General features: G+C 65.9%; 57 protein-coding genes and 1 tRNA gene (1 of these 58 only partly in view). 26 read left to right on the plus strand and 32 right to left on the minus strand.

What is annotated here, in order from left to right; all coding sequences use genetic code 11:
* Positions 1-119: 119 nt before the first annotated feature.
* The 7 genes from LRH25_RS20900 to LRH25_RS20930 all read right to left on the minus strand — a co-directional run bounded on the left by LRH25_RS20900 (position 120) and on the right by LRH25_RS20930 (position 5,066).
* On the minus strand, positions 120-881 hold the full coding sequence (locus LRH25_RS20900) for a 3-hydroxyacyl-CoA dehydrogenase (protein WP_141288665.1): 762 nt from the start codon (positions 879-881) through the stop codon (positions 120-122).
* Between the two features lie 212 nt (positions 882-1,093).
* Positions 1,094-1,747 (minus strand): adenylate kinase, encoded by a 654-nt coding sequence (gene adk, locus LRH25_RS20905; protein ID WP_141288663.1) that lies wholly within the window; start codon positions 1,745-1,747, stop codon positions 1,094-1,096.
* Between the two features lie 159 nt (positions 1,748-1,906).
* Positions 1,907-2,680 (minus strand): 3-deoxy-manno-octulosonate cytidylyltransferase, encoded by a 774-nt coding sequence (kdsB, locus tag LRH25_RS20910; RefSeq protein WP_141288661.1) that lies wholly within the window; start codon positions 2,678-2,680, stop codon positions 1,907-1,909.
* The gene (locus tag LRH25_RS20915; RefSeq protein ID WP_141288659.1) at positions 2,677-2,868 is read right to left on the minus strand and encodes a Trm112 family protein; all 192 of its coding nucleotides are present in this window, start codon (positions 2,866-2,868) and stop codon (positions 2,677-2,679) included. The genes kdsB and LRH25_RS20915 overlap by 4 nt, the downstream gene beginning before the upstream one ends.
* Positions 2,858-3,913, minus strand: a complete 1,056-nt coding sequence (gene lpxK / locus LRH25_RS20920; RefSeq protein ID WP_141288657.1) for a tetraacyldisaccharide 4'-kinase — start codon at positions 3,911-3,913, stop codon at positions 2,858-2,860. The genes LRH25_RS20915 and lpxK overlap by 11 nt, the downstream gene beginning before the upstream one ends.
* Positions 3,914-3,980: 67 nt before the next feature.
* A complete protein-coding gene (locus tag LRH25_RS20925) occupies positions 3,981-4,421 on the minus strand; it encodes an ExbD/TolR family protein (RefSeq protein WP_141288655.1) in 441 nt (146 codons plus the stop codon).
* 12 nt (positions 4,422-4,433) lie between these two features.
* Positions 4,434-5,066 carry a MotA/TolQ/ExbB proton channel family protein gene (locus tag LRH25_RS20930; RefSeq protein ID WP_141288654.1) on the minus strand — a complete coding sequence of 211 codons (633 nt, stop codon included), beginning with the start codon at positions 5,064-5,066 and terminating at the stop codon, positions 4,434-4,436.
* Between the two features lie 458 nt (positions 5,067-5,524).
* On the opposite strand from LRH25_RS20930, the gene xseA reads away from it, so the two are divergent.
* On the plus strand, positions 5,525-6,904 hold the full coding sequence (gene xseA / locus LRH25_RS20935) for an exodeoxyribonuclease VII large subunit (protein WP_375142182.1): 1,380 nt from the start codon (positions 5,525-5,527) through the stop codon (positions 6,902-6,904).
* Between the two features lie 148 nt (positions 6,905-7,052).
* Positions 7,053-7,637: a superoxide dismutase gene (locus tag LRH25_RS20940; protein ID WP_141284489.1), complete on the plus strand. Its 585-nt coding sequence runs from the start codon at positions 7,053-7,055 to the stop codon at positions 7,635-7,637.
* Positions 7,638-7,750: 113 nt separating this feature from the next.
* Here LRH25_RS20940 and LRH25_RS20945 read toward each other — a convergent pair whose 3' ends face one another.
* Positions 7,751-8,230: a DUF192 domain-containing protein gene (locus tag LRH25_RS20945; protein ID WP_141284487.1), complete on the minus strand. Its 480-nt coding sequence runs from the start codon at positions 8,228-8,230 to the stop codon at positions 7,751-7,753.
* 254 nt (positions 8,231-8,484) lie between these two features.
* Between LRH25_RS20945 and icd the strand changes: the two genes are divergently transcribed.
* Positions 8,485-9,738 carry an NADP-dependent isocitrate dehydrogenase gene (gene icd / locus LRH25_RS20950; protein ID WP_141284485.1) on the plus strand — a complete coding sequence of 418 codons (1,254 nt, stop codon included), beginning with the start codon at positions 8,485-8,487 and terminating at the stop codon, positions 9,736-9,738.
* Positions 9,739-9,796: 58 nt separating this feature from the next.
* Here the strand turns inward: icd and LRH25_RS20955 are convergent, their stop codons facing one another.
* Together LRH25_RS20955 and LRH25_RS20960 are read right to left on the minus strand one after the other, a co-directional pair.
* On the minus strand, positions 9,797-10,978 hold the full coding sequence (locus LRH25_RS20955) for a sigma-54 interaction domain-containing protein (RefSeq protein ID WP_141284483.1): 1,182 nt from the start codon (positions 10,976-10,978) through the stop codon (positions 9,797-9,799).
* Positions 10,979-11,476: 498 nt separating this feature from the next.
* Positions 11,477-11,716, minus strand: a complete 240-nt coding sequence (locus LRH25_RS20960) for a cold shock domain-containing protein (RefSeq protein ID WP_141284481.1) — start codon at positions 11,714-11,716, stop codon at positions 11,477-11,479.
* A 233-nt stretch (positions 11,717-11,949) separates the two neighbouring features.
* On the opposite strand from LRH25_RS20960, the gene clpS reads away from it, so the two are divergent.
* Positions 11,950-12,309 carry an ATP-dependent Clp protease adapter ClpS gene (clpS, locus tag LRH25_RS20965; RefSeq protein ID WP_141284479.1) on the plus strand — a complete coding sequence of 120 codons (360 nt, stop codon included), beginning with the start codon at positions 11,950-11,952 and terminating at the stop codon, positions 12,307-12,309.
* The gene (gene clpA, locus LRH25_RS20970; RefSeq protein ID WP_141284477.1) at positions 12,306-14,618 is read left to right on the plus strand and encodes an ATP-dependent Clp protease ATP-binding subunit ClpA; all 2,313 of its coding nucleotides are present in this window, start codon (positions 12,306-12,308) and stop codon (positions 14,616-14,618) included. Before clpS ends, clpA begins: the two co-directional genes overlap by 4 nt.
* 84 nt (positions 14,619-14,702) lie before the next feature.
* On the opposite strand, the gene LRH25_RS20975 is transcribed toward clpA, so the two are convergent.
* From LRH25_RS20975 to LRH25_RS20990, 4 genes are read right to left on the minus strand one after another with little or no spacing between them, the layout of a single operon-like run.
* On the minus strand, positions 14,703-15,485 hold the full coding sequence (locus LRH25_RS20975) for a M90 family metallopeptidase (RefSeq protein WP_141284475.1): 783 nt from the start codon (positions 15,483-15,485) through the stop codon (positions 14,703-14,705).
* Between the two features lie 17 nt (positions 15,486-15,502).
* Positions 15,503-16,294 carry a UDP-2,3-diacylglucosamine diphosphatase gene (locus LRH25_RS20980; protein WP_141284473.1) on the minus strand — a complete coding sequence of 264 codons (792 nt, stop codon included), beginning with the start codon at positions 16,292-16,294 and terminating at the stop codon, positions 15,503-15,505.
* Entirely contained in the window at positions 16,287-16,790 is a 504-nt protein-coding gene (locus tag LRH25_RS20985; RefSeq protein WP_141284471.1) for a peptidylprolyl isomerase, read from the minus strand. The genes LRH25_RS20980 and LRH25_RS20985 overlap by 8 nt, the downstream gene beginning before the upstream one ends.
* Positions 16,791-16,794: 4 nt before the next feature.
* Positions 16,795-17,316 carry a peptidylprolyl isomerase gene (locus LRH25_RS20990; protein WP_375140548.1) on the minus strand — a complete coding sequence of 174 codons (522 nt, stop codon included), beginning with the start codon at positions 17,314-17,316 and terminating at the stop codon, positions 16,795-16,797.
* Between the two features lie 248 nt (positions 17,317-17,564).
* On the opposite strand from LRH25_RS20990, the gene cysS reads away from it, so the two are divergent.
* From cysS to LRH25_RS21030, 8 genes are all read left to right on the plus strand, one after another.
* Positions 17,565-18,941: a cysteine--tRNA ligase gene (gene cysS / locus LRH25_RS20995; RefSeq protein WP_141284497.1), complete on the plus strand. Its 1,377-nt coding sequence runs from the start codon at positions 17,565-17,567 to the stop codon at positions 18,939-18,941.
* A gap of 82 nt (positions 18,942-19,023) precedes the next feature.
* Positions 19,024-19,596, plus strand: a complete 573-nt coding sequence (locus LRH25_RS21000; RefSeq protein ID WP_141284495.1) for a DNA-3-methyladenine glycosylase family protein — start codon at positions 19,024-19,026, stop codon at positions 19,594-19,596.
* A gap of 60 nt (positions 19,597-19,656) precedes the next feature.
* Entirely contained in the window at positions 19,657-20,628 is a 972-nt protein-coding gene (locus LRH25_RS21005; protein WP_141284469.1) for an acetyl-CoA carboxylase carboxyltransferase subunit alpha, read from the plus strand.
* Between the two features lie 74 nt (positions 20,629-20,702).
* Positions 20,703-22,001, plus strand: a complete 1,299-nt coding sequence (gene tilS, locus LRH25_RS21010) for a tRNA lysidine(34) synthetase TilS (protein ID WP_231012153.1) — start codon at positions 20,703-20,705, stop codon at positions 21,999-22,001.
* A 172-nt stretch (positions 22,002-22,173) separates the two neighbouring features.
* Positions 22,174-23,463, plus strand: a complete 1,290-nt coding sequence (locus LRH25_RS21015; protein WP_141284467.1) for an aspartate kinase — start codon at positions 22,174-22,176, stop codon at positions 23,461-23,463.
* 122 nt (positions 23,464-23,585) lie between these two features.
* Positions 23,586-23,678, plus strand: a tRNA-Ser gene (locus tag LRH25_RS21020).
* A 202-nt stretch (positions 23,679-23,880) separates the two neighbouring features.
* Positions 23,881-24,432 (plus strand): glutathione peroxidase, encoded by a 552-nt coding sequence (locus LRH25_RS21025; RefSeq protein WP_141284465.1) that lies wholly within the window; start codon positions 23,881-23,883, stop codon positions 24,430-24,432.
* 48 nt (positions 24,433-24,480) lie between these two features.
* Entirely contained in the window at positions 24,481-25,143 is a 663-nt protein-coding gene (locus LRH25_RS21030) for an alpha/beta hydrolase (RefSeq protein WP_141284463.1), read from the plus strand.
* A gap of 25 nt (positions 25,144-25,168) precedes the next feature.
* Here the strand turns inward: LRH25_RS21030 and LRH25_RS21035 are convergent, their stop codons facing one another.
* On the minus strand, positions 25,169-25,420 hold the full coding sequence (locus LRH25_RS21035; RefSeq protein WP_141284461.1) for a DUF3606 domain-containing protein: 252 nt from the start codon (positions 25,418-25,420) through the stop codon (positions 25,169-25,171).
* A 296-nt stretch (positions 25,421-25,716) separates the two neighbouring features.
* Here LRH25_RS21035 and glgX point away from each other — a divergent pair, with 296 nt between their 5' ends.
* Positions 25,717-27,909: a glycogen debranching protein GlgX gene (glgX, locus tag LRH25_RS21040; RefSeq protein ID WP_141284459.1), complete on the plus strand. Its 2,193-nt coding sequence runs from the start codon at positions 25,717-25,719 to the stop codon at positions 27,907-27,909.
* 461 nt (positions 27,910-28,370) lie between these two features.
* On the plus strand, positions 28,371-31,112 hold the full coding sequence (gene acnA, locus LRH25_RS21045) for an aconitate hydratase AcnA (protein ID WP_141284457.1): 2,742 nt from the start codon (positions 28,371-28,373) through the stop codon (positions 31,110-31,112).
* A gap of 48 nt (positions 31,113-31,160) precedes the next feature.
* Here acnA and LRH25_RS21050 read toward each other — a convergent pair whose 3' ends face one another.
* From LRH25_RS21050 to LRH25_RS21065, 4 genes are all read right to left on the minus strand, one after another.
* Complete coding sequence (locus tag LRH25_RS21050) at positions 31,161-32,090, minus strand: pirin family protein (protein ID WP_141284455.1); 930 nt, start codon at positions 32,088-32,090, stop codon at positions 31,161-31,163.
* 67 nt (positions 32,091-32,157) lie between these two features.
* Positions 32,158-32,664 carry an LEA/WHy family protein gene (locus tag LRH25_RS21055; protein WP_231012154.1) on the minus strand — a complete coding sequence of 169 codons (507 nt, stop codon included), beginning with the start codon at positions 32,662-32,664 and terminating at the stop codon, positions 32,158-32,160.
* A 72-nt stretch (positions 32,665-32,736) separates the two neighbouring features.
* The gene (locus LRH25_RS21060) at positions 32,737-33,705 is read right to left on the minus strand and encodes a DedA family protein/thiosulfate sulfurtransferase GlpE (RefSeq protein ID WP_141284453.1); all 969 of its coding nucleotides are present in this window, start codon (positions 33,703-33,705) and stop codon (positions 32,737-32,739) included.
* Positions 33,706-33,767: 62 nt separating this feature from the next.
* A complete protein-coding gene (locus LRH25_RS21065) occupies positions 33,768-34,688 on the minus strand; it encodes a LysR family transcriptional regulator (RefSeq protein WP_141284451.1) in 921 nt (306 codons plus the stop codon).
* Positions 34,689-34,798: 110 nt separating this feature from the next.
* On the opposite strand from LRH25_RS21065, the gene LRH25_RS21070 reads away from it, so the two are divergent.
* Both LRH25_RS21070 and LRH25_RS21075 read left to right on the plus strand, forming a co-directional pair.
* Positions 34,799-35,548 carry an SDR family oxidoreductase gene (locus LRH25_RS21070; RefSeq protein WP_141284449.1) on the plus strand — a complete coding sequence of 250 codons (750 nt, stop codon included), beginning with the start codon at positions 34,799-34,801 and terminating at the stop codon, positions 35,546-35,548.
* Positions 35,549-35,690: 142 nt separating this feature from the next.
* A complete protein-coding gene (locus LRH25_RS21075) occupies positions 35,691-36,458 on the plus strand; it encodes an arylamine N-acetyltransferase family protein (RefSeq protein ID WP_141284447.1) in 768 nt (255 codons plus the stop codon).
* 505 nt (positions 36,459-36,963) lie between these two features.
* Here the strand turns inward: LRH25_RS21075 and LRH25_RS21080 are convergent.
* The 7 genes from LRH25_RS21080 to mltG all read right to left on the minus strand — a co-directional run bounded on the left by LRH25_RS21080 (position 36,964) and on the right by mltG (position 42,034).
* Positions 36,964-37,188, minus strand: a complete 225-nt coding sequence (locus LRH25_RS21080) for a hypothetical protein (protein ID WP_141284445.1) — start codon at positions 37,186-37,188, stop codon at positions 36,964-36,966.
* Positions 37,189-37,371: 183 nt separating this feature from the next.
* On the minus strand, positions 37,372-38,034 hold the full coding sequence (locus LRH25_RS21085) for an ankyrin repeat domain-containing protein (RefSeq protein ID WP_170200690.1): 663 nt from the start codon (positions 38,032-38,034) through the stop codon (positions 37,372-37,374).
* Entirely contained in the window at positions 38,031-38,855 is an 825-nt protein-coding gene (locus LRH25_RS21090; protein ID WP_141284441.1) for a TatD family hydrolase, read from the minus strand. The genes LRH25_RS21085 and LRH25_RS21090 overlap by 4 nt, the downstream gene beginning before the upstream one ends.
* A 29-nt stretch (positions 38,856-38,884) precedes the next feature.
* Positions 38,885-39,313, minus strand: a complete 429-nt coding sequence (locus LRH25_RS21095) for a PilZ domain-containing protein (RefSeq protein WP_141284439.1) — start codon at positions 39,311-39,313, stop codon at positions 38,885-38,887.
* An 85-nt stretch (positions 39,314-39,398) separates the two neighbouring features.
* Positions 39,399-40,415, minus strand: coding sequence for a DNA polymerase III delta subunit-related protein (locus tag LRH25_RS21100; RefSeq protein ID WP_231012156.1), 1,017 nt, complete (start codon positions 40,413-40,415; stop codon positions 39,399-39,401).
* A 3-nt stretch (positions 40,416-40,418) separates the two neighbouring features.
* Positions 40,419-41,039, minus strand: a complete 621-nt coding sequence (tmk, locus tag LRH25_RS21105) for a dTMP kinase (RefSeq protein ID WP_231012158.1) — start codon at positions 41,037-41,039, stop codon at positions 40,419-40,421.
* Positions 41,036-42,034: an endolytic transglycosylase MltG gene (mltG, locus tag LRH25_RS21110; protein ID WP_141291371.1), complete on the minus strand. Its 999-nt coding sequence runs from the start codon at positions 42,032-42,034 to the stop codon at positions 41,036-41,038. The genes tmk and mltG overlap by 4 nt, the downstream gene beginning before the upstream one ends.
* 58 nt (positions 42,035-42,092) lie before the next feature.
* Here mltG and ygfZ point away from each other — a divergent pair, with 58 nt between their 5' ends.
* Genes ygfZ through LRH25_RS21125 form a run of 3 tightly spaced genes read left to right on the plus strand, consistent with a single transcriptional unit; the run spans position 42,093 to position 44,234 of the window.
* Complete coding sequence (gene ygfZ / locus LRH25_RS21115) at positions 42,093-43,079, plus strand: CAF17-like 4Fe-4S cluster assembly/insertion protein YgfZ (RefSeq protein WP_231012160.1); 987 nt, start codon at positions 42,093-42,095, stop codon at positions 43,077-43,079.
* Entirely contained in the window at positions 43,069-43,398 is a 330-nt protein-coding gene (locus tag LRH25_RS21120) for a DUF4936 family protein (protein WP_141291925.1), read from the plus strand. The genes ygfZ and LRH25_RS21120 overlap by 11 nt, the downstream gene beginning before the upstream one ends.
* Positions 43,389-44,234, plus strand: a complete 846-nt coding sequence (locus LRH25_RS21125; RefSeq protein ID WP_141291924.1) for an NRDE family protein — start codon at positions 43,389-43,391, stop codon at positions 44,232-44,234. Before LRH25_RS21120 ends, LRH25_RS21125 begins: the two co-directional genes overlap by 10 nt.
* Before the next feature lie 15 nt (positions 44,235-44,249).
* Here the strand turns inward: LRH25_RS21125 and LRH25_RS21130 are convergent, their stop codons facing one another.
* The gene (locus LRH25_RS21130; protein ID WP_231012162.1) at positions 44,250-45,125 is read right to left on the minus strand and encodes a YbgC/FadM family acyl-CoA thioesterase; all 876 of its coding nucleotides are present in this window, start codon (positions 45,123-45,125) and stop codon (positions 44,250-44,252) included.
* A complete protein-coding gene (locus LRH25_RS21135; protein ID WP_231012164.1) occupies positions 45,122-46,084 on the minus strand; it encodes an alpha/beta hydrolase in 963 nt (320 codons plus the stop codon). The genes LRH25_RS21130 and LRH25_RS21135 overlap by 4 nt, the downstream gene beginning before the upstream one ends.
* 92 nt (positions 46,085-46,176) lie before the next feature.
* Between LRH25_RS21135 and gbd the strand changes: the two genes are divergently transcribed.
* The 3 genes from gbd (at position 46,177) to LRH25_RS21150 (ending at position 49,272) form a co-directional block, all read left to right on the plus strand.
* A complete protein-coding gene (gene gbd / locus LRH25_RS21140; protein WP_231012166.1) occupies positions 46,177-47,325 on the plus strand; it encodes a 4-hydroxybutyrate dehydrogenase in 1,149 nt (382 codons plus the stop codon).
* 89 nt (positions 47,326-47,414) lie between these two features.
* A complete protein-coding gene (locus tag LRH25_RS21145) occupies positions 47,415-48,848 on the plus strand; it encodes an ammonium transporter (protein ID WP_141285484.1) in 1,434 nt (477 codons plus the stop codon).
* A 73-nt stretch (positions 48,849-48,921) separates the two neighbouring features.
* Positions 48,922-49,272 carry a hypothetical protein gene (locus LRH25_RS21150; RefSeq protein WP_211361299.1) on the plus strand — a complete coding sequence of 117 codons (351 nt, stop codon included), beginning with the start codon at positions 48,922-48,924 and terminating at the stop codon, positions 49,270-49,272.
* Positions 49,273-49,448: 176 nt separating this feature from the next.
* Here LRH25_RS21150 and aceA read toward each other — a convergent pair whose 3' ends face one another.
* Positions 49,449-50,765, minus strand: coding sequence for an isocitrate lyase (aceA, locus tag LRH25_RS21155; RefSeq protein ID WP_141285486.1), 1,317 nt, complete (start codon positions 50,763-50,765; stop codon positions 49,449-49,451).
* 414 nt (positions 50,766-51,179) lie between these two features.
* Here aceA and speB point away from each other — a divergent pair, with 414 nt between their 5' ends.
* Positions 51,180-52,106, plus strand: coding sequence for an agmatinase (gene speB, locus LRH25_RS21160; protein ID WP_141285488.1), 927 nt, complete (start codon positions 51,180-51,182; stop codon positions 52,104-52,106).
* A 57-nt stretch (positions 52,107-52,163) separates the two neighbouring features.
* Here the strand turns inward: speB and LRH25_RS21165 are convergent, their stop codons facing one another.
* The 3 genes from LRH25_RS21165 to LRH25_RS21175 all read right to left on the minus strand — a co-directional run bounded on the left by LRH25_RS21165 (position 52,164) and on the right by LRH25_RS21175 (position 53,265).
* Complete coding sequence (locus tag LRH25_RS21165; protein ID WP_141285490.1) at positions 52,164-52,475, minus strand: type II toxin-antitoxin system RelE/ParE family toxin; 312 nt, start codon at positions 52,473-52,475, stop codon at positions 52,164-52,166.
* Positions 52,472-52,744 carry a YlcI/YnfO family protein gene (locus LRH25_RS21170; protein ID WP_141285492.1) on the minus strand — a complete coding sequence of 91 codons (273 nt, stop codon included), beginning with the start codon at positions 52,742-52,744 and terminating at the stop codon, positions 52,472-52,474. The genes LRH25_RS21165 and LRH25_RS21170 overlap by 4 nt, the downstream gene beginning before the upstream one ends.
* A gap of 62 nt (positions 52,745-52,806) precedes the next feature.
* Entirely contained in the window at positions 52,807-53,265 is a 459-nt protein-coding gene (locus LRH25_RS21175) for an Lrp/AsnC family transcriptional regulator (protein WP_211361301.1), read from the minus strand.
* A gap of 238 nt (positions 53,266-53,503) precedes the next feature.
* Between LRH25_RS21175 and aptA the strand changes: the two genes are divergently transcribed.
* Together aptA and LRH25_RS21185 are read left to right on the plus strand one after the other, a co-directional pair.
* The gene (aptA, locus tag LRH25_RS21180; protein ID WP_141285496.1) at positions 53,504-54,811 is read left to right on the plus strand and encodes an omega-aminotransferase AptA; all 1,308 of its coding nucleotides are present in this window, start codon (positions 53,504-53,506) and stop codon (positions 54,809-54,811) included.
* A gap of 70 nt (positions 54,812-54,881) precedes the next feature.
* Positions 54,882-55,122, plus strand: the 5' end (the start) of a protein-coding gene (locus LRH25_RS21185; RefSeq protein ID WP_141285498.1) for an NAD(P)/FAD-dependent oxidoreductase. It continues 1,064 nt past the right edge of the window; only the first 241 of its 1,305 coding nucleotides appear in the window; its start codon is at positions 54,882-54,884; the stop codon falls past the right edge of the window.

Below are 55,122 nucleotides of genomic sequence, written 5' to 3' on the forward strand. Positions count from 1 at the left end.
GCTGCCCTGGCGCATCGACCTGACCACAGACTGAGCGGCGCCTGCCTCGCCATTGCCGCAGGGGCAAGGACGCGGTTTATTGACCGCTTACAAGTGACGATACCAATCTGGCTCGACTTTTATTTCGGTGCCAACCGAATCGCCCCATCCAGCCGAATCACCTCCCCATTTAACATCTCATTCGTAATGATTTGCTGAACCAGCTTCGAATAGTCAGCCGGCGTTCCCAAACGGCTAGGGAACGGCACATTCGCTGCCAGCGCATCCTGCACTTCCTTTGGCATGCCAAACAACATTGGCGTGCCGAAGATTCCTGGGGCAATGGTCATGTTGCGAATGCCATTGCGGGCCAGATCCCGGGCAATCGGCAGGGTCATGCCGACCACGCCACCTTTGCTGGCTGAGTAGGCGGCTTGGCCCATCTGCCCGTCGTATGCGGCGACGCTGGCGGTACTGATCAGCACGCCGCGTTCGCCGGTTGCGGCCTCGGGTTCGTTCTTGGCCATGGCTTCGGCGGCCAGGCGAATCATGTTGAAGCTGCCGATCAGGTTGACGGTGACGGTCTTGCTGAAGACGGCCAGCGGATGAGCCCCGTCCTTGCCTACGGTCTTTACCGCAGGGGCGATACCCGCGCAGTTGATCAAGCCCATCAGCTTGCCAAGTTGCTGCGCCGCAGTGACAACCGCTTGGCCATCTGCCTCCTGGCTGACATCGCAGCGCACGAAAACACCGCCCAATTCGGCGGCCACGGCCCGGCCTTTGTCTTCCTGCAAATCAGCGATCACGACCTTCGCGCCTTCGCGCGTCAGCATGCGCGCGGTGCCTTCGCCGAGGCCGGAAGCACCGCCAGTGACGATGAATACCTTGCCTGCAATCTCCATGAAGAGTCCCCTTGTGGTCTGAGTTGGTTAACGTTGACGTAAACGTCAATTGTGCGTCAACGGCGGTGCTTGGAAATTGCTGGCTTTCCTGGGAGCCAAGCGGCCAAAGTGTCCACGGATTGAGCGCGCAGCAAAAAGCCGCCCAAAGGCGGCTTGCTGGGTTGCTGCAATGCAGCAACAACGAGCGCACAGTTGCCGCGCTGGTCAGTGGCTCAGCCCAGCGCTTCCAGCGCACGCGCGGTGATCTCATCCACCGTCCCGACGCCGGCGATCTTGGCGTAGCGGGGGGCTTGGGGGTCGCCTGTCTGCGCCCATTGGCTGTAGTAGTCGACCAACGGACGGGTCTGGGCCTGGTAGACCTCCAGGCGAGTGCGCACAGTGGCTTCTTCGTCGTCCTTGCGCTGCACCAGCTCCTCACCGGTGACGTCGTCCTTGCCGTCGACCTTCGGCGGGTTGAAGCGCAGGTGATAGGTGCGGCCCGAGGCCACGTGCACACGGCGACCACTCATGCGCTCGATGATGGCTTCGTCCGGCACGTCGATCTCCAGCACCAGGTCCAGCTTGACGCCCGCGGCCTTCATTGCATCAGCCTGCGGAATGGTGCGGGGGAAACCGTCGAACAGGAAGCCGTTGGCACAGTCGGGCTGTGTGATGCGCTCCTTGACCAGGCCAATGATGATCTCGTCGCTGACCAAGCCGCCGGCGTCCATGACCTTCTTGGCTGCGACGCCGAGTTCGCTGCCTGCCTTGACTGCCGCACGAAGCATGTCGCCGGTCGAGATCTGCGGGATGCCGAACTTGTCGCAAATGAACTTTGCTTGAGTGCCCTTACCGGCGCCCGGCGCCCCCAAAAGAATGATACGCATTGAGTTGCCTCTTTTCATGATTCTTGCTGGCCGCTGCAGGCGGCCTCCCGTGCTCGGCAAGGGCGCGGGCACGGGGCGTGGTTGGGCGCAGGATAGCATGGGCACCCCTGCGGGAGCCTGACACGGGGCTGGCAAAGACCTAGGGGGCTACCCCGAAAATCAAGCGGCGAAAAGTGCCCGAACGCGCGCCAGGTCCTCTGCCGTGTCCACGCCGGGTGCGGGTGCCGAAGCGGCCTCGAACACCGCAATGCGGTCGCCGTGCCACAGCACGCGGAGCTGCTCAAGCGATTCCAGTTGCTCCAGCGGAGAAGCGGCCAGCCCGGGGAAGCGCCGCAGGTAGCCGGCGCGGTACGCATACAGCCCGATATGCCTCAGCGCCGGCGTGCCTGCCGCAGGCAAGCCAGCCAAGCCGTCGCGAGCGCCATCGCGCCACCACGGCACGCAGGCCCGACTGAAATACAGTGCACGGCCGGCCTGGTCCAGCACGACCTTCACCACGTTCGGATTGCGGAACTCTTCCTCCGACAACAGCGCGTGCGCCGCCGTGGCGACCGCGCATTCGGTGCGCTGCTCCAGCAACTGGGCGCAAGCGGCGACCAGTGCCGGGTCGATCAAGGGTTCGTCGCCCTGGACATTGACCACCAGTGCATCACCGTCCAGCCCGAGCAGTTCGCAAGCCTCGGCGAGGCGATCACTGCCACTGGCGTGGTCGACCCGCGTGAGCAATGCGCGCACGCCATGCGCTTCGCAGGCCTGCACGATGCTGGCGTCGTCCGCCGCGACGACCACCTGGCTGGCGCCCGACTGGGCGGCGCGTTCGGCCACCCGCACCACCATGGGTTTGCCGCCAATGTCGGCCAGTGGCTTGTTGGGCAAGCGAGTCGAAGCCAGCCGGGCCGGGATCAGCACTGAAAACGCGGCCACCGGCTTCACTCCTCGGCAGGCAAGGCCCGCGCCTCGTTCTCCAGCATCACCGGGATGCCATCGCGCACGGGAAATGCCAACCTGTCGGCGGCGCACACCAATTCATGGGGGCGGAATTGCGCGTCGCGGTTCAGTGTCAACGGCCCTTTGCACACAGGGCAAACCAGCATGTCGAGCAGGCGGTGATCAGCGGTCATGGTCAGCAATCAAAGAGGCCAGCGCCGAGCGCAGCGCGTCGGTCAGCATGGCAGGAAGTTCAAAGTCTAGCGTGACGACCCAGGCACACGTGTTGCCGGTGCTGCCCGGAGGCAGCTTCGCGGCATCCTTTTCGGTCAACAGCACATCAGGCTCGTTGGTGGGCCAGGGCAGGGCGGCGAGGTCCGCGTGGTCGGGCAGTGGCAACTCGCGCAGTCGCAGGCCAGCTGCACGCAGCATGTCGAAGAAGCGGGACGGCGAGGCAATGCCGGCCGCAGCCAGGAGCGGGTTCTCCTCTGACTTTGCGCGCAGGTGCGCCAAGGTCGCCATCGAGCCCCCGGCGCCCTGCCACCAGTCCGACAAGGCCACCGCACCGCCAAGGCCGCGGCGCGCGCAGCCACCGGGCAGCGGCGTGGTCGGTGCGTCCGCGTTGTAGACCACCCAGCTGCGGGGTGGCAGGTGGCGCGGCAAACGCTGGCGCAATGGGCCGGCAGGCAGCAGCAGACGATTGCCGGCACCGCGGCCGTCGAACACGATCAGGCTCAGGTCATGCTGCAAACGCCAGTGCTGCAGCCCATCGTCGGAGACGATCAGGTTGACCGCGGGATGCGCCGCCAGCAAGGCCAGTGCTGCGGCCACACGGTCACGTGCCACAGCCACCGGTGCCCCAGTTCGCAGGTGCATCAGCAGCGGCTCATCGCCCACGAGACGGGCCGGTGTTTCTGCTGTGACCAGCCGCAACTCAGCATCCGCACGGCCATAGCCGCGCGAGACGATGCCAGGCTGCCAGCCCTGCGACTGCAGCCATTGCACAAGCGCAATCGTGGTCGGCGTCTTGCCGGCGCCGCCGACGATCAGGTTGCCCACAACGACCACCGGCACCGGCAGTGCAGGGCGCTTGCGCAGTTGCCAGCTCAGTCGGTTCAGCCCGGCCAACAACAGGTACAAGCCCGCCAGCGGCAACAAGGCCAGCGCCAGCCAGCTGGGCCGCGGGTGCCACCAGTGCTGCTGCAGCGTGGCAGCCGCCCGGTGGAGAAGCTTGTTCACTTCTGCGGACCTGGCCGGTTTGATCCCAACGCTGCCGAGCGGCCCGACCGGTTGCCGGTCAGCACTGTCACTGCGCTGCCGCAGGCGCGGTGCTGCCTGCAGGCAGTTGCGCGGCAAACGTCACCCGCACCAGGCCGACGCGGCGGGCGGCGTCGAGCACGTTGATCACCGACTGATGCGCGGTTGCGGCGTCGGCCGAGATGATCACGAACGGCTCCTTGCGCTCCGTGGCGCTGGCGCGCAGCGCAGCGGCCAGCAGCTCGATGCTCCGACCTTCAACCGTCTGACCGTCGACGCTGTAGCGCCCGTCAGCCGACACGGCCACCAGGATTTCGGCCGGCCGGTCGCGCACCGCGTCGGCATTCGCCGTGGGCAGGTTGATCTGCAACTCGGTGAATTTCGAGTAGGTGGTGGACAGCATCACAAAGATCAGCACCACCAGCAGGACATCGATGAACGGGATCAGGTTGATCTCAGGCTCATCGGAGGGCGGACGGCGGAACTTCATCGCGGCCCGGCCTCAGTGCGCCGCCCGCAGCGGCATGCGCAGCAGTTGCTGCAGCAGCCGCTCAGAGGCTTGCTCCATGTCGTGCAGGTAGTCGGCAATCCGGGTACGGAAGTAGCGGTGTGCCATCAGCGAAGGAATGGCAACGATCAGGCCGAAGGCCGTGTTGTACAGCGCCACCGAGATGCCATGTGCCAGCTGGGCCGGGTTGGTACCCGAGCCCGGAGCCTGCGCACCGAAGATCTCGATCATGCCGATGACGGTGCCCAGCAGGCCCAGCAGCGGTGCGACCGAGGCGATGGTCGACAAGGCATTCAGGTAGCGCTCCATGCGGTGCGCCGCGGTGCTGCCGGCGGTCTCCAGCGCCTGGCGCAGCGGCGCCTCGCTGATGCGCGGCTCGAGCGCTGCAGTCTTCAGGCCCGCGGCCAGCACGGCGCCCAGCAGCGAGTTGTCGGCCAGCTTCTGCAACATGTCGCTCGACGGCGTGCCCTGGCGGGCCACGGTGATGACTTCATCAATCAGGCCGTCGGGCGCCACGCGGGCGCGTCGCAAGGAACTGAGGCGCTCCAGCACCAGCGCAAGGGCCGCAACGGAGCACAGGATCAGCGGCCAAATCGGCCAGCCAGCGGCTTGTATGATCGACAGCAAGAGGTCCTCTGGCGCAAAGGCCTTGGGGGAAAAAGTTGGCGGCATTATGAACTGAAGCCACCGCCTGACCGGCCGCCCTTCGCCGCCTGTTGCGGAGTCGCAGCGCAAGACGTTTCCAGCTGTGACGGCCGCCCATTGGCAGGCATCTTCCGTGCCGAAAGTCGTCCACATTTTCTGTGGACAACTTTGTGGGTAACCAGGGGTTCAATGGCCCGGGAGGCCTCATTTTCCGGGCCGAGGCTTGCGGTGCTGAAAAATACGGCAGCGTTTTATTCAGTCAAATCATATGCTTGCGACGATATTTCTGTTTGATGACGGCCCGGCGGCCACCAAGGCGCGGAAGCGCGGTGACGTGGATATCTGCCCGCGAATGCACCAGCGTGGGACGCGCCGTGGCGAGTGACGGAGACTTCCGGCAGGGCGCCCCGGCTGCGGCCTCGGACTCACGAAACCGCGGCATTGGCGGGCCGGTATGGACGGTTGGCAGCCTGTTGCTGGCCGTTGGCGACGCCTTGGCGGCACGCTTCGGCGCGGTGGCTGTGCAGGGTGAGTTGTCCGGCTACACGCGGGCCAGCAGTGGCCACTGCTACTTCACGCTGAAGGATGCCAATGGCGCCACGGCCGGCATTCGCTGTGCCATGTTTCGCCGCAGTGCAGGCATGCTGGATTTCAATCCGCAGGACGGCCAGCAAGTCGAACTTCGCGGCCGCCTGGCGGTGTATGAAGCCCGGGGCGAACTGCAAATGGTGGTCGAGAGCATGCGCCGCGTTGGTGCGGGCGCGCTTTACGAAGAATTCCTGCGGTTGAAGGCCAGGCTGGAAGCGGCCGGGCTGTTTGCCGCCGAACGCAAGCGTGTCCTGCCTGGCCATCCAAGCCGGCTGGGCATCGTCACCTCGCTCGCGGGCGCGGCCCTGCATGACGTGCTGACCACGCTGCACCGCCGCGCCGCGCACGTCGAGGTCATCGTCTACCCGACCCTGGTGCAGGGCACGGAAGCTCCCGCTGCGGTGGCTGCTGCCCTGGCGCTGGCCAACCGTCGTGCAGAGGTGCAGGTGCTGCTGTTGTGCCGCGGCGGTGGTTCGCTGGAAGACCTGTGGGCGTTCAACGACGAACGTGTCGTGCGAGCGGTGGCGGACTCTGCTTTGCCCGTGGTCTGCGGCGTGGGCCACGAGACCGATGTGACGCTTGCCGACCTGGCTGCCGACCTGCGCGCACCCACGCCAACGGCCGCGGCCGAACTGGCGTCACCGGCCCGAGACGACTTGCTGTCCGCACTGCAGACACGGCAGCAGCGCATGGCCAGGCGGGTGCATCAGCGCCTGGACAACCATGCGCAGCGGCTGGACCAGTTCGCCCTGCGCCTGCAGCAACCTGCAAGATTGCTGGGGGTTCAGACCCACCGGCTGCAGCACCTGGCGCAGCGGCAGGTGCAGGCCGTGCGGCATGCACTGCGACAGGCGCAGGTGCGCACCGATCAGTTGGCCGGCAGGCTGCTGCGTGCGCTGCCGGCCCAGTGGTCGCGCCAGCACCAGGCCCTGGAAGCCAGGGCCGCCAGGCTGCAGGCGCTGGACCCGCGGCTGGTCCTGACCCGCGGCTATGCCTGGGTGCAGACCCAAGACGGCAAGCCGGTCACCTCCGCCGGCGCGCTGGTGGCCGGCCAGGCCGTCAGCGCGGTCTGGGCTGATGGGCAGGCCGAAGCCTTGATCACCTCGGTTCAGCCTGTGCTGCCCACCGGCCTGCCAGCGGCATTGCCGGTCAAGAAAAAGCGCAGGGCGGTCGCGCCCAAGCGCAGCGCCGGCGGCATTGCAGCCTCGCCGCCGGACGAGTCGGCGGCGTGACGCGCCGGGCAAACCCGCCCCGGCGGCAAGCCCTTGCAAGACCCCCCACGGTTGTCGCATCCCTTGCCTACAATCGACGAGGTACTGCCAACTCTTGCACAACACCCGGCGCGCACCGCCGCGCCGGCATACCTCGAAAGGAACTTGCATGGAACATACCCTGCCGCCGCTGCCGTTCGGTCTGGACGACCTGGCCCCCGCGATGAGCCGCGAGACGCTCGAATACCACCACGGCAAGCACCACAACGCCTATGTCGTGAACCTGAACAACCTGGTGGCCGGCACCGAGTTCGCCGGCGTGCCGCTGGAAGACGTGATCAAGAAGTCCTCTGGCCCGATCTACAACAACTCGGCCCAGATCTGGAACCACACCTTCTTCTGGAACTGCCTGAAGCCGGCCGGCGGCGGTGAGCCCAAAGGCGCGCTGGCTGACGCCATCAATGCCAAGTGGGGCTCGTTCGCAGCCTTCAAGGAAGCCTTCACCAAGAGCGCCGTGGGTAACTTCGGCTCCGGCTGGACCTGGCTGGTGAAGAAGGCCGACGGCTCGGTCGACATCGTCAACATGGGTGCCGCCGGCACCCCGCTGACGACGGGCGACACCGCGCTGCTGACGATCGACGTGTGGGAACATGCCTACTACATCGACTACCGCAACCTGCGCCCGAAGTTCGTCGAGACCTTCCTCACGTCGCTCGCCAACTGGGGCTTCGCGGAGGCCAACTTCGCGAGCTGAGTGCTCGGCGGCTGCTGCCGCACGGCAGCTGCCCGATGCACCACAAAGGCCGTCCCTGCGACGGCTTTTTCACAACTGCCAACGCCATGGCCGGCGACTGGCGGCGGGCGCGATCAGCCCGAGAATGGCGCGCCGGTCAGCTTGCTGCCGGCCTTCAGCCCACGCTTGGAAAACCAGCCCCGGTTCATCTCCAGCACCATGCGCACCGGCTGCTTCGAGCAGTGCGAGGTCTCGGTCTGGGGCGCCATGTCTTCGATGTTGACGATGCGGCCATCTTCGGCCACGAAGGCGGCGGACAGTGGCAGCAGTGTGTTCTTCATCCAGAAGCACTGCGTGGCTGCTTCTTCGAAGATGAACAGCATGCCTTCGTGCACCGGCATGTTCTCGCGGAACATCAGCCCGATCTGGCGCTCCTGCGGCGTGCGCGCCACTTGCGCGACGATGTTGTACATGCCGGCGCCCAGCGTGACAGTGGACAAGTGTTGTGCCTGTCCAGTCGACTGCGCCAGCGTAGACGGACTGATGGAAGCCAGCGCCGTCAGCGAAGTGATCGCCAGGCACCAGGCACGCAAGCTTGTGTGGATCAGGGTCATGTTTTCCAACCGGGGGTAAGTCTGGATTATCGAACGTCGGAGCGCCCGGAATGGCCGACGCAGAATCGAGCTTCACCGCTTCGCCAGAGCGCGCGCGTGCGAGCGCCCCGTTCGAGCACGGCCCGGCCCTGCCTACCGGCAGGCAAGAAGGGCTCGCATAGAATTTCAGGCATCCAAATTCCTCGACGAAAACCAGGGCCAAGCCTCGCGTTTTCTGGCTGGGAATGATCCATCACGACTCGCGGAGCAAGCGCATGTACCAGCACGTCAAGGTGCCCGAGGATGGGCAGAAGATCAGCGTCAACGCGGACTTCTCGCTCAACGTCCCGAACCACCCGATCATTCCCTACATCGAGGGCGACGGCACCGGCCTGGACATCACGCCAGTGATGATCAAGGTGGTCGACGCCGCGGTCGAGAAAGCCTACGGAGGCGAAAAGAAAATCCACTGGATGGAGATCTTTGCGGGCGAGAAGTCGACCAAGGTCTACGGCCCCGACGTGTGGCTGCCGGCAGAGACGCTGGACATTCTTCGCGAGTACGTGGTGTCGATCAAGGGCCCGCTGACCACGCCAGTGGGCGGCGGCATCCGTTCACTGAACGTGGCACTGCGCCAGGAACTGGATCTCTATGTCTGCCTGCGGCCGGTGCAGTATTTCAAGGGCGTGCCCTCGCCGCTGAAGGAGCCGGAAAAGACCAACATGGTGATCTTCCGCGAGAACTCGGAAGACATTTATGCCGGCATCGAGTACGAAGCCAGGAGCGACAAGGCCGTCAAGCTGATCAAGTTCCTGCAGGACGAACTGGGCGTCAAGAAGATCCGCTTCCCCGAGACTTCGGGCATCGGCGTGAAGCCGGTTTCCATCGAAGGCACCGAGCGCCTGGTTCGCAAGGCGATCCAGTACGCGATCGACAACGACAAGCCCAGCGTGACCATTGTTCACAAGGGCAACATCATGAAGTACACCGAAGGTGGCTTCCGTGACTGGGCCTACGCGCTGGCACAGAAGGAATTCGGCGCAGAGCTGATCGACGGTGGCCCGTGGTGCCGGCTGAAGAACCCGAAGAACGGCAAGGAAATCGTCGTCAAGGACTCGATTGCCGATGCCTTCCTGCAGCAGATCCTGTTGCGCCCTGCGGAGTATTCGGTCGTCGCCACGCTGAACCTGAATGGCGACTACATCTCCGACGCGCTGGCGGCGCAGGTGGGTGGCATCGGGATCGCACCTGGCGCCAACATGTCGGATTCGGTGGCCTGCTTCGAGGCCACGCACGGCACCGCGCCAAAGTACGCAGGCAAGGACTACGTCAACCCTGGCTCCGAAATCCTCTCGGCGGAGATGATGCTGCGCCACATGGGCTGGACTCAGGCTGCGGATCTGATCATCCGCTCGCTGGAAAAGTCGATCCTGAGCAAGAAGGTGACTTACGACTTCGCGCGCCTGATGGACGGTGCGACACAAGTGTCCTGCTCAGGCTTTGGGCAGGTCATGATCGCCAACATGTGAGTCCCGCCCGCGCCTCATCGGAGGCGGGGCGTTCTTTCCGAGCAGTCGCCCAGCAGGCTCAGTCGTCGTCCAACTGGGAGAACTGAGAGTCTTCGCCTGGCTTGGCCGGTGCAAGCAGGCCATGCCGGCGCAGCAGCGTGCGCAGCGTGTTGCGGGTGATGCCCAGTGCGCGCGCGGTGCGCACCTGGTTGGCGTCGGTGCGCGCGAACGCCGTCTTCACCAGTGTGGCTTCGACGCGCTGGAACACGTCCGACAGCCCGGCATTCAGCAAGGCCTCCAGGGCGGCTTCCAGTTGCTGCTGGCGGATGTCGGCCAGCGGCGCCTCAGCCTGCGCAGGCGCCATCGTTGCGTTCGGCGCCAGCCGGTCCACAGGCGCCAGTGCCCGGATCGCAGGTTCTTCCAGCGTTGCCGTCACGGCCGCCACCAGCTTCAGGTCGCTGACCTCGATCACGCCATGCCGGCAGACGATCAGCGCAAAGTGGATGACGTTTTCCAGCTCGCGAATGTTGCCGGGCCAGCTGTAGTCCAGCAGCGCAGCTTCGGCCTCTGCGCTCAGCACCGCATCCGCCAGCTTCAGGCGAGGGCCGTACTGGCTAACGAAATGGCGTGCCAGCGGCAGCAGATCCCCCGGACGATCCCGCAATGGCGGCAATTGCACGGTCGCGACGCTGAGTCGGTAATAAAGGTCGGCCCGGAAGCGCTGCGCCGCCACCGCGCCGCGCAGGTCGATGTTGGTGGCGGCCACCAGCCGCACGTCTACTGCCAGCGTCTTTCGCGAGCCCAGGCGCACGACCTGGCGCTCCTGCAGCACGCGCAGCAGCTTCACTTGCAGCGACAAGGGCAGGTCGCCAATTTCGTCCAGGAACAGGGTGCCGCCATGGGCGGCCTCGAACCAGCCAGCACGTGCCTGCGAAGCGCCGGTGAAAGCACCGGTTTCGTGGCCGAAGAGCTCGGCGTCGATCAGCGATTCGCTGAACGCGCCGCAGTTGACCGCAAGAAAAGGCCCGCTGCGAGCACTCATGGCATGCAGGTGACGGGCGACGAGTTCCTTGCCGGTGCCTGTCTCGCCGATCAGCAGCACCGACGCATCGCTGCGCCCGATGCGTTCGATCTGCTCAAGCAGCGCGCAAGACGCAGGGTCGTGGAAGAGCAGCGCCTTGGCGCGCACGGGGCTGGTGTCTGGCCCTTGCTCTGCGAGGGCCAGCCGCCGCGGGGAGAGCCGTTCAGTGGGTCCGGGCATGTTGCAGTGCAAAAAAAGTCAGATGAACTCCACCTTAGGCGCACAAAACGAGTGCGTCAAGACATGAAATCGAATTTGCATACGCGTGAATGTGCGGTTCAGCAACGTGTGTAACGCAAAGCTTTGCGGGATAAAAACCGGGCGGGCATCAGTTAGCCGGGCAATGTGCTGTTACGGCGACTGGCCGCCTTGTGAAGGTGGTTTGCACGACGCCAAGGACCGGGCAACGCGTGTGCCTGCCTCAGAAAGTGACAACGAAGACGCCGCCCTTTGAATGTGTCGATGAGGCGACACATCTCGTCAAATACCAGGGCCTGTGTTGTCCATACCCAAAATCAAACCTGGGTATGCGTTTGCCTGCTGTCCGCTGGTGAACGACGCCAGGGCAAAGCTGCGCCACGCCCATACCGGCAAGCCGGTATGGGACAGGGCAGGCGCCCGTCACCGGACACCTGGGAAAGCCGGCGAGCCGGACGGCCCGCCGCTCGGCTCGAGGGCTCAGCTGGCCACAGTTTGAGGCACGGGGACTTCGTCCACTGGCCGTATGTTCTGCGCCAACTGGCCTTTGGGCCCTTGCACCAATTCAAAACGGACACGTCCGCCTTGCTTCAGGGTGCGAAAGCCTTCCATCTGAATGGCCGAAAAATGCGCGAACACATCACCGCCACCCAACTCTGGTTCTATGAAGCCAAAACCCTTGGCATCGTTGAACCATTTCACGGTTCCAACCGCTTCCATTTGCAATTCCTCCTGACGCCTTTTGCAGGCTTGTGGTCGCTATTCTTGAGGCATGGCTTTGTCGATGTCAAATGGGCTGAGCGATGAGCCGAGCTCCGCCGGGGGCGTTGACGGCGGCCGATGCTGCGAAATGCGGCACGGCCCGGCGCTTTTTCACCGAATGGTCAGCGTCTTGATGCGACGACCATTGCCTAACGGCTGTGCGGTGTTGGTCATCTCGCTATACTCGATTCATGCCTGCGAAACGACCCGTTGCCCCTCTGCCATCCACGCCTTCGGTGATCAAGCCGGAAGACGGGCAGGGGGCCGTGGTGGCCGAACGAAAGGCCGCCCGCACCAAGCCGCCGCGCATGTACCAAGTGGTCTTGCTCAACGACGATTTCACACCCATGGAGTTCGTGGTGATGGTGCTGCAGGAATATTTCAGGCTTGATCTTGAGGCTGCCACCCTCATCATGTTGAAGATTCATCATGAAGGGCGTGCAGTGTGCGGCGTGTTCAGCAAGGACGTCGCCGCAACCAAGGTCGAGCTGGTGCTCGCCGCGGCACGACGCTCTGGACACCCGCTTCAATGCATTATGGAGGCCGCATGATTGCCCAAGAACTGGAAGTCAGCCTGCACATGGCGTTCGTCGAGGCACGCCAGCAGCGACACGAGTTCATCACGGTAGAGCACTTGTTGCTGGCCTTGTTGGACAACCCGTCTGCTGCTGAGGTGCTGCGAGCCTGTGCAGCCAACATCGAAGACCTGCGCAAGAGCCTGGTCGCTTTCATCCGCGAAAACACGCCCACCGTGGGCGGCACCGACGAAGTGGACACGCAACCCACGCTGGGCTTCCAGCGTGTGATCCAGCGCGCCATCATGCATGTGCAGTCCACGGGCGGCGGCAAGAAGGAAGTCACTGGCGCGAACGTGCTGGTGGCCATCTTCGGCGAGAAGGACTCGCACGCGGTCTACTACCTGCATCAACAGGGCGTGACCCGCCTGGATGTCGTGAACTTCATTGCCCACGGCATCAAGAAGTCCGACCCGCCCGAGCCTGCCAAGGGCAGCAACGAGGGCAGCGGCGGCGGCGAAGCCGAGAAGGAAGAAAGTGGCGAAGGAAAAGGCTCGCCGCTGGATCAGTTCACCACCAACCTGAACCAGCATGCCAAGGACGGCAAGATCGATCCGCTGATCGGCCGCGAGCATGAGGTCGAGCGTGTCATCCAGGTGCTGTGCCGCCGCCGCAAGAACAACCCGCTGCTGGTTGGCGAAGCCGGCGTGGGCAAGACCGCCATCGCCGAGGGTCTGGCCTGGCGCATCACGCAAGGCGAGGTGCCCGAGGTGCTGGGGGACGCCATCGTCTATTCGCTGGACATGGGCGCGCTGCTGGCCGGCACCAAGTACCGCGGCGACTTCGAGCAGCGTTTGAAGGGTGTGCTTAAGCAGCTCAAGGACAGCCCGAAGTCCATCCTGTTCATCGACGAGATCCACACGCTGATCGGCGCGGGTGCGGCCTCCGGCGGCACGCTGGACGCCAGCAACCTGCTGAAACCGGCGCTGTCCAGCGGCGCGATGAAGTGCATTGGCGCCACCACCTTCCAGGAATACCGCGGCATCTTCGAGAAAGACGCGGCGCTGAGCCGTCGCTTCCAGAAGGTCGACGTGGTCGAGCCGACGGTGGAGCAGACGGTCGAGATCCTCAAGGGCCTGAAGTCCCGCTTCGAGGAGCACCACAGCGTGAAGTACGCGGTCGGTGCACTGCAGGCCGCAGCCGAGTTGTCGGCCAAGTTCATCAATGACCGCCACCTGCCGGACAAGGCGATCGACGTGATCGACGAAGCCGGTGCGGCACAACGCATCCTGCCCAAGAGCAAGCAGAAGAAGACCATCACCCGCAACGAGGTCGAGGAAATCGTCGCGAAGATCGCGCGCATTCCGCCGGCCAGCGTTTCGAGCGATGACCGCGGCAAGCTCAAGAGCCTGGAGCGCGACCTGAAGAGCGTGGTTTTCGGCCAGGACCCTGCGGTGGACGTGCTGGCGGCTGCCATCAAGATGGCCCGCTCCGGCCTCGGCAAGTCCGACAAGCCGATTGGCTCCTTCCTGTTCAGCGGCCCCACGGGCGTGGGCAAGACCGAAGTGGCGAAGCAACTGGCCTACATCCTGGGCATCGAGCTGATCCGCTTTGACATGTCCGAGTACATGGAGCGCCATGCGGTGAGCCGGCTGATCGGTGCGCCTCCGGGCTATGTCGGTTTCGACCAGGGTGGCCTGCTGACCGAGGCCGTCACCAAGAAGCCGCATTCCGTGCTGCTGCTCGATGAAATCGAGAAAGCCCACCCGGACGTCTTCAACGTGCTGCTGCAGGTCATGGACCACGGCACGCTGACCGACAACAACGGGCGCAAGGCCGACTTCCGCAACGTGATCATCATCATGACCACGAACGCGGGCGCCGAGACCATGAACAAGGCGACCATCGGCTTCACGACCCAGCGCCAGCAAGGTGATGAGATGGGCGACATCAAACGCCTGTTCACGCCAGAGTTCCGCAACCGCTTGGACTCTATCGTCAACTTCCGCTCGCTGGACGAAGAGATCGTGATGCGTGTGGTCGACAAGTTCCTGCTGCAACTGGAGCAACAGTTGGCCGAAAAGAAGGTCGAAGTGACTTTCTCCGATGGCTTGCGCAAGCACCTGGCCAAGAAGGGCTTTGATCCGCTGATGGGCGCGCGCCCGATGCAGCGCCTGATCCAGGACACCATCCGCCGCGCGCTGGCCGACGAACTGCTGTTCGGTCGCCTGGTCGATGGTGGTCGCCTGGCGGTGGACGTGGACGAGGCTGGCGAGGTGCAGCTGGACATCCAGCCACTTGGCAAGAGTGGCGACAAGCCGCGTGCGGAAGCTGCTGCGGTCTGACGGCCGCGCATACCGGCCGGTTGAGACCGGCAGGCACATAATCAAAGGCGCCCTCGGGCGCCTTTGTCGTTGATGCGGCACTGCTTAGCGCACAGCGGCTGCCGGGTCCTGCTTGAAGTACCCGACGAACAGTTCGTGCAGCGCCGGGTGCTCCTCACGGAAGGCTTGCGGGCAGACGAAAAACGCCTCGGCGGCCACGGCGAAAAATTCTTCCGGCGCTTCCGCGCCATAGGGGTCCAGCAGCGTGGTTTCGCCCGCGTCAACGCGTTCGACGAAGCGCGCCATCTCAGGATCGAACACTGCGAGCCAGCGTTCGCGCGCGGCTTGGGCGCTTGCGGGCAAAGGCACGCCGTCGGGCTCACCCCCGCGCATGTCCAGCACGTGGGCGAACTCGTGGATCACGACGTTGTAGGCTTCTTCGGCGGACTCGCCGGCCGCTTCGACGTCCGGCCATGACAGCATCAGCGGCCCGCCAGCCATCGCTTCGCCGCTGAGCCATTCCTCGTATTCATGCACCACGCCGTCGTCGTCCATGAACTCGCGCTGGGCCATCACTTCATCCGGGTGCACGACGATGCCGACAAAACCGTCGTACATCGCCAGGCCCAGCTTCAGCACCGGCAGGCAGGCCTGGGCGGCAATCGCAACCGCCATCGCATCGTCCACCACCAGCCCTTGGGCGCCGGTGAATTCCTTTTGCGACAGGAACAGGCTGGCGAGCCCACGCAGCTCGATCAGGTCGTCCGCCGGGCGATGGCTCAGGAACGGGTAGTGCGCCAGCACCGCCTGCCACAAGGCATCGGGAATCGCGTAACGCCGCAGGGCGCGCTGCTCGCGCCAGTCGCGCAGCTTCTGCAGGAAGGCCATCGACAGATCGAGACGATTCAGGCGGGCAGGGGCCGGCGGTGCCAGCCTTGCGCGTCCCACAGCATCAGCTCGCCGCGGTCGGCGTCGCCATGGTCCAGCTCCCAGTCGCACAGCACATGGCGCTGCCAGCCAACGAACGCGTCGCTGCCAGGGCGGTGCGTGTGGCCATGCACCAGCAACTGCGAGCCGGCCTCTGCCAGCCAGCCCTGCGCCATGGCCGGGTCTATGTCCGCGTAGGTCTCGGGCTCGCGCGCTTGCGCACGACTGGCGCCTCGCATCTGCTGCGCGATCGCCATGCGCTCGGCGAACGGCCGGGCGAGCAAGGCGCTTTGCCACGCGGGCTGCCGCACCTGGGCGCGGAACTGCTGGTAGGCCTTGTCGTCCAGGCACAGCGCGTCGCCATGGCTCAGCAACACCGTCTGGCCAAAGCCGTGGAAAGCAACCGGGTCTGGCAGTTCGACGCAGCCGGTCTCGCGGAAGAAGCGCGCGCCCAGCAGGAAGTCGCGGTTGCCGCGCATCACATGGACCGGCTGCTGGCGGGCGAGGGCGGCGATGGCCGCAGCAACACCAGCCTCGTACGGCTGGTCCAGCATGTCGTCGCCCACCCAGGCTTCGAACAGGTCGCCGAGGATGAACAAGGCGTCCCCCTGCGGTTGCGCCAGCAGGCGCAGGAAGGCTCCGGTGGTGCGCGGCAGCGACTCGCTCAGGTGCAGGTCCGAGATGAAAACCGCCCGCTGGCAGGCGGGCGGCAGCTGGCGCAAGGCGCCCGGCGCCACCACGGCGCTGGGGGCCAAGGCTGCGTCAGACAATCTCGACGGCCTTTTCGATCGTCACCGCCTCGAGCGGCACGTCGTCGTGCATGCCTTTGCGACCTGTGCGAACTTTCTCGATCGCATCCACCACCTCGGTGCCAGCAACCACCTTGCCGAACACCGCATAACCCCAACCGCTGGGCGACTCGCTGCTGAAGTTCAGGAAGTCGTTGTCCTTGGTGTTGATGAAGAACTGGGCCGAGGCCGAGTGCGGCGCGTTGGTGCGTGCCATGGCCAACGTGTACTTCAGGTTCTTCAGGCCGTTGTTGGCCTCGTTCTGGATCGTTGCGTCGGTGGGCTTCTGGCTCATGTCGGCCAGCATGCCACCGCCCTGGATCATGAAGCTCTTGATCACGCGGTGGAACACGGTGCCGTCGTAGTGGCCCTTGTTCACGTAGGCCAGAAAATTGGCAACGGTGGCAGGCGCCTTGGCGTCGTCAAGTTCGATGCGCAGCACGCCGGCGGAAGTGGTCAGTTCAACAGTCTTGGTCATGGTTTCAGTTCTCCAACGTGGCTTTTTTGATCAGGATGGGTTCGTTCGGCACGTTCTCGTGTCCGCCCTTGTCGCCGACCGGCACGGCCCTGATCTTGTCGACCACGTCCATGCCGCTGACAACCTTGCCGAACACCGCATAACCGTCACGCCCGGGCTGGTAGTCCAGGCGCTGGTTGTCGACAACGTTGATGAAAAATTGCGAGGTGGCCGAGTTCGGCACACTGGTGCGCGCCATTGCAATCGTGCCGCGCAGGTTGGACAGGCCATTCTGGCTTTCCAGCTTGATCGGCGCGCGCGTCGGCTTTTCCTTCATGTCCGGCGTCATGCCGCCGCCCTGGATCATGAAGCTTTCGATCACACGGTGAAAGATGGTGCCGTTGTAGTGGCCAGCCTTCACGTATTGGATGAAGTTGTCCACGCTCTTGGGCGCCTTTTCCTTGTCGAGTTCGACGACGATGTCGCCAGCAGTGGTGCTGAGGCGGACGGTCTCTGCCAGGGCCGGCGCAATGCCTGCCACGGCCAGCGCAGCTGCCAGCGCCAGCGAGCGGGTCAAGGCGGCTGACCGGCGCGCTGCGAGGCCGGGCCGGGTGCTTGTTAAGGTCACGTAAAAGCTCCTTCGCTATACTCGCCCGATTGTACCGACCCCCTTTTTGAAGCGCCGTTCGTGGAGTGCCGTTTGTCCTCGCGGCCGGCGTGGTCCGCTCGCGGCGATGACCTTGCCCGGGCCTCGCGGCCGAACCTGCTCACGAAGCCTTGCCTTTTTCTTCGTCGATGACGCTGCGCATCTATAACACCCTGACCCGCCGGGTCGAAGACTTCTCCCCCATCGAGCCAGGCCATGTGCGCATGTACGTGTGCGGCATGACGATCTACGACCTATGCCATGTTGGCCATGCGCGGATGATGATGGCTTTCGACGTGGTCTACCGCTGGCTGATTGCCCGCGGCTACCGCGTCACCTACGTGCGCAACATCACCGACATCGAAGACAAGATCATCAAACGGGCGGTGGAGCGCGACATCAGCATCCGCCAGCTGACCGACGAGATGATTGCCGCGATGCGGGCCGACATCGGTGCCATTGGCGTCGCCTCACCTACGCACGAGCCCCGCGCCACCGATCATGTGCAAGGCATGGTCGACATGATCGGTACGCTGGAGCAAAAGGGCCTGGCCTACCGCGCCAGCACCGGCGACGTGAACTACTCGGTGCGCAAGTTCCCCGGCTACGGCAAGCTCAGCGGCAAGTCGCTGGACGACCTGCGTGCCGGCGAGCGCGTGGCGGTGGACGACGGCAAGCAGGACCCGCTGGACTTCGTGCTGTGGAAGTCTGCCAAGGCTGAAGAGCCGGCCGATGCCAAGTACGACTCGCCGTTCGGTCCCGGCCGGCCTGGCTGGCACATCGAGTGCTCCGCCATGAGCTGCGCGCTGCTGGGTGAGCGCTTCGACATTCACGGTGGCGGCATGGACCTGCAGTTCCCGCACCACGAAAACGAGATTGCGCAGAGCGAAGGCGCGCTGGGCCATCCGTTTGTCAATGTCTGGATGCACAACGGCTTCCTGAACGTCGACAACGTCAAGATGTCGAAGTCGCTCGGCAACTTCTTCACCATCCGCGATGTGCTGAAGCACTACGACGGCGAGACGCTGCGCTTCTTCATGCTGCGCACCCACTACCGCAGCCCGTTCAATTACAGCGACGCGCACCTGGACGACGCCCGCAGCGCGCTGCGCCGACTCTACACAGCGCTGGCCAGTGTGGCTGACGTGCCTGAGGTGGCGATGGACCTGGCCAATCCATCCGTGCAGGCCTTTCATGCGGCGATGGACGACGACTTCAACACGCCGGGCGCGCTGGCGGTGCTGTTCGAGCTCGCGGCCGAGCTGAACCGCAACAAGTCGACCGAAGTCGCCGGCCAGCTGAAGGCGCTTGCAGCCACGCTGGGCATCCTCCAGCAATCGCCCGCCACCTTCCTGCAAGCCGGCAGCCTGCTGGACGACGCGACGATCCAGTTGCGCATCGAAGAGCGCCAGACCGCCAAGCAGGCCAAGGACTTCGCCCGCGCCGACCAGATCCGCCAGGAACTGCTGGCCGCCGGCATCCTGCTGAAGGATTCGCCGCAAGGCACCACTTGGGTGAAGGCCTGACGTGCCGCATGCATCGAACCCGGGCGTGACGCCCGAGTACTGGGACGAAGCCTGCCGCCACCTGGCCAAGCGTGACCGCGTGATGAAGAAGCTGATCCCGCAGTTCGGCGAGGCCCGCCTTGAGAGCCGCGGAGATGCCTTCACCACGCTGGCGCGCTCCATCGTTGGCCAGCAGATCTCGGTCAAGGCCGCGCAGTCGGTATGGGAAAAGTTCGCCGGTGCCGTGGGTGGCCCGTCTCATGCTTTGGTTCCCGCGGATGTGCTGTCGCTGGAAGTCCCGGAATTGCGGGCTGTCGGTCTGTCGGCGCGCAAGGCAGAATACCTGAGGGATTTGGCGCGCCATTTCGAAGAGGGCAGCGTGCATGTGCCGCTCTGGCGGCAGATGGACGACGAGGCCATCATCGAGGAATTGGTCGCCATTCGTGGCATTGGCCGCTGGACGGCCGAAATGTTCCTGATCTTTTACCTGATGCGACCCAATGTGCTGCCGCTGGACGACGAGGGCCTGATGAAAGGCATCAGTTCCTGCTATTTCAGCGGTGAGCCGGTTTCGCGAGCTGAAGCCCGCGAACTGGGCGAGGGCTGGGCCCCCTACCGGTCGGTGGCGACCTGGTACCTGTGGCGAAGCCTGGATCCGCTGCCGGTCGACTACTGACAGCCACCGACACGCATCGTTCCCCCGATCTCTTTTTCCCCGCTAAGAAGGAACCCGAGCATGAGCAAGCGACACTTTCTGGAGTTCGAGCAACCGATCGCCGAACTCGACGCCAAGATCGAAGAGCTGCGCTACGTTCAGAACGAATCCGCGGTGGACATCTCCGAGGAGATCGATCGGCTGGACAAGAAGAGCCTGCAGCTGACCAAGGACATCTACACCCAGCTGTCGCCCTGGCAGGTCACGCAGATCGCGCGTCACCCCCAGCGCCCGTACACGCTGGACTACGTCAACGAAATCTTCACCGACTTCCAGGAAATGCACGGCGACCGTGCATTTGCAGATGACCTGTCCATCGTCGGCGGCCTGGCCCGCTTCAATGGCCAGGCCTGCATGGTCGTGGGCCAGCAGAAGGGCCGCGACACCAAGGAGCGCGCCGCGCGCAACTTCGGCATGCCGCGCCCCGAGGGCTACCGCAAGGCGCTGCGGCTGATGAAGCTGGCCGAGAAGTTCGGGCTGCCGGTGTTCACCTTTGTCGACACCCCTGGCGCCTATCCCGGCATTGGCGCCGAGGAGCGTGGCCAGTCCGAAGCCATCGGCCGCAACATCTTCGAGATGGCGCAGCTGGAAGTACCCATCATCACCACCATCATCGGCGAAGGCGGCTCCGGCGGCGCGCTGGCGATCAGTGTGGGCGACCAGGTCATGATGCTGCAGTTCTCGGTCTACTCGGTGATCTCGCCGGAAGGCTGCGCGTCCATCCTGTGGAAGACCTCCGAGCGCGCGTCTGACGCTGCCGAAGCACTGGGCATCACCGCGCACCGCCTGAAGGCCCTGGGCCTGGTGGACAAGATCATCAGCGAGCCGGTTGGCGGCGCCCACCGCGACCTGAAGCAGATGGCCTCGCAGCTCAAGCGCGGCCTGGTCGACTCGCTGCGTCAGGTGGCCGACCTGTCGACCGAAGCACTGCTGGAGCGCCGCTACCAGCGCCTGAAGTCCTACGGTCGCTTCACCGATACCACCGCGCGCTGAGCGCGCTGACGGAAAGGCTGGCCGGCATGGCGGCGCGGCCGCCGAGGCCGGCTTCAATTTCGACGCTGCCCGTGGTGGCGGTCGCCACCAGTGGCGGGCGCGACTCCACCGCCTTGCTGCACGCGACCTTGCGGCAGGCAGCCGGCAGCGGCCTGCAGGTGCTGGCCCTGCATGTGCACCATGGGCTGATGCCTCAGGCGGACGCCTGGCTCGCCCATCTCGCGGCGCAATGCCAGCGCTGGCGCAGCCGCCATCCCCATCTTCGTTTTGACGCCGCCCGGCTGAGTGGCTCGCCTTCGCCCGGGCAAAGCATCGAAGCCTGGGCCCGGCGAGAGCGCTATGAGGCGCTGGCCCGCATGGCTAAGGCGCATGGCGCAGGCCTGGTACTGCTGGCCCATCACCGGCGCGACCAGGCAGAAACCGTGTTGCTGCAAGCCATGCGCGGCACGGGGCCTGCTGGCTTGTCGGCCATGCCCGACCTGATTGAACGCGAAGGCATCGTCTGGGCTCGCCCGTGGCTGCAACAGCCGGCGCAGGCCATCGAAGACTATGTGCGGCGCCATCGGCTGCGGCACATCGAGGACAGCAGCAACCACGACACCCGCTTCGACCGCAATCGCTTGCGGCATCAGGTGTTGCCGGCGCTGAACCAGGCGTTTCCGCAGGCCGAGCAGCAGCTGCAGCGCTTGGCCGAGCAAGCCCAGGCCGCCGCAGCGCTGATCCACGAGGTGGCTGCGCAAGATCTGGCGGCAATGGGCGCGAGCCAGGCCGGGATGCCGATGCAGGCTTGGCTGTGTCTCTCGCCGGTCCGCCGGCGATTTTCACTGCAGGCCTGGTTGCAGCATCGTCAGGCCGATGTGCCGGACAGCCTGGTGGCGCGTCTGCTGGCGGAACTGCCGCGCGCCAGGCAGGGCAGGTGGCCGCTGGGACCCGATTCGGAATTGAGGCTTTACCGCGGCGTGCTGCAGCCGCTCAGCTTGCCGCTCAACAGGGTCGTCGAGGCCGCATCGCTGCAATTGCCCCAGGTGGTCGAGCCTGGCGAGTGGCACGCACCGGCTTGGCAAGGCCGCCTCAGGCTCAGCGCCGCCAGCGAAGGCGGCGTTCCGCTCGCCTTGCTGGCCGGCGCATGCCTCGCGGCGCGAACCGGCGGCGAGCAATTCCAGCGGGCACCGCGTAGCACGCTGCGTTCGCTGAAAAAACAGTTCCAGGCTGCGGCGGTGCCGGCCTGGGCGCGGCAGGCGCCGCTGCTGTACGGGGCGGGCGGTCAGCTTTTGTTCGTGCCGGGATTGGGTGTGGACGCCAGGGCGTTGGCTGCGCCGGGTGAGCCGCAGCTGCGGCCCGAATGGCTGGCCGAGCCGGCAGAGCCCACGTAAACGACAGCGCGGCAAGCCAGGCTTCGCCATTTGCCAAGCAAGCCTCTGCCCGGGAATTCGACAGATGGCAACCGCTAGAATGTAGGGTTTCGCGTGGCCATGCCGGTCACCGTCCACCGCATGCGCAGCCAAGCCTTCGCGGCGGCTTGTTCAGCTACTTTGGCATCCTCACATGGCTTTGATCGTTCACAAGTACGGTGGCACATCAATGGGTTCGACGGAGCGCATTCGCAACGTCGCCAAACGCGTTGCCAAATGGGCCCGCGCCGGGCACCAGATGGTGGTCGTGCCCTCGGCCATGAGCGGCGAAACCAATCGCCTGCTGGGACTGGCCAAGGAGTTGTCGCCCGCCCAGCAAACGCCCGCCATGCTGCGCGAGCTGGACATGATTGCCTGCACCGGTGAACAGGTCTCGGTGGGCCTGCTGTCGCTGGCACTGCAAGCCGAAGGCATGGACGCGATCAGCTACAACGGCTGGCAGGTGCCGGTGAAGACCGATTCGTCCTACACCAAGGCCCGCATCCAGAGCATCGACGATGCACGAGTGCGTGCCGACCTGGCCGCCGGCAAGGTGGTCGTCATCACCGGCTTCCAGGGCATCGACGAAGACCACAACGTCACGACGCTGGGCCGCGGCGGCTCTGACACTTCCGCCGTCGCCATCGCCGCCGCGCTGAAGGCGGCCGAATGCCTGATCTACACCGACGTCGATGGTGTCTACACCACCGACCCCCGTGTGGTGCCCGAAGCGCGCCGGCTGCACACCGTGAGCTTCGAGGAAATGCTGGAAATGGCGAGCCTGGGCTCCAAGGTGCTGCAGATCCGCTCAGTGGAATTCGCTGGCAAGTACCGCGTGCCGCTGCGCGTGCTGTCCAGCTTCACGCCCTGGGACATCAACATTGACGAAGAAGCCAAGTCGGGCACCCTGATCACTTTCGAGGAAGACGAAAAGATGGAACAAGCCGTTGTATCGGGCATCGCCTTCAACCGCGATGAAGCCAAGGTCACCGTGATGGGCGTGCCTGACAAGCCTGGCATCGCGTACCAGATCCTCGGCGACGTCGCCGAGGCCAACATTGATGTGGACGTGATCATCCAGAACGTCTCGCACGACGGCAAGACCGACTTCTCGTTCACCGTGCACCGCAATGATTTCCAGCGCACGATGGACCTGTTGAAGAACAAGGTCGCACCGGCCACCGGTGCCGCCACCGTGCTGGGCGACCCGAAGATCTGCAAGGTCTCCATCGTCGGCATCGGCATGCGCAGCCACGTGGGCGTGGCCAGCAAGATGTTCCGCACGCTGAGCGAAGAGGGCATCAACATCCAGATGATCACGACCAGCGAAATCAAGACTTCCGTCGTGATCGACGAGAAGTACATGGAGCTGGCGGTGCGCGCGCTGCACAAGGCCTTCGATCTCGACGCAGACAATTCTCCGGTCGCCGAGAACATGAGCTGAACTGGTGCCCCCGAACCTGCCGCTCTGCGGCAGGCCCCTCGAGGGGGTAAAGAAAACTTGGGAGCGGCCCGGCGTTTTCTTTAGAAACCACTGTTTTTGTGGCTAGAATGCGAGCTTAGGTTGGAGACGTGACCGAGTGGCCGAAGGTGCTCCCCTGCTAAGGGAGTATGGGGCTTAAAACTCCATCAAGGGTTCGAATCCCTTCGTCTCCGCCAACCTACGAGAGTAAAAACGGGTCCTTCGGGACCCGTTTTTCATTTCCGCGTCGAGTTTCATCGGCCGGCGGATTGAAGTACCTTTTCGAGTACCGCTCACGGTTTGCACCGGCTGCCGGCAGGGACGTTCAGTCCGCCGACAACACCACACGCCGCTTCAGGCTAACCTGCGCCTCCCCACTTCAAGGACAGGACAAGCCCCATGAGCAGCACGCTTCGAAGCATTCCCCTGCAACGCATCGACGGCACGCCGACCACGCTGGGCGAATATGCCGGCCAGGTGCTGCTGATCGTCAACGTGGCTTCCCAATGCGGCCTCACGCCGCAGTACAAGGGGCTGGAAGCGCTGTTCGAGCAGCACAAGGCGCAGGGCCTGCAGGTACTGGGTTTCCCGTCCAATGATTTCGGCGCCCAGGAACCGGGCACCGAAGCCGAGATCGCCTCCTTCTGCGACCTGAACTATGGCGTGAGCTTTCCGCTGTTCAGCAAGCTGCAGGTCAACAGCGCGCCGCGCCACCCGCTGTATGCCGCGCTCATCGAAGCCCAGCCAACGGCCCAGCCCTCGGGCGACGACAAGCTGACGACCGCGCTGACCAAGTACAACATGCGGCCCAAGGCGCCGACCGACGTGCTGTGGAACTTCGAGAAGTTCCTGATCGGCCGCGACGGCCAGGTCCTGGCCCGCTTTGCACCGGACGTGGCGCCGGACCATCCGGCGCTGATCGCCGCGATCGACGCCGCACTGGCGGCCTGAGCCCAACGCTCCACCGGGTTTCAGGCCGCTGCGCGCTATGCTGGCGCCATGGCGCTTGAAACCCTTGAAATGCAATCTGGCGACTTCCCCGTTGCCAGCATCATCGTGCTGCACGGCCTCGGTGCCGATGGCAACGACTTCGTCCCGATCGCGCAGGAACTCGACCTGTCCGTGGTCGGCCCGGTCCGCTTCGTGTTCCCGCATGCGCCGGTGATCCCTGTCACCTGGAACAACGGCATGCGCATGCGGGCCTGGTACGACATCCATGGCAGCGACCTGGTGCGGCGCGAAGACGAAGCCGGACTGCGTGCCTCTTTGTTGTCGGTGCAAGCTTTGGTGGACCGCGAAATCGAACGCGGCATCCCGGCGAACCGCATCGTGCTGATGGGCTTTTCGCAGGGCTGCGCAATGAGCCTGCTGACGGGCCTGCGCGCACCGAAGCGACTGGCCGGCATCGTCGGCCTGTCCGGCTACCTGCCCTTGTCAGACACGACCGCCTCCGAGCGCAGCAGCGCCAATGCCGACGTGCCGGTGTTCCTCGCGCACGGCCAGTACGACCCCGTCGTGCCGCTGGCGCGCGGGCAGGCGGCGCACGACACGCTGCAGTCGCTGGGCTACCCGGTCGAGTGGCACACCTACCCGATGGAACACTCGGTCTGCGGCCCGGAGATCGAAGACCTGAACCGCTGGCTGCTGAAAGTGCTGGCCTGAGCGGCTCAGATTGCCTCAGATTGCTTCAGCGCCGCCGATTGATCGGCGGGCCCAGCGTCAGCGTGGTGCCAGGTGGTGCCCAGCCCAGCGATGGGCTGTCGGCACAACCCAGGTATTGCTGCACGGCGTGCAGTGCCGTGCCGACCGCGTCGACCGCCTGGCGCAGCTCAGGCACCGAAACGCCGAGACGGCTAGCCCAGTAGTCGGCTTGCGCCGGATCGTGCGCACTCAGGTGCACCGGGTTCTTCAGGTCTTGCTCGTAAAAGGCGACGGGCATTGCAGTCTCCTGTCCCAACAAAGGGTGGCTTGTGTGGCGCCGAAACTGCTGGCGTGCGAAGTTTCAAAGCATTGCAGAAACGGCAATCGGCATGCCGGAAAACGCCGGCCCCGACTGCTTGGGCCGCTCTCTGCGCATGGCGGCAGCCAGTAGCGTAGCCACACCCTGGCGTGCTGCAAGTAGGCGAAGACCGACAGCACTTTGCGCGTTTGCCCCGCGGCCATTGATCGCCGCCACCCTTAGCGTGTTTGCTGCATCACAGCATTTGCGGACACAGCTCAAAGGGAGGAGCGTTCATGGGTCTCGAAACACGCAGCGCGCAACAGCGCGCGGCTCCACGTTTGCTGGGCGGCTCGCTGGCCGTCTGGCGCGGCCGGCCATCGCCCCTGGGCGCAAGCTGGGACGGCGCGGGTGTCAATTTCGCGCTCTACTCGCAGCATGCCTCGCGGGTCGAGTTGTGCCTGTTCGACCCCAAGGGCCGGCGCGAGATTGGCAGGGTGGAACTCACCGAACGCACCGACCATGTCTGGCATGGCTACCTGCCGGCAGCGCGCCCCGGCCTGCTTTACGGCTACCGCGTGCACGGCCCATATGCGCCCGCCAAGGGCCACCGCTTCAACCCGAACAAGCTGCTGCTGGACCCGTATGCCAAGCGCATTGCCGGCGAACTCGCCTGGTCGGACGCGCAATTCGGCTACCGCCTGGGCAGCCGCCGCGAAGACATGGCCATGGACACCCGCGACAGCGCCGGCGGCATGCCCAAGAGCATGGTCATCGACGATGCCTTCACCTGGGGCCATGACAAACCGCCACGCGTGCCGTGGAGCGACACGGTGATCTACGAGGCCCATGTGAAGGGCCTGACCATGCGCCATCCTGGCGTGCCGGAACAGCTGCGCGGCACCTACGCCGGACTGGCCTGCCCGGCGGTGGTCGAACACCTGAAGGCCCTGGGCGTGACCAGTTTGGAGCTGATGCCGGTGCACACCTTCGTCGACGACAGGCACCTGGTCGAGCGGGGCTTGCGCAACTACTGGGGCTACAACTCGATCGGCTTCTTCGCGCCAGACTCGCGCTACAGCGCCAGCGGCGAAATCGGCGAGTTCAAGTCGATGGTGCGCACGCTGCACGATGCAGGCATCGAGGTCATCCTGGACGTGGTCTTCAACCACACCGCCGAAGGCAACCACCAGGGCCCGATGTTCAGCTTCAAGGGCATCGACAACGCCAGCTACTACCGGCTGATGCAGGGCGACGAGCGGCACTACATGGACACCACCGGCTGCGGCAATACGCTGGACAGTGGCAGCACCGCCGCGCTGCGCCTCATCATGGACAGCCTGCGCTACTGGATCACCGAGATGCACGTGGACGGCTTCCGCTTCGACCTGGCCAGCGCGCTGGGTCGTGAACCGCATGGCTTCGACACCCGCAGCAGCTTCTTCGCCGTCATCCGCCAGGACCCGGTGATCTCTGGCGTGAAGCTCATTGCCGAGCCCTGGGACGTGGGCGACGGGGGCTACCAGGTCGGCGGTTTCCCCACTGGCTGGACCGAATGGAACGGCAAGTACCGCGACGTGATCCGCGCATACTGGAAAGGCGAGGGCGGTGTGATTGGTGAGCTGGCCTACCGGCTCAGCGGCTCCAGCGACCTGTATGCCGCCGGCGGCCGTGGCCCCAGCGCCAGCGTCAACTTCGTGACCGCACACGACGGCTTCACACTGCACGACCTGGTCAGCTACAACGACAAGCACAACGAGGCCAACGGCGAGGACAACCGCGACGGCGACTCCAACAACCACAGCTGGAACTGCGGCGCCGAGGGCCCGACCGACGACCCTGCCGTGCTGCAGCTGCGCGAGCAGCAGAAGCGCAACCTGCTGGCCACGCTGTTCTTTTCGCAAGGCGTGCCCATGCTGTGCGCAGGCGACGAAATGGGCCGCACCCAGCATGGCAACAACAACGCCTACTGCCAGGACAACGAAGTCTCCTGGCTGGACTGGGAACTGGACGGCCCAGGAGAGGCCCTGCTGGCCTTCACCCAACGTCTGGCGGCATTGCGCAGCGCGCATCCGTTGTTTCGCCGACGCACTTTCTTCCGCGGCATCGAGCTGGAGGAAGACGGGGCCAAGGACATGCAGTGGCTGCGGCCGGACGGGCTGGAAATGACCCACGCACAATGGGCCGAATCGCATGCACGTTGCCTGGGCGTGCGCCTCTCCGGCCGCGGGTTGGCAGAATCCGACGAAAAGGGCCGGCCCATCAACGACGACGACCTGGTGCTGCTGTTCAACGCCCACCACGAACGCATCGACTTTCAGCTGCCGCCATGCGACCCGCCCGGCTGGGAGGTGCTGATCGACACCTTCGAAGCAGATGGATTGCCCGCCGATGCGGTGCCGCGCAACGGCGGCGGCAGCTACCCGCTGCAGGGCCGCACCATGGTGCTGCTTCGCCACCAGGAGCGGGCGCAGGCCCTCAACGCCTGACCCACCTCGGCACGCCGGCCTACCTCCCCAACAAGCTCGCAGAGGCAGTCTCCTGCGGTTCGGCAATCACCGCTCCAGAACCTTGTCGGCAGCCTGTCGGCCGGCATGAGCAGGAACTGGTTTGTGTTTCCTTGCTTCATGTCACGATCCGGTCATCGACTTCGCCGCACAATAGGCACCACTGAGACGACAAACCGACTGCAGCACTGGGCAGAGACCGGAACCCGTTACCGGCGTCGAAGTACCCGTTGCACCACCGAAGTTGGTGTGAACGGAAGTCTGGGGTCACCTTTGGGTGGCCCTTTGCTTTTGTGGCGCCACATGCGTCACAGGCCAATGGGCACAGCCCGGCCTGTCTCTTTCGGGGTGGTACCAGGCCGGGCATGACGCAAGGCCGAGTTTCTCGGTAAGCTAGGCCGTTGAACGGATGGCTGCCGCTGTCCGCAGCCCGGAGAGAGCCCATGCCTGTAGAGACCGCGCACCCGTTTGCCGAGACCCTGGACGAGTTTGAAACCGCATCGGGCCGCAAAGGCCTGTTCTATTCGCTGCCGAAACTGACCGAAAAGTTTCCCGGCGTGAAGCGCCTGCCGGTGTCGCTGCGCATCGTGCTCGAAGCGGTGCTGCGCCACTGCGACAACAAGCGTGTCGCCCCTGAGCATGTGAAGCAGTTGGCCACCTGGCAGCCGCATGCGCCGCGCAACGAAGAGATCCCGTTTGTCGTCGCCCGCGTGGTGCTGCAGGACTTCACCGGCGTGCCGTTGCTGGCCGACCTGGGCGCGATGCGCAACGCCGCGGCCAAGCTCGGCCGCGACCCGAAGCTGATCGAGCCGCTGGTGCCGGTGGACCTGGTGGTCGATCACTCGGTGATGATCGACTACTTCGGTAGCAAGAAATCGCTGGACCTGAACATGCAGCTGGAGTTCCAGCGCAACCGCGAACGCTACGAGTTCATGAAGTGGGGCATGCAGGCCTTCGACACCTTCGGCGTCGTGCCGCCTGGCTTCGGCATCGTGCACCAGGTGAACCTGGAGTACCTGGCGCGTGGCGTGCACAAGACCGGCAAGAAGGGCGCGCAGGTCTACTACCCCGACACCCTGGTCGGTACCGACAGCCACACCACGATGATCAACGGCATCGGCGTGGTCGGCTGGGGCGTGGGTGGCATCGAGGCCGAGGCCGGCATGCTGGGCCAGCCGGTGTATTTCCTGACGCCCGACGTGGTCGGCTTCGAGCTCAGCGGCGAACTGCGCGAAGGCGTGACGGCCACCGACCTGGTGCTGACCATCACCGAAATCCTGCGCAAGCAGAAGGTGGTGGGGAAGTTCGTCGAGTTCTTCGGCGAAGGCACGGCCAGCCTCAGCGTGCCGGACCGCGCCACCATCGGCAACATGGCGCCCGAATACGGCGCCACCATGGGCTTCTTCCCGGTCGACGAGCGCACGCTGGACTACTTCCGCGGCACCGGCCGCAAGAAGAGCGAGATCGAGGCATTGGAGGCCTACTTCAAGGCGCAGGAGCTGTTCGGCGTTTCGCGCGCAGGCGACATCGACTACTCAGCCGTTGTGAAGCTCGACCTCGGCAGTGTCGTGCCATCGCTGGCCGGTCCGAAGCGGCCGCAGGACCGCATCGAGATCACGAACCTCTCGAGCAAGTTCACCGAGCTGTTCAGCGACCCGAACCCTGCGGTGGGTTTCAACCAGCCGGCGGAGAAGCTGGCCAAGGCCTTCACCACTTCGGACGAACAGCTGCAGATCCACAACGGCGACGTGCTGATCGCCGCCATCACCTCCTGCACCAACACCTCCAACCCCAGCGTGATGCTGGCGGCAGGCCTGCTGGCCAAGAAGGCGGTGGAGGCCGGGTTGAAGGTGGCGCCGCACATCAAGACCTCGCTGGCACCCGGCTCGCGCATCGTCACCGAATACCTCACCCGCGCCGGCCTGCTGCCCTACCTGGAAAAGCTGGGCTTCAACCTGGCTGCCTACGGCTGCACCACCTGCATCGGCAACGCCGGCGACCTCACGCCGCAGCTCAACGAGGTCATCATGACCAACGAGCTGGTGTGCGCGGCCGTGCTCTCGGGCAACCGCAACTTCGAAGCCCGCATCCACCCCAACATCAAGGCCAACTTCCTGGCCTCGCCGCCGCTGGTCGTCGCCTACGCGATTGCCGGCAACGTCACGGTGGACCTGATGACCCAGCCGCTGGGCATGGGCAAGAAGGGCAGGCCGGTATACCTGGGCGACGTGTGGCCCAGCAGCAGCGAAGTGCAGGCGCTGATGAATTACGCGATGGACCCTTCGGCCTTCCGCGACAACTATGCGCAGATCGCCGACAAGCCGGGCAAGCTTTGGGAGCGCATCCAGGGCGTCTCGGGCCAGGTCTACCAGTGGCCCGAGAGCAGCTACATCGCCCAGCCGCCGTTCTTCGAGCATTTCGAGCCCAAGCCGGCGTTCACCGCGGCCGGCGTGCAAGGCGCGAAGATCATGGCCTTGTTCGGCGACTCGATCACCACCGACCACATCTCGCCGGCCGGCTCGATCAAGCCTTCGTCACCCGCAGGCCAGTACCTGCAGGGCCGCGGCATCCAGCCAGTGGACTTCAACAGCTACGGCTCGCGCCGCGGCCACCATGAAGTGATGATGCGCGGCACCTTCGCCAACGTGCGCATCAAGAACCTGATGATCCCGGCCAAGCCGGACGGCAGCCGCGAAGAGGGCGGCTGGACGCTGCTGCAGCTGCCAGGCGCAGCACAAGGCTCGAAGGTCTTCATCTACGACGCCGCGATGCAGTACATCGCCGCGAAGGTGCCCACCGTGATCTTCGCTGGCGAGGAATACGGCACCGGCTCCAGCCGCGACTGGGCCGCCAAGGGCACGCAGTTGCTGGGCATCAAGGCCGTGATCGCGCGAAGCTTCGAGCGCATCCACCGCTCCAACCTGGTCGGCATGGGCGTGCTGCCGCTGCAGTTCAAAGGCACCGACAGCTGGGGCAACCTGGGCCTGGTCGGCGACGAGACCATAGCCATCGTGATCGACGGCGAACTCTCGCCGCAGCGCGACGTGATCCTGCGCATCACCAAGGCCGACGGCAGCATCGAGGACCTGTTGCTGACGCTGCGCATCGACACGCCCATCGAGGTCGACTACTACCGCCACGGCGGCATCCTGCCGTATGTGCTGCGGCAGTTGATCAAGGCCTGAAGCCGGACGACCGGCGCCTCATCGGCGTCGGTCGTCCCTGCATCACATTCAGGCTGGCAGCGGCCGGTTCGTTGGCAACACGAGCCGGCCTTCGTCATCGCCCGGCACGTGGCCGATGCCGCCCGCCGCCCAGACCTCGCCAGCCGTGACAATGCGTTCGCGCTGCGTGGACACGAAGTTCCACCAGATCAGCCGGTGGCCGTCCAGCGGCGCGCCGCCGATCACCATGACGCGCTGCGCCTGGCCGGTCGTGCCGGCCAGCTTCACCGGCTGGCCGGCGGGCAACACGGCCAACGTGCGCGGTTCGACCGTTTGGCCATCCAGCAACAGCGGCTCGGAAACCGGGTAGACCGCACGTTCCTCCGCGAGCGCTGGCAGTGTGAATTCGACGCCGGGCGCCAGTTGCAGGTCCAGGTAAAGCGTTTCGCTCAAGGTCTGCACCGGCGATTCAAAGCCCAGCGCCTTGCCGATCAACACCCGCAGCTTGTGGCCGCCGGGCAGCGTGTGCTCGGGCAGTTCCGAAGCGGCTGTGTGCGAAAACGCTGGCTCGCTTTCTTCGTGCGCCGCCGGCAGCGCGGCCCACAACTGCAGGCCGTGGTTCATGTAGGTCGCCTGCGCCAGGTCTTCCGGGCGGCGCTCGGAATGCACGATGCCGCGGCCGGCGCTCATCCAGTTGATCGCACCCGGCTCGATGCGTTGCACCGAGCCAATGCTGTCGCGGTGCATCATCGCCCCCTCGAACAGGTAGGTCACTGTGGCCAGGCCGATGTGCGGATGCGGCCCCACGTCATGCCGGCTCTCGGGCACCACCTGCACCGGACCGAAGTGGTCAAAGAACAGGAACGGGCCGACGGCTTGGCGCTTGGCCGAAGGCAGCAGGCGGCTGACGGTGAAACCGCCACCCAGGTCCTTGGTGTGACCCGTGAGCAGCAGGGGCGAGGAGTGGGGCGCTTCGTGGGGCGTGGCAGGGCTTTGCATCGCCCGATTTTGCTGCGCCGCCGCCCGAAACACCATCTCCCGGAAGGGTCAGGACGGCTTTGCGGGCCTACAGCCGCGGAATGGCCAGCACGCCCGCCTGGTGGAACTCCACCGTGCCGAACAGACCACCGCCGATCTTGCCCTTGATCAGGTACGGCACTTCCTTCTGGCCGCCCTTGTCGCGGACGAGTTCGCTGGCCTGGCGCAGCAGCGCCACGGTGGAGACTGTGAGCGGCAGCGTGACGACGGTTTCACCAAAGCGCGGCAGCGTGCCCTTGTCGTTGCTCACGCCACTGGCCAGCGGCTTGCCGTTCAGTTCCATGTCCACGGCCAGGCCGTCGTAGTCCAGCGAGATGTCGTTCGGGTTCTGCACCCGCAGCTTCACCACGAAGCGCGCTTCCAGCCCATGCACACCCAGGCTCTCTACGCTGGCCACCGTCACCTTGATCTTCTCCAGCTTGCCCATGCCGGCGCAGCCGCTCAGCAGTGTTGCCGCGGCCAGTGCCGAGGCGGCGAAACCGGCGAGGAGACTGCGGCGGGAGGAGGGCGACGAGAGGGGAAGCATCGACTGCATGGCGGACCTTGGTGCGGAACAAACGATGCTAACGCGCGCGGGCTCGTCGGCGTTCACCTGGGCCTGGTGTCTTCAGGACGGTGCCATCACCATGGCCTGATCCCCATCGTCATGTGCGGCCAGGTCTGCACCGGCGGCTTCCCAGGCGTTGATGCCGCCGATCAGCGGCCGGGCGCGGGTGTGGCCATGGCTGCTCAGCGTGCGTGCGCCGAGCGCGGCGGACACGTCGTTCGGGCAGTTGCAATACAGCACGATGTCGCGGTCGCGCGGCAGGCGTGGTGCGTGTTCGGCCAGGTCCGGCAGCGCAATGCGCATGGCACCCGGGATGCGTCGGCGGTCTGCCGCCTGGCTGCCGGCCGAGCGCACGTCCACGATCAGCGGTGGCTGCTCCTGCGCCATCAGTTCCAGCAACTCTTCGACGCTGATGCGCGGCATGTCCAGGTTCAACAGGAAGCGGCGGCGGCGCCAGTAGCGCAGCGCCACCGCGGCGGCCAGCAGCACCGCCAGCAAACCCAGCGCGTACATGCCGGTGTTGGCCAGCACACCGAGGATCTGCTCGATCTGGCTGCTGAAGACCCGACCAATGCCGAAGAACAGCCCCGTCCACAACAGCCCGGCCAGCGCGTCGTAAGCCAGGAAGCGGCGCCAGGACATGTGCAGCGCGCCAGCCATGGGTGCTGCCACCACCGAGATGCCCGGCACGAATTTGGCGGCCACCAGCGAAGCGCCGCCCCAACGCGTGATCAGCGATTCGCTCTGGCGCACGCAGGAGTCAGGCGACAGCGAGATGCGGCACAGCAGCCGCATCACGCGGTGGCCAAAACGCTGGCCGCCCCAGAACCACACCGCATCGCCCGCCAAGTTGGCCAGCAGCGAGGCCATCACCGTGCCGCTGCTGGAGAGGAGCCCGCCCGCCGATAGGCCGCCCGCCACCACCAGCAGCGGCGCCGCCGGAAAAGGCGCACCGGCACGCGCGGCCAGCGTGACCAGGAACACCAGCAATACGCCGTGTTGCAACAGCAGGGCGATCAGGTCTTTCACGGGGGGACTCACACAGGAACAGCGGGGAAGGGAAGCGACAGCCTTGATTGGAACAGCAAGCCTCAAGCCGCAGCGGCATCAAGGCCATCGACCAGGCGCTGCGCCAGCCGCGGTTCGCGCAGCTTTTCCAGCCACCAGTTCAGGGCCCGGCCCTGCGCCTCGCCGCGCCAGCCAAGGTACAGCAGGTTCGGGTCACGCGGCTGCGCCACCTGTTTCTCGACCAGCAAGCCCCGCGCCAGCAAGGAAGCCACGCGTTGCCGAGGCAGCCAGCCCACGCCCAGGCCTTCGCACTGCGCGCGGATCTTGGCCCGCATCGACGGTACCGCCAGCGTTGGCTGGCCGCCCAGCACGCCATAGCTGCGGCCGACCGACTGGCGCGAGCTGTCGCCGACGACGACCGAGCGGTGTGCCGTCACCTCCGCCGGGTCCAGCGGCTCTGCTGCCTGAGCCAGCGCATGGCGCGGCGAGACTGCGAACACCCAGGCCATGCTGCCCAGCTCCGCCCACTGCAGCCCGGCAATGACCGGTGGCTCATTGGTCGCGCCAATCACCAGGTCGGCCCGGCCCTCGCGCAGCGCCTCCCAGGTGCCGCCCAGCACCTCGTGCGTGATGCGCAACGACACGCCCGAAGCCAGCGCGTCGAAATCGCGGATCACCGGCAGCAGCGTTTCGAATTCCAGCAACTCGTCGGTGACGATCCAAAGCCGGTCTTCCCAGCCGCCGGCCACCTGCTTGACGCGACGTGTCAGCCTGGAAACGTCTTCTCGGATGCGCCCGGCCTCCTGCACCAGCAACTGGCCGGCAGGCGTGAGCTGCAGCCGGTAGCGGCGCCGGTCGAACAGCAGCGCGTCGAAGCGGTTTTCCAGCTGCCGCGCCGCGTGCGAGACGGTCGACGGCGCCTTGCCCAGCTTGGCGGCGGCGCGCGTCAGGCTGCCGGTGGCCTTGATGGCTTCCAGCAGCGCCAGTTCGTCCTCCGACAACATGTGCAACTCCTTCGAACGTTTGCGTCGAAGCGATGGTACGGCAGCGGCCCCTGAAAAACAGACCATGACGGCACGGCATCCCGCCGAGCAACCCAAACAGGAGCTTCACCATGACCCGTTTCACCAACAGCACCGTCCTCGTCACCGGCGGCACCAGCGGCATCGGCTTCGCCACCGCCCAGGCATTTGCCAACGAAGGTGCCCGCGTCATCGTCACCGGCCGCGACCAGGCGCTGATCGACCAGGCCCTTGCGCAACTCGGCGCTACCGCTCAAGGCCTGCGCAGCGATGCTGCCAACCTGGCGGACGCGAAGGCGCTGGCTCGCACCTTGGCCGAACAACATGTTCGATTGGACGCCATCTTCATCAACGCTGGCACCGCCCAGTTCGCCAGCCTGGCGGACGCTGACGAAGGCCTGTGGGATCGCATCTTCAACGCCAACGTGAAGGGCGCCTTCTTCCAGATCCAGGCGCTGGTGCCGCTGCTGAACCCGGGCGCGTCCATCGTGCTGAACGGTTCGATCAACGCCCACATCGGCATGCCGAACTCATCGATCTATGCCGCCAGCAAGGCCGCGCTGATCTCGCTGGCCAAGACGCTGTCGGCCGAACTGCTGCCGCGTGGCGTGCGGGTCAATGTGGTCAGCCCCGGCCCGGTGAGCACGCCGCTGTACGGCAAGCTGGGCATGGACGCCACCACGCTGGACACCGTCGCCGCGCAAATCCAGAGCCAGGTGCCGTTGGGCCGCTTCGGCCTGCCAGCCGAGATTGCCTCGACCGTGCTGCACCTGGCGGCCAAGGAATCGGCCTTCATCGTCGGCACCGAAATCATCGTGGACGGCGGCATGAGCCAGCTTTGAGCGCTCTACGGTTTTCAACACCCTAGAACGACTGTTGCGGCCAGTCTGCAAACCGGCAGGCATTCACCCTGGCGCGGCAGGCCGCGCCTTATGATTTTTTCCGAGGCTGGCGCTTGCCGGCCTGCTCAAGGAAACAGGGTGAATGAACAAAGAGAAGTACTTGGCGCGGTTCGGCTACACCGGTCCGCTTGAGCTGAACCTGGAAACGCTGGCCGGCCTGCAACTCGCCCATCTGTTGGCAGTGCCTTTCGAGAACCTGGACATCCACGGCGGCCCGCCGCTGCACCTGGACCCGGAAGGCCAGTACGACAAGATTGTCGAGCGCCGGCGCGGCGGCATCTGCTACGAGCTGAACGGCTTGTTCGGCTGGCTGCTGCAGGCACTGGGCTTCGAGGTGGTGTTCCTGTCTGCCCAGGTGCATGGCGCAGACGGCAAGCCCGGGCCGGCTTTCGACCACATGGCATTGCAGGTGACGCTGGACGGTTCGCGCTACCTGGTTGATGTCGGCTTTGGCGACTCGTACATGCAGCCGCTGCGCATTGGCAGCACCGACACGCACCGGCAGGGCAAGGACGTCTACCACCTACAGCCGGAGGGCGAAAACCTGCTGCTGATGCGCGCCACCGATTCGAGCGAAGTCGCGGCGCCCAAGCCCAGGCCGGTGTTCCTGCTGTCTTTGCAGCCGCAGCCACTGGCGGCCTTCGAAGCCATGTGCCGCTTCCACCAGAGCTCGCCCGCGTCGCACTTCAGCCGCAAGATCATCTGCTCCAAGGCCATTCCTGGTGGGCGCATCAGCCTGAGCGACCACATCCTGATCACCACCGAAGGCTCACGGCGCCGCACCCAGCGCCTGGCCACAGAGGTCGATCAGGCGCGCGCGTTGATTCAGTACTTTGGCGTGGTGCGCTGAGCAGGTCGCAAGGTCAGATGCCTTCGGTGGGTGGAAACTTTCCCCATGAGCCACGCGACATCCAATGAATCGAAGGTTCTGCTTTATTTGACATAATATACATTGTCGCGTATTCATGGCCGTTGCCTCGCGGCAAGGCTGCCGGTCTGGCCGCAAGTTGCCGAAGGTGCTGGTGCGGCTGGTCGGGCGGGCTGGCCTCCAACCTTCGAGATGGACAGTCTTGCTTGACTCGGTGAGCAGCGATGCGGATACTGTATGAACATACAGTATCAGGCATTCACCATGCAAACCCACTACCGCGAGAACTACCGCCCCGCACGTTCCATTCGCTTGACGCGCCTGGCTTACCTGCTTTGGGGATGGCTGTAGTCGCCATTGGTGATCGTTGGCAGCACTTGCTTGCCAACGGTGGCAGCCTGTCGCTGTGCGGCGGTTCAGGCCAGCCGGACGCCACCAGTCCGTCCGTTCGTTTCGTGCTGCAGCCGGGGCTGCGAGCCGTGGGCTGTCAGTCAGCCAGGAATTCGTCGCTCAGTTCCATGTCGGGTTCGTGGTCGATCTCTGCGTCGAAGTCGGCCACGCCGCCAATCTTCGGGATCAGCGGACGGTCCAGCGGGCGGCACACGCGGCGTTGCAGGCGGTTCAGGCGGTCTGAACGTTCGATGGCCTGGAGGATGACTTCCGGGTCGGTCATCATCATGAACGGGTTGCTCAGGCTCTGGATGTCGCGCATGGTGGTGGGCTCTCTAGGCGGGCTCCGGTGTGGAACCCATGGAACGCACTGTAGGGCGACGCTTGTCAGGACATAAGTCGGAGCGCCGACAAAGCCTCTGTCGGTATTCATCTGACAAGGGTGTCAGCGGCGCCGGGCGGCGGGGGTGAGGAAAGGACCCGAGCGCCGCCAGTTTTCGCAGGCTCAGCCTGGCTTCGCCGCCAGCGCTTCGAGGTCCTTGGCCAAGCCTTCGTGGCCGGCCTTGCGTGCGTAGTCGCTGGCGTGGCGGTCGCCCCCATCCACCAGTTTCGGGTCGGCGCCACGGCTCAGCAGCAGCCTGGCACTGTCTATCGTGCCGTAGCCCGCGGCCATCATCAGCGGCGTGTTGCCATTCGGCCCGCGGGCTTCCAGCTCGGCGCCATGGCTGAGCAGCAGGATGATGGCGGCCTGTTGCCCGCCCGAAGCAGCGTAGTGCAGCGGCGTCCAGCCTTTGCGGTTCACGGCAGCACCCAGCGCGATCAGTTTTTTCATCGCGTCGATCTGGCCCTTCATCGCGGCCATCATCAGCAGGGTTTCGCCCTGGGCATTGGTGCCCTCAGGGTCGAGACCAGGCCAGCCCAGCAGCAGCTCGGCAGCCTTTTCCGAATCGTTGCGGAAGGCCATGTACAAGCCGTGCTGGCCCTTGGGGTTGCGGGAATTGACGTCGAAACCGGCGCGCAGCAGCTTTTGCAGGCCCTCCGGTCGATCCAGCTCGATGTAGAGGAAAAAGTCGCTGTAGCTGTCGGCCTGGGCGCCCTGCCCGACCATCAGTCCGGTGGCGGCCATCGCGGCAAGCCCACCGTGCTTCAACAATTCGCGCCGCTTCATGCCGTGGTGCCTCGACCTTCCTTGTTCACCGGCGCCACCGAGACGCCGAAAAGGCGCTCGAAGTTGACCCGGGTCGCGTCCGCGATCTGCTCGACGCTGCATTGCTTCTGCCTGGCCAGCTCGGCCGCCACATGCGGCACCAGCGCAGGCGTGTTGGTCTTGCCACGGAACGGCACCGGTGCCAGGTAGGGGCTGTCGGTCTCGATCAGGCAGCGGTCCAGCGGCACATAGCGTGCGACCTCGCGCAGGTCTTCGGCATTGCGAAAGGTCAGGATGCCGGAGAACGAGATCAGGAAACCCAGGTCCAGCGCGGCGCGGGCCACGTCCATGGTTTCGGTGAAGCAATGGAACACGCCGCGCGGCGCGGGCTGGCCCGCGCTGGCGGCTTCGCGCAGCAGCGCCACCGTGTCCTCGCTGGCCTGGCGGGTGTGGATGACCAGCGGCAGGTCGGTGGCCTGCCCCGCGCGGATGTGCACCCGGAAGCGCTCGCGCTGCCAGGCCATGTCGGCAATGCTGCGGCCGTTCAGGCGGTAATAGTCCAGCCCGGTTTCGCCAATGGCGATGACCTTGGGATGCGCGGCCCAGCGCAGCAGCAAGGCTTCGTCGGGCTCGGTCTCGCCTTCGGTGTCGGGGTGCACGCCCGCGCTGGCCCACCACTGCGGGTCGGTCTCGGCCAGCGCCACGACCTGTTCGATCTCCTCGACACGGGTGCTGATGCACAAGGCCGCGCCGACCTGGGCTTGCGTCATCGCGGCGCGGATTTCCGGCAGGCGCTCGCGCAGCTCAGGAAAGATCAGGTGGCAGTGGGAGTCGACGAACATCCGGATGGGAAACGGTACGAGGCGGGAAGTCAGATGGTCTGGGTCGGCTTGGACGATGAGATCGAGGTGCCGAGGATTTCCTCGATGCGCACCTTCAGCATGCGCGTCTTCTCATCACTCGGGAAACGCACACCCACCCCCTGGGTGCGGCCGCCGGAGGTGTTAGGCGGCGTGATCCAGCCGACCTTGCCGGCGACCGGGTAGCGCTGGGGGTCGCCAGGCAGCGAAAGCAGCAGGTAGATGTCATCGCCGAGCTGGTAGTCGCGGGTGGTTGGCACGAACAGGCCGCCATCGGAAAACAGCGGCACATAGGCGGCATACAGCGCGCCCTTTTCGCGGAACACCAGCTGGATGACGCTTGGGCGCCCGCCTCCACTGGTGCTGGGGGTGGCAGGCACGGCGGGCAGCGAGGCAGATCCGGGGGGAGTCTGCGGGCTGCGGCTGTCAATGTCGCTCATGGGGCTAGTGTAGGCAGGTTTCAGACGGGCCAGGGCCGGGATGCCGGGTCAAGCGCGGATGCAGTCGGGCTTGCATCACGAAGCTTCAAGCAGCGCCGGCCCGGCTCGCGCGTTTGCGCAGCAAGGGCTGCAACTGGCCCAGCAGGGATTCCAGCACCAAGCCGGCCTGCCAAGGATGGTCTTCATGGCGACGCACGCGCTGCAGCTCGCGGCTCCATTCGGACAGCGCCGCCCAATCGGCCACCGCCGGCAGGGCTTCGGTGGGGAAATAACGTGGCACGCCGCCACAGCTGCGCGCCATCAGGTCATGGCACAGGCACTGCAAGGTGTGCAGCGCCTGCGGCAGCGGCCAGCTGGCCAGCATCGCCCAGTCGCCTTGCGCCAGTTGGCGCGGCAGGCCGGCCCAGGCGTCGCCGGACAAGCCTTGCGAGGCCAGCTCCAGTGCGCCCAGCGGCTGGCCTCCGGCGGCGCGCAGCAAGGCCTGCGGCTGTGCCAGGCCTTGCTGGCCCAGCCAGGCCAGCGCGCTGGCTTCATCGGGCGGCGCCAGCCGCGAGCGCTGGCAGCGGCTGCGCAGCGTGGGCAGCAAATGCTCCGGGTCTTCGACCGCCAGCAACACCTTCGTGCCGGGCGCCGGTTCTTCCAACGTCTTCAGCAAGGCATTGGCGGCCACTGCGTTCATTGCATCTGCCGGGAACAGCACCAGCACCTTGGCCTGGCCACGGGCATTGCTGGTGTGGCTCCAGTCGATGGCCTGGCGCACTGCCTCGACCTTGATCTCGCGGCTCGGTTTCTTCTTGCTCTTGCTGCCATCTTCCGCCGCAGCGCCCTCTTCCTCTCCCGACCATTCCAGGCGCTGCTGCCAGGCCTCAGGCATCAGCACCTTCAGGTCCGGGTGGGTGTGGGCCAGGGCCAGGTGACAACCGGCGCACTGGTCGCATGGCCCGGGTGGCTGTTCGCACAGCCAGGCCTGGGCCAGCCGCAGCGCAAGTTCCAGCAGGCCGGCGCCAATGCCGCCTTGCAGGATCAGCGCATGGCCGCGCTGGCCATCGCGCAGCTGGCGCAGCGGCTCGGCCAGCCAGGGCAGGTCTTTTTCGGTGCGCATGGGTCAGCCTACCTTGTCTGCCACGGCCTGCAGCACCTGGGCACGCACCGCGTCCATGGACGCTGCCGAATCGACGCGCGCGAACCGGGCCGGCTGCTCGGCGAAACGCTGCGCATAACCTTCGCGCACACGTTCAAAAAATGCCAGGTCCTCGCGTTCCAGCCGGTCTGGCGCGCGGGCCGCGGCGCGGCGCGCGGCGGCCACGTCCGGCGGCAGGTCGAACCACAGCGTCAGGTCCGGTTGCCGGCCATCCTGCACCCAGGTTTCGAGCTGGCGCAACACCGCCAGGTCAAAGCCGCGGCCGGCGCCCTGGTAGGCGAAGGTGGCATCGGTGAAGCGGTCGCACAACACGGTTTCGCCGCGCGAGAGCGCCGGCAGGATGCGCTGGCACAAATGATCGCGCCGAGCGGCGAAGACCAGCAAGGCCTCGGTCAGCGCATCCATCGACTGGTGCAGGAACAGCGCACGCAACTGCTCGGCCAGCTCGGTGCCGCCGGGCTCGCGGGTCAGCAGCACGCGGTGGCCACGTTGCTGCAAGGCCTCGTGCACGGCTTCGATGTGGGAAGACTTGCCGGCGCCGTCAATGCCTTCGAAGCTGATGAAAAACGCGCCTGAAGAAGTCACCGGCTGCCGCCTCGCTGAAACTGGTTCACCGCCCGATTATGGTCGGCCAGGCTGCCGCTGAAGACGCTGCTGCCATCGCCTCGGGCAACGAAGTACAGCGCGTCGGTCTTGTCGGGCTTGGCGGCGGTCAGCAAGGCACGGGCGCCGGGCATGGCGATGGGCGTGGGCGGCAGGCCACGGCGGGTGTAGGTGTTCCAGGGCGTGTCGGCCAGCAGGTCGGCCTTGCGCAGGTTGCCGTCGAAGCTGGCGCCCAGGCCGTAGATCACGGTCGGGTCGGACTGCAACGGCATGCCGATGCGCAGCCGGTTGTTGAACACACCGGCGACCAGCCCTCGGTCGCCCGCCTGGCCGGTTTCCTTTTCGACCACCGACGCCAGCACCAGCAGCTCAGCGGGGGACTTCAACGGCGAGTCCGGTGCCCGCTGTTCCCAGGCCTGGGCCAGGCGCTGCTGCATCGCGGCGCGGGCGCGCTTGAGCACCGTGATGTCGCTCACGCCCTTGCTGTAGGCATACGAGTCGGGGAACAGCCAGCCTTCGGGCGTGTTCTCGGACAAGCCCAGCGCGGCCGCGGCCTGCGCGTCGCTCATGCTGGCCAGCGTATTGCGCAGCCCGGGCGCCTTGGCCACGGCCTCACGCACCTGGCGCAGGTTCCAGCCATCGATGATGCGCAACAGCTCAAGCACCTGCTCGCCGCGCACCATCTTGTCCAGCAGCGCTTTCGGGCTGACCCCAGCCTCGATCTCGTAGCTGCCCGCGCGAATCTTGCGCGACTGGCCGGACCAGCGGAACCATTGGTAGAGCAACTCGGCGGGCACGTCCACACCGGCCTGCACCCATTGCTCGGCCACTTCGCGCGGCGAGGTGCCGGGCTCTATCGACAGCTCGACCCGCGTGCCGCGCAAGGGCAGCGGCTGCTCGGTCCACCACCAGGCGGCCCCGGCGGCGGCCAAGCCGGCCAACAGCAGCAGCGCCAGCAACTTCTTCATCAGTTTCATGGGTGAGGCGCAAACCCTGGCGCTTGCTCTGGCATGGGCGCGCATGATAATCGTCTGCATGACTGTTGCTGCTTCGCCCCCCTCTGAAACAAGCCCCGCCGCCGCTGCGGCCCTGCCTGCCTCGCTTCGCACGGGCGGTGCGCTGCCACTGGCCGACTGGGGCCTGATCCGGGCCCGGGGAGCCGACGCGCTGAGTTTTCTGCAGGGGCAGTTGACCAACGACTTGGCGCTGGCCGGAGCCGACCAGGCCCGCCTCGCTGGTTACTGCTCCGCCAAGGGCCGCCTGATGGCCAGCTTCGTGGCCTGGCGCGCCGCGCCCGATGAATGGCTGCTGGCCTGCAGTGCCGACCTGCTGGCGCCTACGCTCAAGCGGCTGTCCATGTTCGTGCTGCGCGCCAAGTGCCAGCTCAGCAATGCCTCGGCCGAGTTGCCGCTGTGGGGCCTGGCAGGCGACGCAGCCAGCGCTTGGCTGGGCAACGCATTGCCGCCCCAGGCCTGGGGCGTTGCGGCGATGGCTGATGGCCAGGCTGTGCGACTGCCGGACGTAGACGGCGTGCCACGTTGCCTCTGGGCTGGGCCCGCGGTTTCGGCACCCACCGGACTGGCGCCCTCGTCGGCTGATGCCTGGCGCTGGCTGGAAGTGCAAAGCGGCGTGGTGCGCATCGTCGCTGCCACGGCCGAAGCCTTTGTGCCGCAGATGGTGAATTTCGAGATCGTGGGCGGCGTGAACTTCAAGAAGGGCTGCTACCCCGGCCAGGAAGTCGTGGCGCGCAGCCAGTACCGCGGCACGCTGAAGCGCCGCGGCGCGCTGCTCGCCGGCAGCGCCGAAATGCAGCCGGGCCAGGAAGTCTTCCATGACGCCGACCCCGGCCAGCCCGCCGGGCTGGTGGCGCTCAGCGCCTCGCTGGGCGGGCAAAGCCTGGCGTTCGTCGAACTCAAACTGGCCGCGCTGACGGCCGAAGGCGCGCTGCACCTGGGCGCTGCGGACGGCCCGCTGCTGCAACCGCAAGCCCTGCCGTACCCGCTGCTGCAGGATGAAAGCTGAACCGGCGGCTGCCGGCGCGCCACCGGCCTGGTTCATCTATTACCGCGTTCCGGAACCCGAGCTGGCCACGGCCAGTGCGCTGGTGCGTGGCTTCCAGCAACGCCTGCGCGGCGACTGGCCCGGCCTGTCGACCGAAGTCATGCGGCGGCCAGAAGCCAACGACGGCTGCGTCACGCTGATGGAGGTGTACCGCCTGCTGCCCCAGGTCTCGGCAGCGGACGCTGCCGGCCTGCCGCAGGCCATCGAAGCGGCAGCCAGCGTGCTGGCGCCGCACCTGGCCGGCCCACGCCACACCGAACGTTTCGTGCCATGTGCCTAGCCGCCATTGCGCTGGATCAGCACCCGCGCTTTCCGCTGGTGGTCGCGGCCAATCGCGACGAGTACCTGGACCGTCCGGCCAGCATGTTGGACTGGTGGACACCGCCTGGTGACGGCCCGGCCGTGCTGGCCGGCCGCGACCTGAAGGCTGGTGGCACCTGGCTGGGCATGACGGCCGCCGGCCGCTTCGGCCTGGTGACGAATGTGCGCCGGCCCATGCTGACCGAGCCCGGCGCACCCTCTCGTGGCGAGATCGTGCTGCGCTGGCTGGGCAGCACGGCGCGAGCTGACCGCTTCTGGCCGTCGGTTGCGATGGCCGGCTACGCGCCCTTCAACCTGATTGCCGCGGACTTCCAGCGCGGCGAATGCTTCTGGGCCAGCAACGAACACAGCCACCCTCGCCGGCTGGACCGTGGCGTGTTTGGTCTGAGCAATGCCGCGCTGGACACGCCCTGGCCCAAGGTCCAGGCGCTGAAGGCGCGGCTCACGCAGGCCTTGTCGCAAACCGGCCCGGTCGAACAATTGCGCACCCAGCTGTTCGCCGCGCTGGCCGACAACAAGCAGGCGCCCGACGCCTCGCTGCCGCAGACCGGCGTGCCGCTGACGGTCGAGCGCATGCTCTCGCCCGCCTTCATCCACAGCGCCGATGGCCGCTACGGCACACGCTGCTCCACCGTGCTGATCACCGAACGCGTCGGCACCCGGCTGATTACCCAGGTCTTTGAACAGACCCACAGCCCCGGCCAGGCCAGCAGCCCGCCGGTGCAGCGCCAGTTGCTGGACTGGCCGCCGGTCCAGAGCAGCTTCGCGCCGCTGCTGGTGCCGATACAGCACTGACGGCGAGCTGCTGCGTCAGCGCAGCGCCCGCACCATCTCCACGTGCTGGATGCCGGCTTCCTCGAAGACCGGCCCGCGCGACGTGAAGCCGGCCCGGCTGTAGAACGGCGCGGCGCTGGTCTGGGCGTGCAGCATGACCTCGTGGTCGCCGCGCTGGCGGGCGGCCTGCATCAGCGCGTCCAGCACGGCGCGACCGACCGCGCCACCACGCACCGGGCGGCGCACCGCCATGCGGCCGATCTTGGCCACGCCGGGCACGTGCTCCAGCAGCCGGCCAGTGCCCAGCGCCATGCCCAGGCGGTTGTAGGCGACCGCGTGCACACAGTGCGCATCGCCATCGTCCCATTCCATCGCCGCCGGGATGTTCTGTTCCTGCACGAAGACTTCCTGTCGGATCTCGCTGGCGGCCTGTCCCAGCGTGGCCCAGTCGCCCACCTGCACCTCCACCATGGCCTCGCCAGCCTCGAAGCCGCGCAGGATCTCGCGCAGCGTGGCGGGCACGGCCAGCGGCGTGCGGGCCTGCGCGTCGGCAAACACATAGACCAGCTCAGTCGTGACCAGCAGTTGCTCGGCACGGAACACCGCGGCAGTGAAGCCCAGCGAGCTGTTGCCGGTGCGCTCGTGGCGCACGCCGACTTCCAGCAGGTCATCGAAGGTCGCCGCGGCGTGGTACTCGACCGTGGCCTTCTTGACGAACAGGTCACCGCCCAGCAGTTGCATGGCGGCCTGGTACGGCAAGGCCAGCGCGCGCCAGTAGGTGCCGACGGCGGTGTCCACGTAGTTCAGGTAGTGGCCATTGAAGACGATCTGCTGCATGTCCACTTCGGACCAGCGCACGCGCAAGCGTTCGAAGCAGCGGAAATCGGTGCGTTGCAGGCGGGGGGTGCTCATGATGAAAACGCCTCTTTCAGGGCAAGGCCTGCGGCGGCCTGGGCAGCATCGGCTTCGCGGATCTGCCGGCCGAGCTTGATGAAGTCGTGGGTCACGCCACGGTACAGCTCCAGCGCGACCGGCACGCCTGCCAGCCGCAGCCGGTCGGCATAGGCCACGCCTTCGTCGACCAGCGGGTCGCACTCGGCGAGGATCATGCAGACGGGCGCCACGCCTTCCAGCTCCGGCGCCAGCAGCGGCGCGAAGCGCCAGTCTTCACGCTGCGCGTGGGCGATGTACTGGTTGAAGAACCACTCGATGCTGGCGGCGTCCAGCAGGTAGCCTGCGGCGAAGCGGCGGTGCGAATCGGTGTTGGCGTAGGCGCCGGTGCCGGGCGTGATGAGCAACTGCAGCGCCAGCTTCAGGCCCTGGTCGCGTGCCATCAGCGCACAGACGGCCGACAGCGTGCCGCCGGCGCTGTCACCACCCACCGCGATGCGCGAGGCCTCGAGACCCAGTTCGGCAGCGCCCGGGCCGGCCAGCCAGCGCAAAGCGCCGAAGCTGTCGTCCACGGCGGCAGGAAAACGATGTTCGGGCGCCAGCCGGTAGTCCAGCGACAGCACGGCGGCACCACTGCGCAGGGCCAGCTGGCGGCACAGGCTGTCGTGTGTCTCGATGCCGCCGATGGTGAAACCACCGCCGTGCAGGTACAGCAGCACCGGCAGCTTCTCGGCGCTGGGCGCGTAGAGCCGCGCGGCACACTGCACGCCAGGCGCTACAGGCACCTGAATGTCTTCGACCCGCGGCAGCGGCGCGCGCGGCAGGTCCAGGATCTCGGAGCCAATGCCGTAGGCCAGGCGTGCATGCTCTGGAGACAGCGTGTGGAAAGCCGGCCGGTTGGCGCGGCGGATGCGCGCCAGCAAGGCGCTCATCTGCGACGTGAGATGAGGGACTGTGGGTGGCTTGGAATGCAGTGTCATCTCGGGGACAGGAACTCAAGGTTTGTCTTGTGGCACGAGGCGTGCGGCCGCCAGCATACTGGCTGCACCCCAACCTTTCCTGATGGCAGGCCATGGCGCGCATCCTCTACCTGACCCAGATCGACATCGACTTCGGCGTGCTCTCGCTGCTACAGTCCGAATGCGAGCGGCTGGGCATTGCCAAGCCGCTGGTGGTAACCGACCCCGGGGTGCGCGCTGCAGGTGTGCTGGACCAGGCGCTGGGTGCGCTGGGCACCCTGCCCCACGCGGTGTTCGACGCCACGCCGCCCAACCCGACCGAGGCTGCCGTGCGCGCCGCGGTGGCGGTCTACAAGCAGCATGGCTGCGACGGCCTGGTGGCCGTGGGGGGCGGCTCCAGCATCGACCTGGCCAAGGGCGTGGCGATCGCCGCCACGCACCCCGGCCCGCTGAGCCAGTACGCCACCATCGAAGGCGGTGCCGGGCGCATCAGCACGGCCGCGGCGCCGGTCATTGCGGTGCCGACCACCGCGGGCACCGGCAGCGAGGTCGCGCGCGGCGCGATCCTCATCGTCGACGATGGCCGCAAGCTGGGCTTCCACAACTGGAACCTGATGCCCAAGTCCGCGCTGCTGGATCCGGCGCTGACACTGACGCTGCCGCCTTCCTTGACGGCAGCCACCGGCATGGACGCCATCGCCCATTGCCTTGAGACCTTCATGTCCGGCGCGGTGAACCCTCCCGCCGACGGCATTGCACTGGACGGCCTGGCGCGCGGCTGGGCCCACATCGAACGCGCCACCCGCAACGGCCAGGATCGCGACGCCCGCTGGGCCATGATGAGTGCCAGCATGCAGGGCGCGCTGGCCTTCCAGAAAGGCCTGGGCTGTGTGCATTCGCTCAGCCACAGCCTGGGCGGCAAGAACCCTCGCCTGCACCACGGCACCTTGAACGCGGTCTTCCTGCCGGCCGTGATCCGCTTCAACGCCTCGGCCGACTCGATGCGGCGCGAGAACCGGCTGGCTCGCATGGCGCACGCCATCGGCCTGCCCGGCTGCGACAGCCAGGGCACCGAGCTGGCCGAGGCTGTGCGCGAGCTGAACGCCCGCCTGGGCCTGCCGACGGGGCTGGCGCAGATGGGGGTGTCGCCCGAGATCTTCGAGGCCGTGATCGACGGTGCGATGCTCGACCATTGCCATGCAACGAACCCTAGACTCGCAACCCGCGAAGACTACCTGCAGCTGCTGCACGACTCGATGTGAGGCTGAGGCCAATTGCGGCCGAAACGTTCTGATACAGGTCTGATACTTGCTTGGAAAACAGGTATCACTAAACCTACAGGACGTTGTTGATGCAGTGCGCGGTAACGGGGCGGCGGCTGGGTGCCGCCGGGGTGGGTGTTGCCTGTTGGGCAACAGCAAGTGCATGGGCGCAGGCTGTTTCGGACGCTGCCGCGACGGCGGCTTCCGGTGTGGCATCGGGTGCCGCTTCAGCGCCTGAGGGCGTGGCCGCCGCGTCGGGTGCGGCCGCCAGCGCGGTCGCCACCGGCGTGCCCCTGCTGACGCCGGTCGCCCAGATCAGTGCCGGCGACACCGCCTGGATGATCAGCGCCACCGCGCTGGTGCTGCTGATGACGATCCCCGGGCTGGCGTTGTTCTACGCCGGCATGGTGCGCAAGAAGAACGTGCTGGGCACGATGGCCCAGGTGCTGGCGGTCTGCGCGCTGGTCTCGCTGCTGTGGTTTGGCTGGGGCTACAGCCTGGCCTTCATGCCCGGCTCGCCATGGCTGGGCAGCGGCATCGCGACCTTTCTGTCCACGGTGCAGTTCCACAAGATGGCAGGCCTGGTCACCACTCATCCACTGGCGCCGACCATACCCGAGTCGGTGTACGTGATGTTCCAGCTGAGCTTCGCGATCATCACGCCGGCACTGATCGTCGGAGCATTTGCCGAGCGCATGCGGTTCGCAGCGCTGCTGTGGTTCATGGGCCTGTGGTCCATCCTGGTGTATTCGCCGGTGGCGCACTGGGTCTGGGCGAGTGATGGCTGGCTGGCCCAGCGTGGTGCGCTGGACTTTGCCGGTGGCACGGTGGTGCACATCAATGCCGGCATTGCAGGGCTGGTGGCGGCCTTCATGCTGGGCAAGCGCAAAGGCTACGGTCAAGTGGCGCTGATGCCGTCCAACCTCGCGTACACGGCCATCGGCGCGTCGCTGCTGTGGGTGGGCTGGATGGGCTTCAACGGTGGCTCGGCCGGTGCTGCGGACGGGCGCGCCGGCATGGCGATGCTGGTCACGCAACTGGGCGCCGCAGCGGCAGCGCTGGCCTGGATGCTGGCCGAGTGGATCGTGCGGCGCACGCCCACCTTGCTGGGCCTGTGCAGCGGCGCGGTGGCCGGCCTGGTGGCCATCACGCCGGCTTCCGGCTTTGTCAGCCCGAGCAGCGCAGTGCTGATCGGCGTGGCCGCCGGGGTAGGCTGCTACTGGGGCGCCACCGGCCTGAAGCGCCTGCTGGGGGCGGACGACTCGCTGGACGTGTTTGGTGTGCACGGCGTGGGCGGCATCATCGGTGCGCTGATGACCGGCTGGCTGGCCGACCCGGAAATCGGCGGTGTCGAAGGCAGCGTGCTGACACAAGGTCTGGCGGTGCTGGCCACGCTGGTCTACAGCGGCCTGGCGAGCGCACTGATCCTGAAACTGGTGGACTGGGTGATCGGCCTGCGCATCACCGAGAAGCAGGAATCCGACGGGCTGGACCTGAGCCAGCACGGCGAGCGCGTCGAGTGATCCAGAGGTGGTTCACGAGCGCGCAGCAAGGCAGTTTTCTTCTTTTGACGACAACTTAGCCGGAGGTGTGAAGATGCTGGAGAGCGAAAAGCTGGCCATTGCCGCCCACCTGCATGTGGTGATGCGGCGCAAGATGGGCCGTGTCACCGACGTGGAGTGGCTGGTGCGCAGCCCCGAGTACGCCCGCGAGATCATCCGCGTGGCGCTGGCCGAGGTGGCGCACCCGGAGCTCGTCGAATGGGGCCAGCGCTTCCTGGCCGCCATGTTCCCGCCGCCGGCCGAAGCGAGGCCCCTGCCCGCACGTGCCGTGGCCGAGCGACACACGCCTTCCGGCTTCGGCGAGAGCCGCTTTGGGCGCAGCGCCAGCGCACCCACCGCCCCGAGCGCACCACCGCCGGCACGCTACGTGGGCAGCCTGCGCTAACAGGCCCGCGCTGACGAAAAAGGCCCGGTTGCTGTTTGGCAACCGGGCCTTTTGTTTGGCTTGACGACCTTGACCGTCGTCACCGCAGCGCGGCCGGCGCCGAGCCGCCTCAAGGCAGCCGCGCCAACCCGCCCGGCGGGTGGTTTGCCGTACCCGGCGAACCGGGTGCCCCATTCTTAATGGAACTGCTCTTCTTCCGTGGAGCCGGTCAGTGCCTTGACGCTGGAGCTGCCGCCCTGGATCACGGTGGTCACGTCGTCGAAGTAGCCGGCTCCCACTTCCTGCTGGTGCGAGACGAAGGTGTAGCCTTGTTCGCGGGCCTTGAATTCGGGCTCCTGCACCATGTCGACGTAGTGCTTCATGCCTTCGCCGTTCGCATAGGCGTGGGCGAACTTGAAGGTGTTGAACCAGTTGATGTGAATGCCGGCCAGCGTGATGAACTGGTACTTGTAGCCCAGGGCCGACAGTTCATCCTGGAAGCGTGCGATCGTGCGGTCGTCCAGGTTCTTCTTCCAGTTGAAGGACGGCGAGCAGTTGTAGCTCAGCAGCTTGCCTGGACTCTTGGCATGCACGGCCTGTGCGAACTCACGGGCGAAGCCCAGGTCCGGCGTGCCGGTTTCGCACCACACCAGGTCGGCATAAGGCGCGTAGGCCACGCCGCGGCTGATGGCCTGCTCCAGGCCGTTCTTGACGCGGTAGAAGCCTTCCTGCGTGCGCTCGCCGGTCAGGAAGGGCTTGTCGTTGGCGTCGTGGTCGCTGGTGATCAGGTTGGCGGCTTCGGCGTCGGTGCGGGCCAGCACGATGGTGGGCACGCCCATCACGTCGGCGGCGAAACGCGCGGCCAGCAGCTTCTCAATGGCTTCCTGCGTCGGCACCAGGACCTTGCCGCCCATGTGGCCGCACTTCTTCACGGCCGCCAGCTGGTCTTCGAAGTGCACGCCGGCAGCGCCCGCGGCAATCATGTTCTTCATCAGCTCGAAGGCGTTCAGCACGCCGCCGAAACCGGCTTCCGCGTCGGCCACGATGGGCAGGAAGTAGTCGACGAACTGCTCGTCGCCCGGGTTGATGCCGCGTGACCACTGGATCTCGTCAGCGCGCTTGAAGGTGTTGTTGATGCGGCGGACCATGGTCGGCACCGAGTCGTAGGCGTACAGCGACTGGTCCGGGTACATGGTCTCGGAGGTGTTGCCGTCGGCGGCCACCTGCCAGCCCGACAGGTACACCGCTTCCAGGCCGGCCTTGGCCTGCTGCATCGCCTGGCCGGCGGTGATCGCCCCGAAGGCGTTCACGTAGCCCTTCTTGGCGCCACCGTTGATCTTGTTCCACAGCGTTTCGGCGCCGCGCTGGGCCAGCGTGTACTCGGGCTGCAGGCTGCCGCGCAGGCGCACCACGTCAGCAGCGGAATAGCCACGCTTGACACCCTTCCAGCGAGGGTTTTCGGCCCAGTCTTTTTGCAGGGCGGCAATCTGTTGTTCGCGGGTCAGCTTCGTCATCGGGAGCTCCATCAGGTAGGTCGAATCGGGGTCGATCGGGTGTCAGAAATTGAGGTCAACAAGGTGACAACCTGGAGACAAGTGTGCGCGCCGAACTCGCCGGAGGGAAGACTTATGTCTTATATAAGACTGAAGTTTGTTTTCAATAAAATCAATGACTTAAGTTCAACATATCGCAATGTGAGAGTGCAGATTTCACTATGAAAAATGAAACTCACCTTTGAATTCTCTTGATTCCACATCGTGAAAGAGCCTTTTCGCGATGGGAAATCCCCGGCAGTGGATGCCGATGCAAGCCCCCGATGCGTGCCCCGGGCAACGCGCTGCTCTTTATGATGGCCGCCGTCGACCTGATCGGCAGGGTCGGAACCCCTTCGGCGATCCCCGTTCAGGTTCCTTAGAAAGCGCTGCCCGATGTCCGGCTTCCCGTTCCTGTCCCAGACCACCTTCCTGCAGGTGCCACCGCTCGCCAAAGGCCACACCTTCGGCTTGGCAGGCGTCGCCTGGGATGGCTGTGTGACCAACCGCCCTGGCGCGCGCTTTGGCCCGCGCAACATCCGCCAGGCCAGCCACATGCTGTGCGACGGCACGCACCCGCTGTTCGATGTGGCGCTGGACGGCTGCCTGGGCGACGCCGGCGACCTGCCCCTGCCCAACACCAGCCTGGAAGGCATGCGCGCAGCGATGATGCCGTTGATCCAGCCGCTGATTGCCAGCCACCACATGGCCTGGCTGGGCGGTGATCACTCGATCACGCTGCCACTGCTGCGCGCCTACCGCGCCCAGGTCGGCCAGCCGCTGGCCGTGATCCATTTCGACGCCCACTGCGACACCTGGGAAGACCACTTCGGCGAGCCCAGTGGCCATGGCACCTGGGTCTACGAGGCCATCCAGGAAGGCCTGGTGCTGCCCGAGTGCTTCACGCAACTGGGCATCCGCTCTGCCGGGGTGCGCGAAGCGCGCGAATACGTGCGAGACCAGGGCGGCCAGATCTTCACCGCCCGCGAGCTTCGCGGCCTGGAGAACCCGACGCAGCTGGCGCCGGTGCTCGGCGCCATCCGCGAGCGCCTGGCCGCACACGGGCACCCACCCCTTTACCTCAGCCTGGACATCGACTGCCTGGACCCGGCCTTTGCGCCCGGCACCGGCACGCCCGAGCCGGCCGGCATGACGACCAACCAGGTCTTCAGCATCCTCGAGGAACTGGCCGACCTGCCCTTCATCGGCATGGACTGCGTGGAGGTGTCCCCGCCCTTCGATCAGAGCGAGCTGACCAGCCTGGCCGCCTCGCAAATCGTCTGGACCTACCTCTGCGGCCAGCGCAGGCGCTTGGGCATCTGACTCGGATTGGCAACGTCGTCTGAGCTAACTTTAGCCCCTAGCCAATCGGGGCGGAGGTCAGTGGTAGTCGTCTTCCAGCTGATGCCGGATGGCGAGCACCTGAACCAGACCTGCATCGACGATCTCGAACAGCGCAACATAGCCGGCCGCACCGAATGGAATCAACAACTCGCGCAGGAAAGGGCTCTCGGCGGCCTTGCGGTAGATGAATGGGGTGCGTCGCAAGCTGTCGATCGCGCTCACGATTGCTTCATAGGCGATGTCAGCATGCGTCAGGTCCTCCACCGTCTCGGCCTTGTCGACCAAATGGTCGTAGAGGCGAATGAGGTCGGCGCGGGCCTGGGCCAGGTAGCGGACTGCGAAGCTCAACCGAGGATCCGCTTTCTGGCGGCCTCAAGCCGGCCTTTCAGTTCTGCGTGCACCTCGTCCGCGGAATACGAGACGCCAGTGCGAGCGAAGTCCTGACGCGCGGCCAAGCCGCGGGCAATGAACTCGGCGCGGTTGCGTCGACGGTCGATGGTCTCTCGCACCGACGACTCGATGAAACCTGACAAGGATTCGCCTTCCTGCAGGACACTTTCGGCAGCTTCGCGAAGCTCGGCTTCGACGCGCAGCGAGGGGAACGTTGCGGACTTCATGGGTGGAATGGATTGCGTTGCACTTGCGACGCAGTGAGTGTAGTCCGTTCCAGGCCCAGCGGTCACAACGGCAAGGCGGTGGTCTTCTTGACCGTCCGCAGCACCAGCATGGAGTTCGACCGCTCCACGCCCGGCAGGTGCATCAGCACCTGGGTGTGGAAACGCTCCAGGTCTTCGGCGTCGCGGTAGGCGAAGCGGATCAGGTAGTCGTTCGAGCCGGCCACGTAATAGCAGTCCAGCACCTGCGGCTCGGCCCGCACAGCCTGCTCGAAGGCTTCGAGCAGGCTGTTGCTCATGGTTTCGAGGTTGATGATGGTGAAGCTGGTGCCTGTCTGGCCCACGGCCTTGGGGTTCAGCAGCGCCACGTACTGCGCGATCACGCCTTCATCTTCCAGTTGCTTGACCCGCCGCAGGCAGGCCGAGGGCGACAGATGCACCCGCTGCGCCAGCTCCACGTTGGTGAGTTTGCCGTCGAGCTGCAGCTCCGACAGGATGGCCTTGTCAATCGCGTCCAGATGCATCAGTTGCATACCGGCCTGTGATGAAAATTGCGGCGATTTGGAGATGCTTCGCATATTGTTTCAAGATTCTACTTCTGCTTCGCATGAAATTGCGCCGCGAGGCCTGCTGCCTCACCAACGCGCAAGCACATTGCGCGCCGGCTTGGCTAGACTGCTCCTCGTTGCTGAATGCCACTTGAAGCAGCGCCGAAGCGTGATGTGGATCACGCCGCCGCTGCCAAGTCCTTGAGGAATGACGATGACCGCCGACCTTGACGCCTACTGGATGCCCTACACGGCCAATCGCCAGTTCAAGAAGGCACCGCGCCTGCTGACCAAGGCTTCCGGCATGCATTTCTGGAACGACGAAGGCCGGCAAATCCTCGACGGCGTCGCCGGCCTGTGGTGCGTCAACGCCGGCCACGCCCGGCCGCGCATCGTGCAGGCGATTGCCGAGCAGGCCGCCGAAATGGACTACGCGCCGCCGTTCCAGATGGGCCACCCCAAGGCTTTCGAGCTGGCGCGCCGCGTGGCCGACCTGGCACCCGGCGACATGAACAAGGTCTTCTTCACCAACTCCGGCTCCGAAGCCGTGGAGACGGCGCTGAAGATGGCCCTGGCCTATCACCGCGTGCGCGGCGAAGGCCAGCGCACCCGGCTGATCGGCCGCGAGCGTGGCTACCACGGCGTCAACTTCGGCGGCATGTCGGTCGGCGGCATCGTCGGCAACCGCAAGATGTTCGGCACCATGCTGAGCGGCGTGGACCACATCCGCCACACGCACGACTTAGGCGCCAATGCCTTCAGCGTCGGCCAGCCAGCCCATGGCGCCGAGCTGGCGGACGACCTGGAGCGCCTGTGCGCGCTGCACGACCCGTCGACCATCGCCGCGGTGATCGTCGAGCCCGTCGCCGGCTCCACCGGCGTGCTGATCCCGCCGCAAGGTTACCTGCAGCGCCTGCGCGAGATCTGCGACCGCCACGGCATCCTGCTGATCTTCGACGAGGTCATCACCGGCTTCGGCCGCACCGGCAACCCGTTTGCCGCGCAGACCTTCGGCGTCACGCCAGACCTGATGAGCTGCGCCAAGGGCCTGACCAACGGCGCCGTGCCGATGGGCGCGGTGATTGCCCGCCAACACGTGTACGACGCTTTCATGCAAGGCCCGGAACAAGCGATCGAGTTCGCCCACGGCTACACCTACTCGGCCCACCCGCTGGCCTGCGCCGCCGGCCTGGCCACGCTGGACACCTACGAGGAAGAAGGTCTGCTGACCCGCGCTGGCGAGCTGCAGTCTTACTTCGCCGAGTCGCTGCATTCGCTGAAGGACGCGCCGCACGTGATCGACGTGCGCAACATCGGCCTGGTCGGCGGCATCGAACTCACACCGCGTCCCGGCGCACCGACCGCACGCGCCTTCGACGTGTTCCTGGACTGCTACGCCGCCGGCGTGATGGTGCGCACCACGGGCGACACGGTCGCGCTGTCGCCGCCGCTGATCATCAGCCGAGAGCAGATCGACCAGATCGTCAGCACACTGCGCAACGCGATCAGTCGCGTGGCCTGAGCACTTCCGCTCCCATTCTTCCAACCCTGCGGTAACTGACTTTCAGAGGGCTTTGCCTAGCGCCTACCTTATGACCTTCCTCAGCGTCGACCGCGATCTCGCCCGCCATTCGTATTACGCCGCCACCGCCCCGCGCACGCAGGGTTTTGCTGCGCTTTCCGGCGACCTCGAAGCCGACGTGGCCACCGTCGGCGGCGGCCTGGCCGGGTTGACCGCCGCGCTGGACCTGGCCAAGCTGGGCCGCAAGGTCGTGTTGCTGGAGGCCAGGCAGGTCAGCTGGGGCGCCAGTGGGCGCAACGGCGGCCAGGCCA

Source organism: Ideonella azotifigens (assembly GCF_021043325.1).
In the GTDB taxonomy this organism is placed as follows: Bacteria; Pseudomonadota; Gammaproteobacteria; order Burkholderiales; family Burkholderiaceae_C; genus Ideonella; species Ideonella azotifigens.

Bases quoted from the DNA above. Each gene is read 5' to 3' on its own strand.
- LRH25_RS20900 (WP_141288665.1), bottom strand. From the start codon at position 881: ATGGAGATTGCAGGCAAGGTATTCATCGTCACTGGCGGTGCTTCCGGC.
- adk (WP_141288663.1), bottom strand. From the start codon at position 1,747: ATGCGTATCATTCTTTTGGGGGCGCCGGGCGCCGGTAAGGGCACTCAA.
- LRH25_RS20915 (WP_141288659.1), bottom strand. From the start codon at position 2,868: ATGACCGCTGATCACCGCCTGCTCGACATGCTGGTTTGCCCTGTGTGC.
- LRH25_RS20925 (WP_141288655.1), bottom strand. From the start codon at position 4,421: ATGAAGTTCCGCCGTCCGCCCTCCGATGAGCCTGAGATCAACCTGATC.
- LRH25_RS20940 (WP_141284489.1), top strand. From the start codon at position 7,053: ATGGAACATACCCTGCCGCCGCTGCCGTTCGGTCTGGACGACCTGGCC.
- LRH25_RS20945 (WP_141284487.1), bottom strand. From the start codon at position 8,230: ATGACCCTGATCCACACAAGCTTGCGTGCCTGGTGCCTGGCGATCACT.
- icd (WP_141284485.1), top strand. From the start codon at position 8,485: ATGTACCAGCACGTCAAGGTGCCCGAGGATGGGCAGAAGATCAGCGTC.
- LRH25_RS20955 (WP_141284483.1), bottom strand. From the start codon at position 10,978: ATGCCCGGACCCACTGAACGGCTCTCCCCGCGGCGGCTGGCCCTCGCA.
- LRH25_RS20960 (WP_141284481.1), bottom strand. From the start codon at position 11,716: ATGGAAGCGGTTGGAACCGTGAAATGGTTCAACGATGCCAAGGGTTTT.
- clpS (WP_141284479.1), top strand. From the start codon at position 11,950: ATGCCTGCGAAACGACCCGTTGCCCCTCTGCCATCCACGCCTTCGGTG.
- clpA (WP_141284477.1), top strand. From the start codon at position 12,306: ATGATTGCCCAAGAACTGGAAGTCAGCCTGCACATGGCGTTCGTCGAG.
- LRH25_RS20975 (WP_141284475.1), bottom strand. From the start codon at position 15,485: ATGGCCTTCCTGCAGAAGCTGCGCGACTGGCGCGAGCAGCGCGCCCTG.
- LRH25_RS20985 (WP_141284471.1), bottom strand. From the start codon at position 16,790: ATGACCAAGACTGTTGAACTGACCACTTCCGCCGGCGTGCTGCGCATC.
- cysS (WP_141284497.1), top strand. From the start codon at position 17,565: ATGACGCTGCGCATCTATAACACCCTGACCCGCCGGGTCGAAGACTTC.
- LRH25_RS21000 (WP_141284495.1), top strand. From the start codon at position 19,024: ATGAAGAAGCTGATCCCGCAGTTCGGCGAGGCCCGCCTTGAGAGCCGC.
- LRH25_RS21005 (WP_141284469.1), top strand. From the start codon at position 19,657: ATGAGCAAGCGACACTTTCTGGAGTTCGAGCAACCGATCGCCGAACTC.
- LRH25_RS21015 (WP_141284467.1), top strand. From the start codon at position 22,174: ATGGCTTTGATCGTTCACAAGTACGGTGGCACATCAATGGGTTCGACG.
- LRH25_RS21025 (WP_141284465.1), top strand. From the start codon at position 23,881: ATGAGCAGCACGCTTCGAAGCATTCCCCTGCAACGCATCGACGGCACG.
- LRH25_RS21030 (WP_141284463.1), top strand. From the start codon at position 24,481: ATGGCGCTTGAAACCCTTGAAATGCAATCTGGCGACTTCCCCGTTGCC.
- LRH25_RS21035 (WP_141284461.1), bottom strand. From the start codon at position 25,420: ATGCCCGTCGCCTTTTACGAGCAAGACCTGAAGAACCCGGTGCACCTG.
- glgX (WP_141284459.1), top strand. From the start codon at position 25,717: ATGGGTCTCGAAACACGCAGCGCGCAACAGCGCGCGGCTCCACGTTTG.
- acnA (WP_141284457.1), top strand. From the start codon at position 28,371: ATGCCTGTAGAGACCGCGCACCCGTTTGCCGAGACCCTGGACGAGTTT.
- LRH25_RS21050 (WP_141284455.1), bottom strand. From the start codon at position 32,090: ATGCAAAGCCCTGCCACGCCCCACGAAGCGCCCCACTCCTCGCCCCTG.
- LRH25_RS21055 (WP_231012154.1), bottom strand. From the start codon at position 32,664: ATGCAGTCGATGCTTCCCCTCTCGTCGCCCTCCTCCCGCCGCAGTCTC.
- LRH25_RS21065 (WP_141284451.1), bottom strand. From the start codon at position 34,688: ATGTTGTCGGAGGACGAACTGGCGCTGCTGGAAGCCATCAAGGCCACC.
- LRH25_RS21070 (WP_141284449.1), top strand. From the start codon at position 34,799: ATGACCCGTTTCACCAACAGCACCGTCCTCGTCACCGGCGGCACCAGC.
- LRH25_RS21075 (WP_141284447.1), top strand. From the start codon at position 35,691: ATGAACAAAGAGAAGTACTTGGCGCGGTTCGGCTACACCGGTCCGCTT.
- LRH25_RS21080 (WP_141284445.1), bottom strand. From the start codon at position 37,188: ATGCGCGACATCCAGAGCCTGAGCAACCCGTTCATGATGATGACCGAC.
- LRH25_RS21085 (WP_170200690.1), bottom strand. From the start codon at position 38,034: ATGAAGCGGCGCGAATTGTTGAAGCACGGTGGGCTTGCCGCGATGGCC.
- LRH25_RS21090 (WP_141284441.1), bottom strand. From the start codon at position 38,855: ATGTTCGTCGACTCCCACTGCCACCTGATCTTTCCTGAGCTGCGCGAG.
- LRH25_RS21095 (WP_141284439.1), bottom strand. From the start codon at position 39,313: ATGAGCGACATTGACAGCCGCAGCCCGCAGACTCCCCCCGGATCTGCC.
- LRH25_RS21100 (WP_231012156.1), bottom strand. From the start codon at position 40,415: ATGCGCACCGAAAAAGACCTGCCCTGGCTGGCCGAGCCGCTGCGCCAG.
- mltG (WP_141291371.1), bottom strand. From the start codon at position 42,034: ATGAAACTGATGAAGAAGTTGCTGGCGCTGCTGCTGTTGGCCGGCTTG.
- ygfZ (WP_231012160.1), top strand. From the start codon at position 42,093: ATGACTGTTGCTGCTTCGCCCCCCTCTGAAACAAGCCCCGCCGCCGCT.
- LRH25_RS21120 (WP_141291925.1), top strand. From the start codon at position 43,069: ATGAAAGCTGAACCGGCGGCTGCCGGCGCGCCACCGGCCTGGTTCATC.
- LRH25_RS21125 (WP_141291924.1), top strand. From the start codon at position 43,389: ATGTGCCTAGCCGCCATTGCGCTGGATCAGCACCCGCGCTTTCCGCTG.
- LRH25_RS21130 (WP_231012162.1), bottom strand. From the start codon at position 45,125: ATGAGCACCCCCCGCCTGCAACGCACCGATTTCCGCTGCTTCGAACGC.
- LRH25_RS21135 (WP_231012164.1), bottom strand. From the start codon at position 46,084: ATGACACTGCATTCCAAGCCACCCACAGTCCCTCATCTCACGTCGCAG.
- gbd (WP_231012166.1), top strand. From the start codon at position 46,177: ATGGCGCGCATCCTCTACCTGACCCAGATCGACATCGACTTCGGCGTG.
- LRH25_RS21145 (WP_141285484.1), top strand. From the start codon at position 47,415: ATGCAGTGCGCGGTAACGGGGCGGCGGCTGGGTGCCGCCGGGGTGGGT.
- LRH25_RS21150 (WP_211361299.1), top strand. From the start codon at position 48,922: ATGCTGGAGAGCGAAAAGCTGGCCATTGCCGCCCACCTGCATGTGGTG.
- aceA (WP_141285486.1), bottom strand. From the start codon at position 50,765: ATGACGAAGCTGACCCGCGAACAACAGATTGCCGCCCTGCAAAAAGAC.
- speB (WP_141285488.1), top strand. From the start codon at position 51,180: ATGTCCGGCTTCCCGTTCCTGTCCCAGACCACCTTCCTGCAGGTGCCA.
- LRH25_RS21170 (WP_141285492.1), bottom strand. From the start codon at position 52,744: ATGAAGTCCGCAACGTTCCCCTCGCTGCGCGTCGAAGCCGAGCTTCGC.
- LRH25_RS21175 (WP_211361301.1), bottom strand. From the start codon at position 53,265: ATGCATCTGGACGCGATTGACAAGGCCATCCTGTCGGAGCTGCAGCTC.
- aptA (WP_141285496.1), top strand. From the start codon at position 53,504: ATGACCGCCGACCTTGACGCCTACTGGATGCCCTACACGGCCAATCGC.